Here is a 57,671-nt window from a genome sequence, read left to right as displayed (position 1 = left end):
TCATGAATATGACAGTTCTTTCAAAATCTTCGATTGTACCGTTTTCACTTCCAAAACAAACTTCTTCACATCGTAGTGCACTTAACAGTGAAATGGCTCCATTTGCAAAGTTTTGAGCTTTTTGGGTCGCAAATGCATAAGGCAACTCAATAACGATATCAACGCCTGCTTCTAATGCCATTTTCGTTCTTACCCATTTTGACACAAGGGCAGGTTCGCCACGTTGCAGAAAGTTACCACTCATAACGGCTATGGTACAATCGGCATCTGTCTTTTTTTTGGTCTCATCAAGATGGTATTTGTGTCCATTATGAAATGGGTTATATTCAACAATTACACCTACAGCTTTCATTATTTCACCCTTTTTCTATGTATTACTTCAAGTTCCATCAGTCTTTGGTTTAAGTTAATTGGCTTGTAGAAATGATCTTTTGTTCGAAATTGTCATAATAGTTCCAGACAAGAACCAGAGACACTTACTGGAGCATTTTTTTCTTTGAAAAAGTTTATTTTTTAAATATCATTTTTTTGGAAAAGCTGATATAGTAGAACAGTATCTACAAGTTAGTATAGTGTAAAGAAAAAATATTGACAAATGTAATCTGCAAAGCTATAATTACCTTTGTTGCGCTTCGAGGTGATTTCACTTGAAATGGACAATTAATCAATTAAATCAGTTAGCAGCACGGAAAGACTTAATGATTGATGAAGTTGTTGATGTAACAGACTTAATGGAACTTGAAAAATCAATACGTGATATTTCTCCAGTAAAAGTTACTGGTCGTGCTGATTTAAGTTCTACAAAAGCGAGTTTTCATTTAACGATTTCAGGATCAATGATTCTACCATGTTCTCGAACGTTGGTTGACGTAAAGTTTCCATTCGAGATTAAAACAACTGAAACCTTTTTACTTAGACAAACTTCTGAGTTTGACCTTGATTCGAATGATGATGTTCATCAAGTCGAAGGTGAAGTAATTGATTTACTTCCGCTAATCAAGGAAAATATTTTAATCGAAATACCAATGCAGATTTTTTGTGATGATTCGAACTCTAAAGATGCTGCACCACAATCAGGACAAGGTTGGGAAGTTATCACGGAAGATGATAAAAAGAACAAGATTGATCCTCGATTGGCTGGACTTGCAAAATTCTTTGAAGACGAATAAAATCCATCTAACTTTGAGAGTGGTTTAAAAAGGAGGATGAAAAGGACTAAGAATTTTAAGTTGGCAGCTTTGAGTACCAAAGCGTAAGTTCTACGTAAGGTATGGAGAAGTAAGCCAATCTAGAAATTCGATAAGTCATTTTCGGCCGAATTTTTTGACGTCCTCTTTTAATTTTTTTAAGGAGGTGGGAATAATGGCTGTACCTTTTAGAAGAACTTCTAAGACAAGAAAAAGACTACGTCGTACACATTTCAAGTTACAAGTGCCAGGTATGGTGGCTTGCCCAAACTGTGGTGAAATGAAATTAGCACACCGCGTATGTAAAGAATGTGGAACATACAAAGGAAAAGAAGTTGTTAACAAATAATCTTATTGTTAACAGTTAAAGCGTATCATTAACATATCTATGTTAATGATACGCTTTTTAATTTGTCTAAAAAATGGTGTGATACTTACCTTTTGCTATTAAACTGACAACCTTGTCTTGCCAGTCTGGAATTATAACCATTACAATTAAATTAATAAATGATTTGTACAGTGTGAGAGGGGCCAGTCATGAGCAAATATGTAGTTATTCGTGATGAAAAAGGAATTGTGTGGTTTACAATTAATCGTCCTGAAAAATGGAATGCAATTGATTATGATGTCATGGACGGACTAGCAAAAACAATCCATGAAGTAGAAAGAAATGATAGTGATAAAGTCCTGGTGATTACAGGAGCGGGACAGAAAGCATTTTGCTCAGGAGGTGATCTATCTGTTTTTCAACACCTCAATACAGAGGAAGAAGCATTTCAAATGTTAAGTAAAATGGGTCTGATTTTATATTCACTTGCTACATTATCGAAACCAACGATTGCTCTAGTGAACGGACTAGCAATTGGTGGTGGCTGTGAATTGGCAACTGCCTGTGACTATAGACTAGCATCTCGTGAAAGTAGATTCGGGTTTGTTCATGGTAATCAAGGAATTACCACCGGATGGGGTGGTGCGACTCTCTTACTAGAAAGAATATCGATTGATAAGGCGTATCACCTCCTTTGGACAGGGAACATTCATACGGCTGAGGAAGGAAAAGAACTTGGTTTTATTCAACATGTCCTATCAGAGGGCAATTTCATAAAGGCCTGCGAAGAATTTATTTCTAAAGAAATCTTACATACTTCTAAAGTTATAAAATCTTACAAAAAAGTAGTAAATAGGAAATGGATACAAACGGACTTGAAGGAGAGAATCATGGAGGAAATTAAGGAATGCTCAGCATTGTGGGTGTCTGATGAGCATTTTGATGCTGTTCGAAAAATCATGCAAAAAGAATAATTCTTCTCTTACTAGAGTGTGAATAGTCTATCTTTTCTACTACATGCATATGTATAAGTAAAAAAGAAGTTTAGGAGGGAAAGATATGACTTCAACACGTCAAGATGCATGGACTCAGGATGAGGATTTATTGCTTGCTGAGGTAGTATTGCGCCACATCCGTGAGGGAGGTACACAACTCGGTGCTTTTGAAGAAGTTGGTCGTACATTATCACGAACTGCGGCAGCATGCGGTTTTAGATGGAATTCATATGTACGCAAGCAATATAAATCAGGAATTGAACTTGCTAAAAAACAACGAAAACAATTAAAACAACATAATAATGGAGAACAGATCAAGCAAACATCTGCAGAACAGCAGCCAGCAGAACACACCACGACTAGTAGCCAACCTCCAGAATTACGTCTAAGGGATGTTATTCACTTTCTTGAAAAATATGAGAAAACAGAACATGAGCTCCAGAATGTTTTAAATGAAAATAAGAATTTGACTAACCAAATTACCAAACTTCAAGACCAAGTGAACACCTTAAAAGCACAAAATAATACATTAGAAAATAATATTCAATTAATTGAGGAAGATTATAAGGCATTAATTGAAATTATGGAGCGTGCTCGAAAAATGGTGGTTCTTCAAGAAGATGAAAGAAGTAAAAAGGTGAAATTTCAAATGGACCGAAACGGCAATTTAGAAAGAGTTGAAAAATAAACATAAAAAACAGCTGACAATACGTTCAGCTGTTTTCTCATGTTTGTCTAGATATTTTAATTTACTCTATTTCATGTACACCTTCTGGAAACCAAAGGAGAGGGTTTTCTCCAAGGTCACGCTCCATATGGTATGTGGCAGGTTTGAAGCCCATCTTTTCCCAAAAAGCAGAAGATTTAACGCGTGGATTCGTTTTTATCGGAAGGTTGTATGATTTTGCATAATCCACTAATGCTTTTCCGTATCCCTTGTTTTGATAGTCTGGAAGGACCTCTAACTTCCATAGCTCTAAATAATCCTGTGCAGGCTCAAAATATTTGTTAAATTTTTTATCAACACGGTATAGGCTCATTCTTGCTACTAATTTGTTACCAAAATAAATTCCGTAAAATGGTGAAACGCTATCATTTTCAATAATATTCGATTCAAGATCCTCAAGCATGGAGAGTTCTTGAAGACCGTATTCTTTAAAGGCTTTAAATTCTTCAAGTGTTTTATAGTTTACTAATAATTTTTCAACTTTTGCCGTATACATTGGATATCCCCCTTGTGATTCTAGTAAGAGAAACTCAAAAATTCTGATATTACAATCATTATACAATAAATTTACATAGTATTCTGTAGAAAAATATAGAAAGCGTTTTCAACATTATGCAGGAAAATGTAGATAGGTGTAGAAATTATAGAATGTATCCTTTGAAGAAAGGGGAAAAGGCCTTGAAAAAAGTGTTAATTGCTAATCGAGGAGAAATCGCATCAAGGATCATAAAAACCTGCCATGAGTTGGGGATTGAAACAGTCGCTATCTATTCTGATGCAGATCAAGAATTACCTTTTGTCAAAAATGCAACCGTTGCGCACCGAATAGGTGAGCCGCAAGTTTCTAAATCTTATCTTCAAATGGAAAAAGTGATTGAAATTGCGGAGCAGGAAGAGGTGGATGCAATCCATCCAGGCTATGGATTTTTATCAGAAAATCCTCAATTTGCACAAGCAGTTACAGACAAGGGGATTGTTTTTATAGGTCCTCCTCCTTCGATCATTTCACTTATGGGAGACAAAGTGAAGGCAAGACAAACGATGATTAAAGCGGGTGTGCCTGTTGTTCCAGGAAGTGAAGAAGGAATCCATACGATAGAGGAAGCTTGCACACTGGCTACAAGTTACGGCTATCCTGTCATGTTAAAGGCAAGTGGGGGCGGGGGCGGAATTGGAATGGTTTGCTGCCATTCGGAAGATGAATTGCAAAAAGCGTTCCAAACAACCAAATTGAGAGCAAAATCGTATTTTGGAAATGATAAAGTATTTATTGAAAAATTTATTCCAAATGCAAGACATATTGAAGTTCAAGTTTTTGGTGATCACCACGGAAACATTGTTCATTTATTTGAAAGAGATTGTTCGATTCAACGACGTAATCAAAAAGTGGTTGAGGAAACTCCGTCACCTTTTTTGTCTAGTGTAACGCGAGAAAAGATCTGTCAGACAGCAAAAAAAGCTGCTGAATATGTGGGGTATACAAATGCAGGAACCATTGAATTTATTGTAGATGAAGAAGAAAATTTTTATTTTTTAGAAATGAATACAAGGCTACAGGTCGAGCATGGGATTACAGAAATGATAACGGACGTTGATCTTGTCGAATGGCAGTTGTTAGTTGCAAGGGGGGAAAAACTGCCAATGACACAAAGTGAAATCAACTCATTCGGCCATTCCATTGAGTTTCGGCTTTACGCTGAAGACCCAATTAGGTTTTTTCCTTCACCAGGGAAAATCGAGGAGTTCAGATTACCAAGCAATATTCAAAACGTTCGAATTGACAATGGGTATGAGGTAGGTTCGATCGTTACTCCTTTTTATGACCCAATGCTTGCCAAAATTATTGTGAAAGGAAATACCCGTCAAGATGCCATTCAAACAGCAAAAAACTATTTAAATGAAATTGTCATTAAAGGAATAAAGACGAATATTCCTTTATTTATCCAAATTATAAATGAAGAGTCATTTCTTCATGGAGAGTATACAACAAACTACTTATCATTGATAAATAAACGGTAGGAGGAATGATGATGAAGGAAATTACAGCAAGTATGGCGGGAACGGTATTACAAGTATTAGTTTCAGAAGGTGATGAGATTAACGAGGGTCAAGTAGTGGTCATGCTTGAATCCATGAAAATGGAAATTCCAATCGAAAGTACAGAAACAGGAACAGTTACAAGTATTAAAGTGAATATCGGTGATTTTGTAAATGAGGAAGATGTATTACTTGAACTAGAATAGGAGGGGAATAAATGCTTCGTACGAAGGACTTAGATCAAAGACTAATCGAAAAAGGAAAAGAAATTGAAGCGGGTGGACATGAAAAATATCATCAAAAACTTAAAGAACAAAACAAACTCTTTGTTCGTGATCGCCTTGCTCTTTTATTCGATCAAGGGATCTATCAGGAGGATGGCAAATTCGCCAATAATACCGCAGAAAATCTTCCAGCAGATGGTGTTGTAACTGCGATTGGTAAAGTAAATGGCCAACAAGTATGTGTAATGGCCAACGATTCGACAGTAAAAGCAGGTTCGTGGGGAGCACGTACTGTTGAAAAAATTATCCGAATCCAAGAGACTGCAGAGAAGCTTCGTGTCCCACTTTTATATTTAGTAGATTCAGCAGGTGCACGAATTACCGACCAACTGGAGATGTTTCCAAATCGACGCGGGGCAGGACGGATATTTCACAATCAAGTAAAACTTTCAGGGATGATTCCTCAGGTTTGTATATTATTTGGTCCATCTGCAGCAGGTGGAGCCTACATACCTGCTTTTTGCGACATCGTTATTATGGTTGATAAGAATGCCTCTATGTATCTAGGTTCGCCTCGTATGGCGGAAAAGGTAATAGGTGAAAAAGTCACATTAGAAGAGATGGGCGGTGCAAGAATGCATTGTACCGTAAGTGGTTGTGGTGATGTACTTGCAGCAAATGAAGAGGAAGCCATTCAAAGTGCGCGAAATTATTTGCGATTTTTCCCTTCAAATTATTTAAATAAACCTGCTATAACAAAAGGATGTTTACCAAAAGAAGGAAAAAGTCTTCAAGAGATTATTCCAATAAACCAGAATGCACCGTTTAATATGTATGAGGGCATTGATGCCATAATTGATGAAGGAAGTTTCTATGAAATTAAGAAGCTATTTGCACCTGAAATCATTACTGGGCTTGCCCGAATAGATGGCAGGCCAGTCGGAATTATCGCGAACCAGCCAAAGGTTAAGGGTGGCGTTTTGTTTGTGGACTCTGCTGATAAAGCAGCTAAATTTATCACATTATGTGATGCGTTCCACATCCCATTAGTATTTTTAGCGGATGTACCTGGATTTATGATTGGAACGAAAGTCGAAAGAGCAGGGATTATAAGACATGGTGCAAAACTTATTGCAGCAATGAGTTCTGCAACGGTTCCAAAGATTTCAGTTATCGTTCGTAAGGCATATGGTGCTGGACTATATGCAATGGCAGGTCCTGCATTTGAACCTGATTATTGTGTTGCGCTTCCAACTGCTCAAATTGCGGTCATGGGACCAGAAGCAGCAGTAAATGCGGTTTACTCGAATAAAATTAATGAAATCGAAGATCCAAAGGAACGAATGGCCTTTGTTCAACAGAAACAACAGGAGTATAAAGAATCTATTGATATTTATAAGCTTGCGTCTGAACTCATTATTGATGATATCGTTCCAGCCTCTGATCTGCGCACTGTCCTCATTAATCGTTTGGAAGCGTATGAGACAAAAGAACTTGAATTTGGAAAAAAGAAACATCCTGTTTATCCAGTATAAGCATTATTTCAGTTGTAATGGGAAGTAAGACCCTCAGTGTTCAAAAAGGTAGTGTAGTGACATCACTTTTCCAAATCCGATTGGTCTGACAGACTATCTGTTGGGAATGAGACTCCTAAACTAAATGAAAATCCACATAATTAACCCCAAGGGAATGACCTTTGGGGTTTCTTTTCTAATGAAATCAGCTTTCTGCAATTTTTCCTAGACTGTACTAGTCATTTTGTCGGATTATTTGGTAATATGAAGGTAGAATGAATGATGGAGTTGGAACGATGAAGATTGGAATAATCGGTGGAGGTTCAATTGGGTTACTTTTTGCAGGGTATCTTGCCGAAAGTCACGACGTAACGATATTTACACGAACTGAACATCAGGCTAATGAAATAAATAAAAAGGGTATAACAATAGAGAAAAAGAACAACGTCAAAACCTTTAATGTACAAGCTAAAATAAGCTCATCAAGCGTAAAAGAGATGGACTTACTCTTTATTGCGGTGAAACAATACATACTAACGGACCTTCTAACACAATTAAAAGATATTGAAAAAGTTGGTATGATCTGTTTTCTACAAAATGGTATGGGCCATATTGAACATATAAAACAACTTCAAAATGCAACTATATTAGTGGGTATTGTTGAACATGGCGCATTAAAAGTGGATAATACCACGGTTATACATACTGGCATTGGACAAACAAAGATAGGTACATACAAAGGGAATGTACCCGTGTTAGAGAATATCCATACTGATTTTCCAATTGAATTTCATGATGATTGGTTTGATATCTTATCAAATAAATTGGTTGTGAATGCCGTCATAAATCCTTTAACTGCTCTTTACCGTGTCAAAAATGGGGAACTGCTAGAGAATAGCTATTTCCATAAACAAATGAAAAACGTCTTTCGCGATATTGTATCTATTATACCTACAAATGAAGAAAAAATGTGGGAACTCGTGACTACTATTTGTAAAAATACAGCAAGCAATAAATCATCTATGCTGCGTGATATTGAAGAAGGAAGAAAAACGGAGATTGATGCGATTTTAGGTTACATATTAATAGAAGCAAAAAAACGGAAACGTGAATTAACCATCACTCAATTTCTTTATGATTCTTTAAAAGGAATTGAATATAAAGGGGGATAGGGTATGATCGACTTTTTTGCAGGGCTTGCGGCAACATTTGTTACAATACCCTTGCTTGGATTCATACTAGTTTACTTGATATGTAGATTAATGATAAAAAACACAAGAAAATCTCTATTTCTTACGATAGACATTACGACCATATTTTTTCTTTTGGCGGTTCATTATCTATTACTTGTAATAGTTGGGAAAAGCTTGCTTGGGTTAATCATCCTTATTTTAATCTTAGCAGCCTTGGTAATTGGATTTATCACTTGGAAAAACAAACATGAAATTGAAATTATGAGGATCATTAGGAAATCTTGGCGTTTTGCTTTCCTTGCTTCAACTACAGCCTATTTTCTATTACTATTTATCGGGATCATTCAAAGTATTGTTCGTACAACGTTAAATTAATCAGCAGCTGAGCGAATATTTTTGGTTTATAGAAAAAGCGTGCTATACTCTTCTAAGATATAAACTGGAATAAGAAAGGAAGTTCAAGAACATATGGAGGTTTTGGATCTCTCTCTGCCATCTTCAAATCGCTTGGTAAGCGACTATCTTTTAAATAAAATGGATATAGAGAAATTTTTTGATTACGATATACACTCTCCTCTTGTATATGAGGTGAGAAAAAAAGATTTAGAAAAAAGGCATTTTGACCGAAAAAAACTAGTGGAACACTTACTCTTTTATAATAAAAGACTAAACTACCATCCGAACACGATTGAGAACATTAACAAACTGATGGATCCAAGTAGTCTGGTGGTAATTGGTGGACAGCAAGCGGGTGTATTGACAGGACCGTTATACACAATACATAAAATAATTTCCATTATCAAACTTGCCAAAGAACAAGAAGAAAGGCTAAATGTACCTGTTATTCCAGTGTTTTGGATTGCTGGAGAAGATCATGACTTTGCAGAAATTAATCACCTTTATGTAAGTTTGAAAAATGGTATTCGGAAAAAGGCAGTGCCGCAATATCATAACCGCAAGACAATGGTTTCTTCAATAGAAATTGAACAGGACGGCCTTAAAGAGTGGATAGAAGAAATTTTTGAGACGTATGGTGAAACCAATTATACAAATGGTCTCATTGACCGTTTAAATGGGTATGTGGAAAACTCAACTACATATGTAGATTTTTTTGTGCAAATGATTAATGACTTTTTTGGAGAGTCAGGATTAGTTCTTGTGGATTCAGGTTCAAAAGAGTTTCGATCCATTCAATCGGACTATTTAAGAAAAATGGTTGAAAAGAATAAAGAGATCCATGATTCATTATTGCTCCAGCAGGAAGTATTGTCTTCACACCACTATCCAAGAACAATTGAAATGAATGAGTCGAGTGCGAACCTATTCTATACGCAAAATGACGAACGCATATTGCTCGAATATAATGTGGAACATGATGTCTTCAGTGGAAAAAATAATGAATGTATTCTATGTGGTGATGAATTATTAGAAATTGCAGAGAAACAACCAGAACGATTAAGTAATAATGTAGTAACTCGACCTGTTATGCAAGAGTTTGTTTTTCCAACACTCGCATTTATTTCTGGACCTGGTGAGGTTTCGTATTGGGCAGAGCTGAAAAAAGTATTTTCCGAGATGGGAATGAAAATGCCTCCTGTCGTACCTCGACTAATGATGACGTTTGTGGAAAGGGCCATTGAGTCCAATATTAAGGAAGTGGGACTAACAATTCCAGCCGCCTTATCTGGTGAAGTAGCAAAAGCGAAAGAGGCATGGTTGGCACAGCAAACAGCAGATGTGGACGATATTATTTCGGAAGCAAAGAAAGAAGTAGAATTAATACATAAAAAAGTACGAAAAGTGGGGCTTGAGGTTGATTCTGGTCTAGCGGATCTCCTCCTAAAAAATGCTCAAAATGTTCAAGCGCAATTTGATTTTCTAAAGAACACATTAAATCGTAGCATATTGGAACGAAATGAAATTGAGCTAAATCGTTTTAATCGAATTGAAACATCGCTTCTCCCACTTGGCTCCCCACAAGAGAGAGTGTGGAATGTTTTTTACTACTTAAATAAGTATGGAGACGATTTTATCTACGATTTATTACAACTTTCGTTTGAATTTAATGGAAAACATAAAGTTATTAAGCTTTAATATAGATATTTTGTTGAAAATCCTCGGAATTCCGGGGATTTTTTTATTGGAATAATTTATTAAATTAGGTGGTGGAAAGTGGGGGATTGTGGTAAGATAAAATCAGAAAGTGGGGACAATGGATATGTTCATGGGAGAATACCATCATACTGTTGATACGAAAGGCCGAATGATTATACCTGCTAAGTTTAGGGAAAACCTTGGTGAAACGTTCGTTTTAACTAGAGGTTTAGATAAATGTTTGTTCGGTTACCCACAATCGGAATGGAAAATACTTGAAGAAAAATTAAAAACACTCCCACTTACTAAAAAAGATGCCCGCGCTTTCACACGCTTTTTCTTCTCAGGAGCCATTGAATGTGAACTAGATAAACAAGGTAGAGTAAATATTACAACGCCATTACTTTCATACGCTGGCCTTGAAAAGGAATGTGTGGTTCTTGGTGTATCTAACCGTATAGAAATTTGGAGTAAGGAGAGCTGGGAAGAATATTTCGCGGCATCCGAAGAATCTTTTTCTGATATAGCTGAAAATATGATCGGTTTTGATATTTAACCTAAATTCAGTGGGAAACCACAATTATTGTGGAATGTTGAATGCTTTAGGAGTATACTAATTTTCTAAGGTGCAAATCCTGACTGAAAGCATGGAACTAAAGACTAAGAACACTACTTCAGGTGGCAAAGTCTACGTGACCACATCCTGTTGGTCATGCAAAATCGGGCAGGTAAATACGCCAAGGCGCATTTGATTTATCTTTTCTGTTAAAGATAAGGATAAGACAGAGTTAATATAAGAGGTGTAATTATGTTCGAACACAAAACCGTTCTATTAGAAGAGGCTGCTGAAGGATTAAAGATTCATCCAGATGGAATATACGTTGACTGTACACTTGGTGGTGCAGGACACAGTTCATACATAGCTTCAAAACTTTCAAACAAAGGCAAGCTCTATGCGTTTGATCAAGACGATATTGCGATCGAAAATGCAAAGGACAAGCTTGCGCAATATGGTGACATCGTGACCATTATTAAAAGTAATTTTGCAAACTTAACTGAAAAATTGCATGAACAGGGTGTAACTACTGTTGATGGCATCCTATTTGATTTAGGTGTTTCATCCCCACAACTTGACACTCCCGAACGTGGATTTAGTTACCACCACGATGCACCACTCGATATGAGGATGGACCAAGATGCAGCATTATCCGCTTATGAAATTGTTAATAATTGGTCTTATGAACAAATGGTGCGTATCTTTTTCCAATATGGAGAAGAAAAGTTTTCAAAGCAAATCGCTAGAAAAATAGAAGCTGCAAGAGAAAAGAAGCCAATTGAAACAACTGGTGAATTGGTTGAATTGATTAAAGAAGGAATTCCAGCTGCAGCCAGAAGAACTGGAGGACATCCAGCGAAAAGGATATTCCAAGCGATTCGAATTGCTGTAAATGATGAATTAAAAGTATTTGAAGATGCCATTCAACAGTCGATTGAACTTCTTTCGCGAGGTGGGCGTGTGAGTGTAATAACCTTCCACTCACTTGAGGATAGGATCTGTAAGGTAGCCTTTAAAAAAGCAAGTGAAGGTCCACCGTTACCACCAGGACTTCCTGTGATTCCTGATGAATACAAACCGACTTTAAAATTAATTACAAGAAAACCGATACTACCATCGGACGAGGAATTAAAGGTAAACAACAGAGCACGGTCAGCTAAACTAAGAATCGCCGAGAAACTTTAATCGAACCGAGTTTGCTTAATAATAAAGGAAAGATACTCAAGGAGGGATATGATGGGTAATTTAGCATACAAAGTTAGACAAACGCAAGAACAACAACCAAATCAGACACCAAAGATTCGTCCAGCAAGAAGACAGAAATTCCGATTTACGTTAGGAGAAAAGCTATTAGGGATTCTATTCTCAGTAGCAGTGATATTCTGCGCAATTCATATCATATCTACCCAGGTATCGATCTACAAAACGAATATCGAAATCCAACAAATCGAGTCGTCAATTAGTCAACAAACGAAAACGAATAATGACCTTTATGTACACGTCCAAGAATTAAGCGAATATGAGCGCTTATGGGAAAAAGCTAGAGAACTTGGTCTTGTCTTAAATGAAAATAATGTAAAAGTTGTTCAAGGGAACTAACATGAAACAGAAGGTCAAGAATAACAATATAAATAGAGGAGCAGCATTTATTAGTATAATATTTGCTTTGCTCTTTTTTATATTGATGACAAGATTTGTTTATATACAAGGTACAGGTACGGTTGATGGTGTCGTCTTAGCCGCTTTAGCAGAAGAAAAATACACAAAACAACGAACGATTGAAGCACACCGTGGAAGCATTTATGATCGAAAAGGTAATGCAATTGCTGAAGATACTTCTTCTTATACAGTTGTTGCAATTCTTGATGAGGAATTAACTGTAAATGAAGATAATCCTAAGCATGTTGTTGATCCACAGGAAACGGCACGAAAACTAGCACCCCTTTTAAACATGGAAGAAAGTAAAATGTATAATATTTTAACACAACCTGAAAGGAAACAGGTCGAGTTTGGTTCTTATGGTAGTGATATAAGCACATCACTTAAGCAAGAGATCGAAGCTTTAGAATTACCTGGAATAGCGTTCAGAAGAGAGTTGAAACGCTACTATCCGAATGGGACCTTTGCTTCGCATCTTGTAGGATATGCCCAAAAAGTAACGGATGAGAAAACAAAAACTACAGAAACTGTCGGTATGCTTGGAATAGAAAAAAGCCTAGATAAATATCTTCAGGAAAAAGATGGTTATATGAAATTCCAAAGTGATACGAAAGGGTATAAGTTACCAGACGCAAAAGAACAGATCATTCCACCTGACAATGGAAGTGATGTGTATTTAACAATCGATCAAACCATTCAAACCTTTTTAGATGACGCTATGAATACGGCAGTTAAGGAGTATCAGCCTGAAAAGGTAATTGGAGTTGTTGCAAACCCGAAGACGGGTGAAATCTTAGCAATGGGAACAAGACCAAGCTTTGATCCAAACGTCAGAAACATAACAAATTACTTGAACGATGTGATTTCGTATCCTTTTGAACCAGGTTCTACGATGAAGATCTTTACACTAGCAGCAGCGATTGAAGAAGGTGTTTATAATGGAAATGCTACCTTCATGTCTGGAAGTTATACTGCTGGTGGAGAAACAATCCGTGACCATAATAGAGTTGGTTGGGGTTCAATTACCTATGATGAAGGTGTACTTAAATCGTCAAACGTTGCATTTGCAAAGATTGCAAAAGAACAATTAGGTACGGATAAATTATTAGAGTATATTGGCCGTTTTGGTCTCGACCGCCCAACTGGCATTGATTTAGAGGGGGAGGTCGAAAATCGAATAAACTTCAAATATGAGATTGATAGAGTTTCAACATCTTTTGGACAAGCGTCGTCTGTAACCCCAATACAACAGATACAGGCAGCTACAGCCATAGCGAATGGTGGAAAGATGATGAAACCGTATGTTGTGGATAAGATCGTTGATCCTGATACGAATAAAACAGTTCTCGATCACAAACCCCAGGTAGCAGGACAACCAGTATCAGCAGATACAGCTGAACAAGTATTAGATTTATTAGGTAAGGTTGTAACCGATGGGACGGGTAGACCTTATAATATAGAAGGCTATCAAGTTGCCGGTAAAACGGGTACAGCTGAAATCCCAAGTCCAAAGGGTGGATATCTATATGGAAGAGGAAACTATATCTATTCTTTCCTTGGAATGGCACCTTTGGATGATCCTAAACTAGTGGTATATGTAGCTGTTCAACAACCAAAGTTAAAAGATACAGACATTGGCAGTGAACCTGTTGCGCTCGTATTTAACCCTGTAATGAAAAATAGCTTACAATATTTAAATATCCAACCTACTGAACAAAAACAAGACGAAAATGTAAATGATTATAAAGAAATTGTGGTTGATTCGTATGTAGGAAAAACAATAAAAGATGCAAGAGCGTCAATTGAAAAACTTAATCTGAAAGCAACTGTTATCGGAAATGGGAAGAATATAGTAGATCAAATTCCTCGAGAAGGAGAAAAAATGGTTTCAAATGAACAGGTATTCCTTCTTACTGATGAAGTTGCTAATTTGCCAGATATGACAGGCTGGTCCTTAAGGGATGTAATGAGACTTGCAGATTTAACAGATATTCAAGTTTCGCATAGTGGTAATGGATATATAGTTGAGCAAAGTTTAGCACCAGGATCGGTTATAAAAGCTGGTGATAAACTAACTGTTAAACTAGAACCACCGAATACAGTAAATGAAGAACCAGTTGAAGAAGAGACTAATACGCAAGAAGAGTAAAGGGGCTGTCCGATAAGTCCTAAAAAATAAGGCAAGGGAGAAAAACGACCGTTTTTCTCCCTTGCCTTTTTGTTTTTTGGCTCTATAATATTTGTTGGGGTTTAAACAAAATTTTGTGTGCATAAAAAAACACGCAAACTCCTCATTCTTTTATACTTGAATTGTCGAGAAACAAGTCTAAAGAATGGAGTTGCGTGTATATGGATTTTACCATGATTATTCCTGGATTAAAAGGGTCTATCCTAACCAATGTTGAAGAAGTGGGCGAAGTTATCCGCCTGTACGTTGAAATGGAGCGAAAAGTACATCGGTGCCCTAAATGTAATCAAAGGACGAGTAAAATTCATGACTATCGTATACAAAAAATTCAACACTTAAAGTGGTTTGAAAGAAAAACCCAAATCTTTTATAAGCGTAGACGATATGTCTGTGAATGTGGGAAACGTTTTTCAGAGAAAAATCCTTTTGTCATGCGTTATCAACGTACCTCAATAGAATGGAATCAAGCTATATCAATTAAAGCGATTAAAGGAAAAACATTTAAGGAAACAGCTGAAATCTACGGGTGTTCATCTTCAACCATTATACGTCGATTCGATCAAATTTCACGAAGTGAAATTCATCCGGTGGAAGAATTACCTACAGTTATAGCTATTGATGAATACAAGGGTGATACCCGCGAAGGGAAATACCAGTTAATCATTGCGAATGGGATAACAAAAGAACCGATTGATATTCTACCAAATCGTTATAAACGTACGATAAAAGACTACTTAAGAAAGCACGGATCTAGAGTGCAAATAGTCATAATGGATATGAATCATTCCTTTAAAGCAGCCGTTCAAGAGGCATTGGGTAAACCTGTTATTGTAGCTGATAGATTTCATTTTTGTCGTTACATCTATTGGGGGCTTGATGGAGTAAGACGTCGAGTACAAAACCAATTTCATGGCTACGACCGTAAAAAGTGTAAACGTATGAAACATGTCTTTCATAAAGACTGCCAACGCTTAACTAAGGATGAGAAATGGCATTTAAATCGTTACTTGGAGATGTCGAATGAACTCAAACAAGCATATGAAATTAAAGAGGCATATCGTACTTGGTTTTTACGTGCCAAAGAAAACGGAAAAAACAGTATCAGTTTGGTTAAAAAGGAATTGGAAGAACTATATAAGTTAATTGAGGATTCAAAGATACCTGAAATGATTAAAGCAATAAAGACCATACAAAATTGGCAAGTTGAAGTATTAAATAGCTTTGCCTATGAATATTCAAATGGGTTTTTAGAGGGAATTAATAATTCAACCAAAGTTCTAAAGAGAAATGCTTATGGATTTAGAGTTTTTGAACGCTTTAGGGCGAAGATTTTATTAACACACAAGTATAAAAGAATTGGGGTACATATTGGTTAACCGAGTTGGTGTGATTCTCCTCTATAAAAAATGATGAATGGTACCATCCATCATTTTTTATAGAGGCCACCAAGCGTAGCGCGGTAGCCTAAAACCCCAACATTTGATTTAGAACCTGTTTTTTTCGATTTTTCTCTGAAAGTAGCTGGCGTATGCCTGCTACTTTCAATATATTGTGGGCTAATGCCACAAATCCAAACTCGACATATACTTTGTCGAGCCCCCGCAGAGAAAATCTGCGAAACGACCTATTGCCCTTGATGTGACCGAACACACTTTCTGCTTCAACTTTACGTTGAGCGTAGATAGCGGACTTTTCATCACATTCAAGGGCTGTTTTAGCCTTGGCTTTCATTTCTTCAAAAATCGTATTCCAATGAATCTGACGATTCCCTTTTGCTTTTGTGCATTGTACTTTTAGTGGACAATCGGTACAATCTTCACATTCATATATTTTAAAACTTTGCTCGTAGCCAGATTTATTCTTTTTATTCAGGTATTTTTTAAACGTTACTTTCATTCCTTTCGGGCAAATAAAATAGTCGTCATCTTCCACGTAAGTCCAATTTTTTGCGTTTTTGATGTCTTTTTTATATTTACGGGTTTGTTCCTGTACATAGCTTCCATACGGAATAAGAAACTCGAATCGTTGCTCGTTCTCATCTCCGACAGCGTAAACATAATTCTCCTCACTACCATATCCTGCATCGGCAATAACCGTTTTGGGTATCGGTAAAGAAGAAGCTGCCAGTTTTTCCATATGAGGGATGAAGCACCGAGTGTCTGTTGGGCGTTGATGTATTGTATAGTATAGAATAAACTGGTTTTCTGTTCCTACTTGTACGTTGTATCCTGGCTTAAGTTGGCCATTTTTCATATGATCTTCTTTCATACGCATGAAGGTGGCATCTTTGTCCGTTTTAGAATAACTATTACGATCACCTAAAACTTCATTTTACTAAAAAGGATGATTTTTTTGTGTGTTTTTTTAAAAGTTACGAGTCAATACTATTAAATTTTGTAACCTTGTTGATTGTAGCGGAAGGTACGAGACTCCTGCGGGAAAAGCGTGGCCAGGGGAGACCCCGCAGGAGCTTGCGACGAGGAGGCTCCCGGACCGCCCGCGGAAAGCGAGTACCTGCAGCGGAAATCAACACCAGATTTTTTAGTAAACCCAAAAAACAAAAAATGAGGGCTGTCCTCAAAAGTCATTTTTCAGTGACTTTTTGGACAGCCCCTTTTTTGGTGCATTAACCTCGATTCTCTTACTCTCGTTCTAATCAACCATGTACAAGCATATAGTTAGACGAGCCTTGGATTTTATGTTTTTTAGGGGGTACGTCTGTATGCGAGTCTCAAATGTGACAGTTCGAAGAAGATTACTATTAGTACTATTAATAGGTCTATTATTGTTTTTAATTATTGATGTGCGTTTAGGGTATGTCCAATTTTTTGTAGGGAATAAACTAACAGCACTTGCAAAGGACTCATGGAGCAGGGATATTCCATTTGAGCCAGAACGAGGCAAGATACTGGATCGGAATGACGTCGTTCTTGCTACAAATCAAAGTGCACCGACTGTTTTAGTTGTTCCCCGGCAAATCGAAAATCCTGCTGAAGCTGCGGAAAAGTTGGCTGCTGTGTTAAATATGTCAAAAGAAAAGGCGTATAAGAAAATTACTCAAAATGAATCGAAAGTCTACATCAATCCAGAGGGTCGAAAGATTTCCCATGAAAAGGCTAATGAAGTCCGTGACCTTGGTTTAAAAGGTATATACATTGCAGAGGATTCAAAACGTCATTATCCGTTTGGTAGTTATCTTTCTCATGTATTAGGTTTTGCTGGAATTGATAATCAAGGATTAACAGGTTTAGAGAAAAGTTATGATGAACAATTAAAAGGTGAAAAAGGAAGTGTTCAATTTTATTCAGATGCAAAAGGGAGAAGAATGCCAGATATTGCAGATGATTATACACCGCCAAAGGATGGCCTTGATTTAAGGTTAACCATTGATACTAGAATTCAAAGTCTAATTGAACGTGAGCTTGATAATGCAGAGGCGCAATATAATCCAGACGGGATCATTGCAATTGCGATGGATCCAAACAATGGTGAAATATTAGGGATGTCTTCAAGACCTGACTTTGATCCAGCAAATTTTCGAAATGTGCCACAAGAGGTGTACAACCGTAATCTCCCAGTATGGAGCACGTATGAACCCGGTTCGACCTTCAAGATTATTACCCTAGCTGCTTCACTTGAGGAAGGGAAGGTAGATCTAGAGAAAGAGAATTTTAATGATCCAGGTTTTGTAAAAGTTGGGGGTGCAACCCTGAAGTGTTGGAAACGGGGTGGGCATGGTCATCAAACGTTTTTAGAGGTCGTTCAAAACTCATGTAACCCAGGTTTTGTTGAACTTGGTAATAGGTTAGGAAAAGACACTTTATTTAAATATGTGAAAGATTTTGGATTTGGCCAAAAGACTGGAATCGATTTACAAGGGGAAGGTACGGGTATTCTATTTAAACCAGAAAATGTAGGACCAGTAGAGTTAGCGACAACTGCATTTGGTCAAGGTGTAGCAGTAACACCGATCCAACAGGTTGCAGCTGTGGCGGCTGCTGTAAATGGAGGAACTCTATATACCCCATATGTAGCAAAAGAATGGGTTGATCCTATTAGTGGAAAAGTTGTTGAACGGAATGAGCCTGTGGCCAAACGTCAAGTAATCTCAGAGGAAACATCAGAAAAAGTGAGATATGCCCTTGAAAATGTAGTTGCCAAAGGGTCTGGTGGTGGAGCTTATGTGGATGGATATCGTGTAGGTGGAAAAACAGGTACAGCCCAAAAATCCAAAAAAGGTGGGGGCTACCTTCAAAATAACCATATTGTTTCCTTTATTGGATTTGCTCCAGCGGATGATCCAGAAATTGTTGTCTACATTGCTGTAGATAACCCTAAAGGGACAGTACAATTTGGTGGAGTCGTCGCAGCTCCAATCGTAGGTAATATTATGCGTGAAAGTCTTCCACTCCTAGGAATTGAAAAGCGAGACAACCAAATTGAAAAAGAAGTCAGACTGTGGACAGATAAAAAATATCTTGATGTCCCTAATGTAATAGGCTTAACAAAACAAGAACTACAACAACAATTAATGAATATAAAATTAGATATTAGTGGAGAAGGAAATGTTGTTGTTGACCAGTCTCCGAAGGCAGGAGAACGAGTTCAGGAAGGAACGACATTACGCATCCATCTTGGAGAATCCGCAGATTAAAACGAATGAAAAAATGTGTAAAAGAAGCGCTATGGGATTCTTCCTTTAGGCTTCTTTTTTCTATAAAAAGGAATACCTTATAGAGAGAGGAATAAAATTTTTTATAAGGCAACCAATTCTTCAATCTCAAAATGTGAATCCAATTATACTTTCTGTAATGATTACTATAAATCATTATTATAAGATTTGAAATCCTGAGTAAATTTTTCGAGAGGAAATGGTAAAATTCATGATGAGACTCCAGGAGTTATTAGCTAACCTACATGATTTTACGGAAAAAGGTAATGCCAATCCTTTTATCACATCTCTTGAAATGGACTCAAGGGAGGTCAAGAAGGGGAGTTTGTACTTTTGTATAACAGGTAGTACATTTGATGGCCATATGTTTGCAAGCGATGCTGAAGCTAATGGTGCTGTGGCGATTATTGCGGAAAAAGAGGTGCATGTGTCCATCCCCGTTGTACTTGTAAAAGATACAAGAAGAGCGATGGCTGTTCTTGCAGATGCCTTTTACGGTCAACCCACACATCAACTGCATTTAATTGGTGTTACTGGAACAAATGGGAAAACATCAATCAGTCATATTATTGACGAAATTTTTAACGAGGCAGGAATTAAAACTGGACTTATTGGAACGATGTATACGAAGATTGGTGAACAACTGTATGAAATGAAAAATACAACACCAGAGTCCGTATTGCTACAAAAATATTTTCATAAAATGATAGAAGAACAGGTCAAAGCAGTTGTAATGGAGGTCTCCTCTCATGCATTGGACATGGGCAGGGTACATGGTTGTGATTTTAATATTGCGGTCTTTTCAAATTTAACGCAAGATCACTTAGATTACCATCACACTATACAGGAATATCGTAGAGTGAAAGGTTTATTGTTTGCTAGTTTAGGAAATCGGTTTGACAAAGACAATCCGAAGTTTGCTGTATTGAACATCGACGACCCAGCCTCGAAAGAATTTGTAAAGTCCACTTCAGCAACTGTTGTTACGTATGGATATCATCATACGGCTGATATTATGGCATCTAATATCAGAATGACTGCTTCTGGTACAGTATTTACTTTAAAAACACCTTTTGGTTCATACGAAGTAAATTTAAAATTAATTGGGTTATTTAGTGTCTATAATGTATTAGCAGCCATTACAACTTCTATTATTTCTGGGATACCGATCGCTCCAATCATTACAGCAGTGGAGAAGGTAAAAGGGGTACCAGGACGTTTTGAAATTGTGAACCAAGGACAAAATTTTACAGTGATTGTAGATTATGCTCATACTCCCGATAGTTTGGAAAATGTTTTAAAGACGGTAAAGCAGTTTTCAAAAGGGAAAATTTTCGTCATAATTGGGTGTGGTGGGGACCGAGATCGTTCAAAAAGACCGATCATGGCTAAGATTGCAACAAAGTTAGCGGATGTGCCTATTTTCACATCTGATAATCCTCGTTCAGAAGACCCAATCCAAATTTTAAAAGAGATGGAGGCCGGTGTTGAAGGTGAGTCTTATATCACAATTCCTGATCGTGAAAAAGCAATATTTTATGCTATTTCAAATGCGGGAGATAATGATATAATAGTCATTGCTGGCAAAGGACATGAAACCTACCAAATCATTGGAAATAAAACATATTCGTTTGATGACCGTCTTGTTGCTGCCCGTGCAATAAGCGAGTTGAACTAAGTACTAATCATGAAATTCTATCTAAAAAAAATCGAAGAAAATGGGTATGATAAGATGAAAAATATGAGACAAATAGCGGATAAAACCGAACAAATGAACTTAAACAACATGTTCGCACAAGCATTTACAATGACTGGAAAAGGAGGGGACAAGAATGATTGAAGAAGTAGTCCTATATTCAATCGCAATTGGATTTGTCATTAGCGTCATTCTCTCCCCAATCTTTATCCCTTTCTTACGTAGATTAAAATTTGGACAAAGTATCCGAGAGGAAGGTCCAAAATCGCATCAAAAGAAATCTGGTACACCTACGATGGGTGGCATTATCATTATGGTATCCATCTTACTCACGACTGTAGTGGTGTCAAATCGTTTTGATGAACTGTCAATTACTACATATTTACTTTTATTTGTGACATTAGGGTACGGGATATTGGGCTTTTTAGACGACTTTATTAAAGTGGTGTTAAAAAGGAATCTTGGTTTGACTTCTTTACAAAAATTACTTGGTCAAATTGTTATTGCTATTATATTTTATTTTATCTTCAAACAAAATAATTTCTCAACTGCAATCTCAATACCAGGGATAGATTTTGAGTTTGACCTCGGAATCCTTTATGTGTTTTTCATGATCATTTGGTTAGTTGGATTTTCCAATGCTGTCAATTTAACAGATGGTTTAGACGGATTAGTATCTGGTACAGCTGCAATTGCTTTTGGAGCATTTGCTGTTTTAGCATGGAACCAAGCCCAATACGATGTGGCTATTTTCTGTGTGGCTGTGGTCGGAGCTGTTCTAGGGTTCCTTGTGTTTAATGCCAACCCAGCAAAAGTGTTTATGGGTGATACGGGGTCACTTGCACTTGGAGGAGCAATAGCAACTGTTGCTATTATGTTGAAACTAGAAATTTTACTGTTATTAATTGGTGGGGTTTTTGTAATTGAAACATTGTCTGTTATCATTCAAGTGATTTCGTTTAAGACAACAGGAAAACGGGTATTTAGAATGAGTCCTTTGCATCATCATTACGAATTAGTGGGCTGGTCTGAGTGGCGAGTTGTGGTGACGTTTTGGACAGTTGGACTATTATGCGCGATTCTTGGAATCTATATTGAGGTGTGGGTTTAATTGAAAAATACAACTGAATTTACAAATAAACAAATTTTAATACTCGGACTTGCCAAGAGTGGCTTTTCTGCAGCAAAAGTTCTTCAAGAAGTTGGGGCTAATATTACAGTTAACGACCAAAAGCCATATGAAGAAAATGAGCCAGCTCAGAAACTCGAAAAAATGGGAATAAAAGTAGTATGTGGGGGTCATCCAATTGAAATATTGGATGATCATTTTGACTTTGTGATTAAAAATCCTGGAATCCCGTATAGTAATCCACTACTTGTTAAAGCGAAACAAAAGGGGATTCCAATCTTAACAGAAGTGGAACTTGCATATCACATTTCACCTGCTGATTTTATTGGGATTACGGGTTCAAATGGAAAGACAACTACAACTACTTTGATTTTTGAAATGCTACAAAAGGGTGCAAAATCACCATTAATTGCGGGAAACATTGGAACAGTTGCTTGTGAGGTAGCCATGTCCGCAAAAAAGGAAAATATCATTGTTACGGAGTTATCATCTTTTCAGCTAATGGGGATTATGGACTTTGCTCCCAAAATTGCCGTATTATTAAATATTTTCGATGCGCATCTTGATTATCATGGAACAAAAGAAGAGTATGTAAAAGCAAAGGCTAGAATCTTTGAAAATCAAACTGAAGAAGATTATAGCGTAATAAATATTGATGACAAGGAAGTTGTTTTAGCTGCAGAGAGTAGTCAAGCGAAAAAGATTCCATTTTCAACCACACAACAATTACAGATAGGCGCCTCAATTCGAGAGCAGGCTATCTATTTTAACGATGAAAAAATCATTGAAACTAAAGACATTGTCTTACCAGGACAACACAATCTTGAAAATATCTTAGCTGCTGTCGCTGTTGCAAAGCTACTTGCAACCCCAAACGAGGCGATTGTCGATGTTTTAACAAGCTTTACTGGTGTTAAGCATCGCCTCCAATATGTCACAACAACTCATAATCGAAAGTTTTTTAATGACTCAAAAGCAACGAATATACTAGCAACGAAAAAGGCGATTTCAGCTTTTGAACAACCACTTATCTTGTTAGCAGGTGGGCTTGATAGAGGAAATGAATTTGATGATCTTGTTGATGACTTAAAGCGTGTGAAGGCATTGGTTGTTTTTGGTCAAACAGCTAAAAAGCTTGAATATGCTGGGAAACTTGCTGGAATAGAAACAATAAAAGTCGTCGATAATGTTGAGGCAGCGGTAATAGAAGCTTACAATCTTTCAAATGAGGGTGATGTTATTTTACTATCACCTGCATGTGCTAGCTGGGATCAACATAAAACATTTGAAGAAAGAGGAGACATTTTTATAGACGCCGTGCATAAGCTTAAGTAAGGGCTTGGACAATTTAGATTAATTTAGCATAAGCATCAAAGCCTATGAACTCATGAGCTAAATCACACCAGAAATCAGGATTTCGAAGTTTGATTTAGCTTCCACTCGTGGGTTTTGAATAGGATGTTCTAACATCGACGTAGACACAGATTGTGGCTGGTTTTAGTCGATGTTCAACTTCTAGTCTTTTGCTTATTCCTTGCTCTGAATCTGAATGTAGAGGTGTTTTGATTGTGACCCAAAGAACAACTCCTGATATTATTTTAATTATTACTACACTCACCCTTTTAGCAGTAGGATTAATAATGGTGTATAGTGCCAGTGCAGTATGGGCTACCTATAAATTCGATGATTCGTTTTTCTTTGCAAAAAGACAACTTTTATTTGCCGGTGTTGGGGTCATCGCGATGTTTTTCATTATGAATGTGGATTATTGGACATGGAGAACATGGGCAAAAGTTCTGATCATTATTTGCTTTGTGTTATTGGTTGCGGTTCTAATCCCTGGAATCGGTATGGAACGTAATGGTTCACAAAGCTGGATCGGTGTCGGTGCATTTTCAATCCAACCTTCCGAGTTTATGAAATTAGCGATGATTGCGTTTCTGGCTAAATACCTGTCAGAGAATCAAAAGAAAATTACCTCCTTTAAAAAAGGACTAGTTCCTTCTCTATCCCTTGTATTCCTTGCATTTGGAATGATTATGCTTCAACCCGATTTAGGTACAGGAACGGTAATGGTAGGCACATGTGTAGTGATGATATACGTAGCAGGTGCAAGGATTTCTCATTTTGTTGGGCTAGGCTTGCTCGGGGTAGCGGGTTTTGTTGCTCTAATCCTTTCCGCACCCTATCGAATTAAACGAATCACTTCTTTTTTAGACCCCTGGGAAGATCCATTAGGCACTGGATTTCAAATTATCCAATCCTTATATGCAATTGGGCCAGGCGGTTTATTTGGCCTAGGATTAGGGCAAAGTAGACAAAAGTTTTTCTATTTGCCTGAACCACAGACGGATTTTATCTTTGCAATCTTAGCTGAAGAGTTGGGCTTTATCGGTGGCTCATTCGTCATTATCTTATTTAGCATTTTACTATGGAGAGGCGTACGGATTGCACTAGGTGCTCCTGATTTATATGGGAGTTTCCTTGGAATCGGGATCATCGGCATGATTGCAATTCAAGTTATTATTAATATCGGAGTTGTAACAGGCTTAATGCCTGTAACAGGAATCACTCTCCCATTCCTTAGTTATGGGGGATCATCTTTAACCTTAATGCTGATGGCGGTAGGTGTTCTTTTAAATATTAGTAGGTATTCAAGGTATTAACCCAAAAACCTAAGAATATATGTTATACTATGAAAAAAGTTTAACCCTGTTTAATGAAACAGGGTTAAACTAGTTTTAACAAAGATACTTCCAAATGGGAGGAAATGAACGTTGAAAATTATTGTAAGTGGCGGAGGAACAGGTGGTCACATATACCCTGCACTCGCCTTAATTAAAGAAATAAAAAAACTGAACCCTTCAGCTGAATTTCTCTATATAGGTACCGAGAAGGGCTTGGAGAGTAAAATTGTAACTCGTGAAGGTATACCTTTTAAAACGATTCATATTACAGGATTCAAACGGAAAATTTCCTTTGAAAATATTAAAACAATCACTCGGTTTATAAAAGGTGTTCAAGACAGTAAAAAATTAATTAAAGAATTCAAACCAGACGTTGTGATTGGAACGGGTGGATATGTATGTGGCCCAGTTGTCTATGCGGCGTCGAAATTACATATTCCAACGATTGTTCATGAACAAAATAGTATCCCTGGTCTAACAAACAAATTTTTAAGCCGTTATGTAAATAAGGTTGCAATTTGCTTTGAAGAGGCCCGTACCTATTTTCCTAAAGAAAAAGTTGTCCTCACTGGAAATCCAAGAGCTTCAGAAGTCATTGGTAAAGACGGGAAGGCTGGTCGAGCGTCTGTTGGTCTTAATGCTTCTCAAAAGTCAGTCCTGTTAGTGGGTGGTAGTAGGGGAGCAAGACCACTAAATGATGCGTTTCTAAATGCTTTACCCGAAGTAAAGAATAAAGAGTATCAATTTTTATATGTTACAGGTGAAGTTCATTATGAGAATGTAATGAATCAGGTAAAAGCAGTAGGAAATCCTGATAATGTGATCATAAAACCGTTTATTCATAACATGCCAGAAGTACTTGCAGGTGTTGACTTAGTTGTTGCTCGTGCAGGAGCAACAACACTTGCTGAGTTAACTGCTTTAGGTTTACCTAGCATCTTAGTACCGAGCCCATATGTAACGAACAATCACCAAGAAAAAAATGCAAGATCCTTAAGTGATAAAGGAGCAGCCATCTTACGTCTTGAACAGGAGCTAACAGGGAGTCAACTGATTAAGGACATTGACTCTGTCTTATTGAACCAATTAAAATTAGAGGAAATGAAAAAAGCATCCTCTCAAATAGGTATTCCAGACGCTGCAACACGACTATATAAGGAAATGCAAAAACTCGTCTAGGCATTTGTGCCATGAATCATCACAGAGCATATGATACAGTACTGTTAATCAACTAAAGGAATACTGATAGGAGGTTATTATGGACAATATTGTAAAAAAACTACAAGAGGCAAATGTAGGGAAGGTTCTAGAAAATGAACCTTTAGCCAAGCATACAACAATAAAAATTGGTGGCCCAGCTGACATATTTATTGAACCAAATAGTATTGAATCGTTAAAAAAGACACTTGAAATCATAAAAGAGCATGGAATTAAATGGAGAGCAATCGGAAGAGGTTCCAACCTCTTAGTTTCTGATAAAGGGATCGAAGGGGCAGTTATTAAACTAGGTAATGGAATTAACCATCTAGAATTAAAAGGGACTACATTAACAGTTGGTGCGGGTTATTCGGTTGTGAGCCTAGCTATCCAAATTGCGAAAAAAGGCTTATCTGGACTTGAATTTTCAAGCGGAATTCCAGGTTCAATTGGCGGAGCTGTTTATATGAATGCGGGAGCACACGGTTCCGATATATCGAAAATACTGACAAAAGCACATATTTTATTTGAAGATGGCAGCTTTGAATGGCTTACAAATGAGGAGATGGAGTATTCGTACCGCACATCTATTCTTCAAAAGAAACGCCCTGGAATTGTAGTTGAAGCAACCTTTAAATTAACGGAAGGGGATAAATCAGATATTTCGGCCGTTATGAAGAAAAATAAAGAATATCGAAGGGATACACAACCATGGGATCTTCCTTGTGCAGGAAGTATCTTCCGTAATCCACTTCCAAATTATGCTGGCCAGTTGGTCGAAAAATCAGGATTGAAAGGTTATACCATTGGTGGAGCGAAGATATCTGAAATGCACGGAAACTTTATCGTTAATGCTGGAAATGCAAAAGCACAGGATGTCCTTGATCTGATTCAATATGTAAAAGATAAAATCTTTGAATTACATGGCGTGAAAATGGAAACGGAAGTTGAAATAATTGGTCGAATGTAGTCAGTTTCTACACCCATTTCTTTGGAAAATATGATATAATACAATAACATGTATGTGTTATTCGTAAATGTACAAAAACGGCATGTATACATGCCGTTTATTCTTTGGTTCTAAAACTATTTTATGATTGGAATATTAATTTTTTATTTCTAGGTTATCCTAGAGCGGGGTGAATATATTTGGAAAAGCAAAAGGTTGTTACCATAGAAGACCGAATTCCAAAGCTAAAGCAAAGAAGAAAACAAAAAGCGAATAGACGGTTAATTATGTATATAACATTCTTCTTTCTATTGCTTTCAGGTATTCTCTATTTCCAATCTCCTTTAAGCAAAATTGGTAAAATCACCATTTCTGGCAACCGAAATATATCATCCGAACAAATCATGTCTTTAAGTAAATTGGAAGTTGGGACAAGCTTTTGGAAGGTTGATACGGATGGGGTTGCAGAAAATATAAATAAACATCCTGAAATTAAAGAAGTAACAATTGAAAAAAGACTTCCAAATCAAGTATTAATCAATGTTAGTGAATTTAAGAGGGTAGGATACATTAGTGAACAAAATACTTTCTATCCGATGCTTGAAAACGGAGAGATTATTGAAAAACCACAAATGAATGGCTCAAAAGCGATTCCAGTTGATGCACCAATCTTAGTTGGTTGGGATGATAAATTCTTTAAGCTTCTATCAAAAGAACTAAATAAAGTCCAACCATCAATTTCGAAACTTATCTCTGAAATTCATCATACTCCTACAGAATATGATCCACTTCAGATGACTCTTTATATGGTTGATGGGTATGAGGTAAAAGCAACAGTTCGAAGTTTTGCTAAAAATATTTCTGCATACCCGACGATTATCAGTGAATTAGATCCATCTTTAAGAGGGTATATTGAACTAGATGTTGTACCCACCTTCAAACCATATGAATATGAGAGCACCAACGAGGAAGAGGAGATGATAACAGATGAAGGTGAAGGGTAAGCATGTTATTCTCTCTTTTGTATGTTTAGTCCTTGGTTTTATCATTTCATTCTCGTACCAGTTTACAAAGGAACAGTTAAATTCAAGACAGATGACTGAAGAACAATGGAATGAAGAAACAAAGATTCGAGCGGAACTAAATGAACAGAATGAAAAAAATAATGAACTACAACTTAAACTGATTGAAAAACAAAACCAAATACAAGCAATAGAAGAAGAACTCGCCAATAAAGAACAAGAGCAAATTTATTATAATCTCGTTGAAGAGGTAGAAAAGTACCGCATGATTGTTGGGGAAATCGGAGTGAAAGGTCCAGGCGTAATTGTTACGTTAGAAGATGCTTCTTATGTACCATCTGGACAAGATGTGAATAATTATTTAGTTCATGAGAGTCATTTATTCAAAGTTATTAACGAACTATATATATCTGGAGCCCAAGCTGTTTCAGTAAACGGGAAAAGACTTAGCCATGATTCGTATATTTATTGTAACGGTCCTGTTGTAGTCGTGGATGGTCAACCGTACCCAGCTCCATTTGTTATTTCAGCGATTGGTGATCCAGATGTGCTTGTCCCTGCCCTAAATATGAATGGTGGAATTACAGATCAATTAGTACAGGAAAATATAGTTGTAAAAATTGAAAATAAAAATGAAATTCAAATGGACCCACTCATTAATGCAAAAAAATAAGAAAGTATATATTGTTCTAATAGAAAAGGCAGGTGGTTTTATTGGACAAAAAAAAAGGCATAAGTTTCACAGTTATTACTTGTATTTTAGGCTTTATGGTTGCTGTCCAATATCAAACCATTAAAGAACCAGAGGTACGTGATACTCGAGATCTTTGGGAATTACGGGGTGATCTAAAACAATCACAAGAGCTTTACACAGAATTATTAACCAAAATCTTTACATATGAAGCCAAGTTAGAACAGTATGAAAATGAGCGTGACGATAGTAAAATCCAAATTCTGAAGGATACCCTTGACGAATTAAAAAGTCAGGCAGGTCTAACAGAAGTAACAGGACCAGGAATCACGATAACAGTTGAACAATCGTTCAATGAAGCGGGGATCCAAGCGACCACAATTACTCCGAGTTTGTTGAAATGGCTAGTCAATGAATTGAATTCTTACCAGGCAAAGGCTATTTCAATTGACGGTCATAGAGTCATTACAACCACAGTGATTCGAGAAATTCAAGGAAGACCGAAAATTGATTCTTATTCCATAAGTCCATTGCCAATTGAAATAAAAGTCGTCGCCGATGATGCTGAGAGATTATATAACAAACTCAAAGCATCAGATGCGGAGCGTCAGTTCTTTATTGACAATTTACGCTTGAAAATTTCAAAGCCTAGTAAAGTCGTTACAATACCTGCTTATGATGACCCTATTAGAATTACAGAAATGGAACCTAATATGGAAGTAAGATAAAGTGACACTCCATACAGTGGTATCCCCCACAGTATAATTGGTAAGGCTCACAAGAAGTGGGTCACAAAGACGTTGACATAGATTTGTCGCTCATAGTCTTTGTACATTAGTTTGGGCATTTACTGGTAATTTAGTGACTCCCTATAATTTATGATCCTAAAGTAGGGACATACTATCAGTCGAATGCGGGATAAAAAGGATAAAGGTGGAACAAAGTCATGTGGCTCCCTATTTTTGGTTTAATAGTCGGAATCATCCTCGGACTGTTATCGGAATTTAAAATCCCAGCAGAATACTCAAATTACTTATCAATCGCGGTGTTAGCTGCTCTTGATACACTTTTCGGTGGTATTCGTGCACATTTGCAAAATATTTATGATCAGTCCGTCTTTGTTTCTGGTTTCTTTTTTAATATTTTATTGGCCGCAAGTTTAGCTTTTCTAGGTGTACATCTTGGTGTAGACTTGTACTTGGTAGCCGTTTTTGCTTTTGGAGTAAGACTCTTCCAAAATATTGCGGTGATCCGACGAATAATTTTATCCAAATGGAGCTTTTCTCGTGATAAAATAGAAAAAAATTGATTTTTATAAAGGGAAAACCCCTATGGTTGTTGAATATTTTTCATATACAAAATAATTATGAAAAATGTCAGTTGTTGTTCGACAAACGATATTTGAAATGGTGTTATTTGAAAGAAGGAGGTGCCACAGAATGAACAGCAATGAAATATGTGTTAGTCTTGACATCGGTACATCCAATGTTAAGGTAATCATCGGCGAAATGGTAGATGACTCACTTAACATAATAGGTGTGGGTAATGTTAAATCAGAAGGGTTAAAAAAAGGTTCAATTGTAGACATAGATGAAACCGTTCATTCTATTAAAAAGGCAGTTGAGCAGGCAGAAAGAATGGTAGGCATTTCTATTAATCAAGTAGTTGTATCCGTTCCAGCAATCAACGTACAATTACAGGATGCCCATGGTGTTGTGGCAGTTTCTACTGAGTCACGTCAAAATCGTGAAATAAGTAATGAAGATGTGTTACGTGTTATAGATGCCGCGCAATTTATTTCTCTACCACCAGAGAGAGAAATTATTGATATGATCCCGAAACAATTTATTGTGGATGGATATGATGAAATTAGTGACCCACGAGGTATGTTGGGTGTTAGACTTGAAGTGGAAGGAACGATTATTACAACTTCACGTACAATCTTACATAATTTGTTGCGTTGCGTAGAAAAAGCAGGACTTGATATCACAGCTATTTCTTTGCAACCTCTTGCATCAGGTTCAATTTCATTATCTGAAGATGAGAAAAACTTAGGCGTTGCCCTTGTTGATATTGGTGGAGGCTCTACAACGGTAGCTGTTTACAATAATGGCTATTTAAAAGAAACTAGTGTTCTTCCAGTTGGTGGTGACCATATTACGAAGGATATAGCAATTGGTTTACGAACATCTACAGAAGATGCAGAAAAAATCAAAATTAAACATGGACATGCCTTCTATGATGATGCTTCTGAAGAAGAAGTATTTGATGTTCCAATAATAGGCAGTGATCAACATGAGCAATATAACCAACTGCAACTTTCGGATATCATCGAAGCTAGATTGGAAGAGATTTTACTATTAGTTCAAAAGGAAATTAGGAAAATGGGTGTTGGAGATCTTCCTGGTGGCTATGTCCTTACTGGTGGAGTAGTGAATATGCCTGGTGTATTAGAACTATCCAATCTCGTATTACAAAATAATGTGAGAATTGCAAAGCCAGATTATATTGGAGTTAGGGAACCTCAATATGCAACTGGCGTAGGGCTATTGCAGTTCGCGTATGAGCAAGCAAGAATTCAAGGTAGAAAAATTAGCACGACAGTTCAAGTTGAAAATCCTGAAAAAAGACCTGCTAGACAGCCCCAAGCGAAAAGTCACCCTAAAAATTCAAAAGAAGAACAAAAAATTGGGAAAAAGGTTAAGAGATTTTTTGGACTCTTCTTTGAATAAGTTAGATTACAAGAGAAGTATATTTGCGAATTAGGAGGATCTTATAATGTTAGAGTTTGATACAAACGTTGATCAATTAGCTACGATAAAGGTAATAGGTGTAGGTGGCGGCGGTAATAATGCTGTAAACCGAATGATTGAACACGGTGTTCAAGGTGTCGAGTTTATCGCAGTAAATACGGATGCCCAAGCCCTTAACCTTTCAAAAGCTGAGATAAAAATGCAAATTGGTGGAAAATTAACTCGTGGTTTAGGTGCTGGAGCAAATCCAGAAGTCGGTAAAAAAGCTGCTGAAGAAAGTAGAGAACAGATTGAAGAAGCTCTTAAAGGAGCAGATATGGTATTCGTTACTGCTGGTATGGGTGGGGGAACAGGTACAGGTGCTGCCCCTGTTATAGCTCAAATCTCTAAAGACTTAGGTGCTTTAACAGTAGGTGTTGTAACAAGACCATTTACATTTGAAGGTAGAAAGCGTCAAACTCAAGCTGCTGGTGGTATTTCTGCTATGAAAGAATCAGTAGATACATTGATCGTTATTCCGAATGATCGTCTACTTGAGATTGTTGATAAAAACACGCCAATGCTTGAAGCGTTCCGTGAGGCGGACAATGTATTACGACAAGGTGTACAAGGTATCTCTGACTTAATCGCTGTACCAGGATTAATAAACCTTGACTTTGCTGATGTTAAAACAATTATGTCTAACAAAGGTTCTGCATTGATGGGAATTGGGGTTGCGTCAGGAGAAAATAGAGCTGCTGAGGCTGCTAAGAAAGCTATTTCAAGTCCATTACTTGAAACTTCAATTGATGGTGCACAAGGTGTCCTAATGAATATCACAGGTGGAACGAACTTGAGCCTATATGAAGTTCAGGAAGCCGCAGATATTGTTGCATCTGCTTCAGATCAAGAAGTAAACATGATATTCGGATCTGTCATTAATGAAAATCTGAAGGAAGAGATTGTTGTTACAGTTATTGCTACAGGTTTTACAGAGGCAGAAGTTAATCCTGCGGCACGTCCGTCTCGTCCAATCGTTAATGTGAAGCCGCAACAACCACAAGTACAGGTTACACAAAGAAGAGAAAGAGAAATTAAGCGTGAAGAGCCCGTTCAGGAAGTAAATCCACGCGGTTCTGTACATGTTGAGGATGAAATTGATGTCCCAACCTTCTTACGAAATCGAAACAGAAGAAGATAACTTCAATTTCGGAATTGCTGAAAGTGAATCATCGACGTTTACCACATAAGGTGGCTAACGTCGATGTCAATTGTCTTCGGAAATGTTCTGCATTTTCTTGGTGCAATGTTTTTACTCTCGAAGCATTCCTCGTCCTATGTAGTTCAGGCAATGACAAGAAAGCCGCTAAAGGCATGTTCTTTGCCTTTATTGACAGATTGGTTTGTGACCAAGAGAGGCTTGGTGCGAAATTTTAACGTAGTAGATTACGGAATAACTACTTACTTATTAAATATTAGAATTACTTCTTTGTTAAAAAAGCATTTGACAATATGATTGTCGAATGCTTTTTTTTGTATTTTACCTCATATACTATATAATCCCCTTGGTTCTAAGTTTATTGACAAAATAAGAACTAATCTCCCAAAATTTCTCTTTTATTATCGGCATGAAGTGACAGACTTCCATATAAGATGTACTATATACTATTTTTTAAGATAAGAAATTAGCAATAGGAAACAGTAAAGTGATAATTGTGAAAGGAGAAATGGATTGTCAATTTATTTAGATGTCATTTGGTTGTTAAACTTTTGCTTTGACGCCCTATTATTACTCTTAACGGCCATGATCCTAAAACGTAAGATTATAAAATGGCGAATCTTATTAGGTGCATTAATTGGTTCATTGTTAGTTTTATTAGTGGTTTCTCCTTTTTCAGCGATTGGTTCACATCCTGTCACAAAACTACTCTTTTCAATTCTAATTGTAGGAGTTGCTTTTGGGTACAATCGGTTTCGTTATTTCATACAAGGACTATTAACCTTTTATTTTGCTACTTTCATGATTGGGGGTGGAATGATAGGGGTTCATTACTTCTTAGAGTTTGATGTTCAAGTTTTTGACGGCACGATTCTTACTCAATCAAATGGCTATGGGAATCCAATCAGTTGGGGGTTTGTTTTACTTGGTTTTCCTATTTTGTGGTATTTCTCCAAAAATAGAATTGAAGAAATCGAAACAAAACAAGTTTTTTATGATCAGATTGTTACCGTCAAGCTTACAATCGACGATGTGACACTACATTTAAAAGGCTTAGTTGATAGTGGAAACCAATTGTTTGATCCAATTACGAAGAGCCCAGTAATGATTTTAGATACGAATAAATACGAGGATCTATTTCCAAAAACATTAATAGACCAATCAAAAAATATAGAGCTATTAACAAATGAAACAACAACTGAGACTCATAAATGGGAAAGCCGTGTGAGACTTATTCCATATCGAGGGGTTGGACAAGAGCATCAATTTTTACTGGCGCTTAAACCAGATCAAATTACCATCTTTCAAGGTAACGAAGAAAATATTGTCAAGAAAGGTCTGGTGGCCTTAAATCATACAACTTTATCTACTGATGGAGAGTATGATTGCATTATTCATCCAAAAATGCTTGTTTCAGCCTCAATTCAGTCAGCTTCTTAAATAAAGAGTGATACTTATAAATATCATACTCGCGGTTTTTACAAAATAGAAGGGAGAACTTACTTGTGACAAAACTAAAATTAAAACTTACATATTGGTGGTATAAGTTATTAATCAAATTAGGCTTAAAAACGGATGAAATTTATTATATTGGTGGCAGTGAAGCCTTACCTCCACCATTATCTAAGGATGAAGAAGAAGTCCTCTTAAATAAACTACCAAGCGGTGATAAAGCGGCAAGGTCGATTCTCATTGAAAGAAATTTGAGACTCGTGGTGTATATTGCACGAAAGTTCGAAAATACAGGGATAAATATTGAAGATTTAATTAGCATTGGGACAATTGGACTTATTAAAGCAGTTAATACGTTTAATCCTGAAAAGAAGATCAAACTTGCAACATATGCTTCGAGGTGTATTGAAAATGAAATTTTAATGTATCTACGTAGGAATAATAAAATTAGGTCAGAGGTATCTTTTGATGAGCCATTAAATATTGATTGGGATGGTAATGAACTATTATTATCAGATGTATTAGGAACTGAGGAAGATATTATTACAAAGGATTTAGAAGCAAATGTTGACCGAAAGTTGTTAGTGAAGGCCTTACATCAGCTAAATGATCGTGAAAAACAAATTATGGAACTACGTTTCGGATTAATTGGTGGCGAAGAAAAAACGCAGAAAGATGTTGCCGATATGCTTGGGATTTCACAATCTTATATTTCAAGATTGGAAAAACGAATTATTAAACGACTACGAAAAGAATTTAATAAAATGGTGTAATATTTAAATTGCGTCAATCCAATTGATTCACCTGGTTTTGCTATTATTATGGAAATTGTTGTGAATTGGAAATGCATATTTTTCCCTCTAACGGAGATACTTAACTTTGTACAGCAACTCCTGTTAGGAGGGAAAGAATTGACTCGAAATAAAGTAGAAATTTGTGGTGTTGATACATCAAAACTCCCCGTTCTAAAAAATGAAGAGATGCGACATTTATTTAGACAAATGCAAAGTGGAGATTTATCAGCACGCGATAAGCTCGTAAATGGAAATTTACGACTTGTCCTCAGTGTAATTCAACGTTTCAACAACAGAGGAGAATTTGTGGATGATTTATTTCAAGTCGGTTGTATCGGACTAATGAAATCAATCGACAATTTTGACCTTAGTCAAAACGTGAAATTCTCCACCTATGCAGTTCCGATGATTATCGGTGAAATTCGGCGCTATTTACGAGACAACAATCCTATCAGGGTGTCACGCTCGCTGCGCGACATTGCTTATAAGGCATTGCAAGTAAGAGAGCGTTTGATGAGTGAAACATCAAGGGAACCTACCGCAGAAGAGATTTCAAAGGTTCTTGAAGTTCCGCACGAAGAGATTGTATTTGCACTAGATGCGATTCAAGATCCAGTATCATTATTTGAACCAATTTATAATGATGGCGGGGATCCTATCTATGTTGTAGACCAATTAAGTGACGAGCGAAGTCGGGATTCCAACTGGATTGAAGAAATTGCCTTGAAGGAAGGCATGAGACGATTGAATGATCGTGAAAAATTAATCCTACGAAAACGATTTTTTCAAGGAAAAACACAAATGGAAGTTGCTGAAGAAATCGGAATCTCTCAAGCTCAGGTATCACGTCTTGAAAAAGCAGCAATTAAACAAATGAATAAGAATATCCAAAATTAATGATGGGTTGAGCCCACAAATGGACAAGTTATAGGATGAATAAGCAAATTAACTAGACATTCGATACATTCGAATGTCTTTTTTGTCTCATAAAAGGCAGTTTGTCACTCATATAGTAGTAAGGGAGAGGACTAAGAGGAGGCAGGGGGATATGGTTAAAATTTCAGATTTTCAGGCAAAGGATGTTGTAAGTGTTGTCGATGGAAAAAGGCTTGGGAATATCGGTGACATTGACATTAACTTAACAACTGGAAAGATAGAGTCTATTATAATCGGTGGATATGGAAGAGTGTTAGGCTTGTTTGGCCGCGATGAAGAAATCGTGATACCATGGAGAAATATAATTAAAGTTGGGAAAGATGTAATTCTTGTTAGAACACAGAATAACATTGAATAATTTCGGCTAAATTTGACATTTTTACTAACATATTCTCCTTTCTTTTGCTAAGATATGATAAAATAAGCAATTGAAGGGTTCAATTTTCTAAAAAATACATTGTTAACCAAATTAGAACGCTTGATTAACTGTGCAATTAAAGGAATGTTGTTATGATGCATGAACCATTTATTCAAAATACGGATCAGGTGTTAACGTACACTGGTTGGAGCCATTTTTCAAATCAACTTATTGTTGGATTTACAACAAAAAATGGTGGTACCAGTAAAGATGAATTTGGATCCTTAAATTTAGGGCTACATGTAATGGACGAGTACAACTCGGTTGTCTCCAATCGTAAAAAACTAGCAGATGTTCTTCGTTTTCCAACAGAACACTGGGTTTGCTCCGAACAAACACATAAAAATAAAATAGCTAAAGTCACTAAACACAATCTTGGTGCAGGGGTAATGACATATGAAGATAGCATCAAGGATACAGATGGGTTATTTACAGCGGAGAAAAATGTTCTATTGCCCCTTTGTTTTGCAGACTGTGTTCCACTTTACTTTTATGCACCTTCAAGAGAAATAATTGGGATTGCTCATGCAGGATGGAAGGGAACCGTTCAGGATATTGCAGGAGAGATGGTTCGTGCTTGGTCAAGTGAAGGGATTAATCCACTGGAAATCCATGCTTTAATCGGACCTGCAATTGATAAATGCTGCTATATTGTGGATGATTATGTTATGAACTTTGTAAAAAAATTGGATAATGTCAATTCAAAACCATACAAAAAGATAAGTAACAATCAGTATCGATTAGATTTAAAAGAATTGAATTATCAACTGTTGGTAAGAGCAGGAATTCCTCCTGAACAAATTCAAGTTTCCTCTTATTGTACATCTTGTGAGAATCAGCTTTTCTTTTCGCATCGTAGGGATGCTGGGAAAACGGGAAGAATGATGAGCTTTATTGGCTTTAAGGAGGATTAAACGACAATGAGTGTCAAAGAAAATCTTGTAGATATACAAGAAAAGATAGAAGAGGCGTGTAAAAGATCAAATCGATCTGTAGACTCTGTGTCAATCATTGCAGTGACAAAATATGTAAGTATTGAAACCGCAAAAGAAGCTATTGAAGCAGGAATTCAACATATTGGTGAAAATCGCGATGATGGATTGGTAAAAAAAAGAGAAGTATTGGGTGACGAGCCAACCTGGCATTTTATCGGCTCACTTCAATCTAAAAAAGTAAAAAAAATTATTGATAAAGTCGATTATATTCACTCATTAGATCGAATCTCTTTAGCAGAAGAACTACATAAACGAGCAACTGGGAAAATAAAATGTTTTGTACAAGTGAATGTATCAGGAGAAGAGTCCAAACATGGACTGTCTCCAGAAAACCTTGTGCCATTTATAAAAGAAATCGAGAAATTTACTTCGATTGAGATTGTTGGCTTAATGACGATGGCTCCATTCACTGATGATACATCCATATTACGCGGTTGTTTCCAAAGGCTACGTAAACTAAGGGATGATGTACAAGCTATGGGTTTACCTTATGCTCCTTGTACGGAACTATCTATGGGGATGTCAAATGATTACGAAATTGCGATTGAAGAAGGAGCTACCTTCATTCGCATCGGCACTTCACTTGTTGGGAAAGAATTTTAAGTGAATCAGAAATATTTCACGAAATAAAAAATTTTGGAAGTGAAAAGAGAGGTGTATACAAATGAGTATAAAATCCAAATTTAAAAACTTCTTTGCGCTAGAGGACGAATATGATTACGATGAGGAAGAATTTTTTGAAGAAGAAGAACCCACTAAGACTACACGTCCTGCTACGAAACAAAATGTAGTGAGTCTTCAAAGTGTCCAGAAGTCATCAAAAGTTATTTTGTTTGAACCACGGGTATATGCTGAAGCACAGGAAATAGCCGATCATTTGAAGAGTAGACGAGCTGTCGTTGTGAACCTTCAACGCGTACAACATGACCAAGCAAAGCGTATTGTTGACTTTTTAAGTGGAACTGTTTATGCAATTGGTGGAGATATTCAACGTATAGGTTCAAACATCTTTTTATGTACTCCTGACAATGTTGATGTGTCTGGAAACATCTCTGAGATTGTTTCAAACGAAGATTATGCTGAAAAGGGGTGGTAGACGAATATGGGAATTATTTTCGCTATTTTAAGTCAGGTACTTGTACTTTATTCATATGCGCTCATTATTTATATTTTGATGTCATGGTTTCCGAATGCAAGGGAGTCTGGGATTGGCCAATTCCTTGCTAGAATTTGTGAGCCATATCTAGAGCCGTTTCGAAGGTTCATTCCACCATTAGGAATGATCGATATTTCTCCAATTGTTGCAATTTTAGTTCTTAATTTCGCAGGTAGAGGAATTTATGCCTTACAAAGTATGTTCTAAAAAATAAAAAAGGGCCTTATCCAAGGTCCCTTTTCTGCATTAAAAATGAGGTTTATATACATATGAATTTATATCAACATTTTCGTAAAGAAGAACATGCATTCATTGATCAGGTCTTGGAATGGAAGCAGACTGTGGAGAACCAATATAGCCCAAAGCTAACTGACTTCCTTGATCCACGTGAACAGGAAATCGTACAAAAGGTGATCGGTACAAATGGAGATACACAAGTTGAATTTTTTGGTGGAATAAAGGGGCTGGAAAGACAACGTGCATTTTTATACCCATCTTATTTTACACCTACTGAAACAGACTATCAGCTATCCTTTTTCGAGTTAAAGTACCCTGTGAAATTTGTGACAGTGGATCATCGAAAAGTGCTTGGTTCCTTAATGTCACTAGGTTTAAAACGTTCAAAATTCGGTGATATACTTACTCAAGGTGAACGCATTCAAATTATAGTGGCTCAAGAAATTGCGGACTACGTACGTATGAATTTGACTTCAGTGGGAAAAGCAGCAATTACGTTAACAGAAATTAATGCGAGTGATTTACTGGAAATAACTGAAGAGTGGACAGAACAGACTGTAACTGTTTCTTCATTACGCTTAGACACTGTACTTTCGTCCATACTCAATATTTCTAGACAAAAAGTACAAGCTTTAATTGAAAATGGACTTGTTAAAGTAAATTGGAAGAAAATCGAGCAAACTTCATTTGAATGTAAAGAACATGATGTCCTTTCTGTTCGAGGACATGGAAGAAGTAAGCTACATTCCATTGATGGAAAAACTAAAAAAGACAAATGGAGAATTATTGTAGGTAGACAAAAATAAATCGAAAAGAATGCAGGAATTCCTTCTTTTTTGTCGAATTGTAAAGTATCATTCATATAAAGGTTGTTTTCTATTTAATACTATTTGGAGGTGGCACCCGTGCCTTTAACGCCATTAGATATCCATAATAAGGAATTTAATAAAGGTTTTCGCGGCTATGATGAGGACGAAGTTAATGAGTTTCTTGATCAAGTCATAAAAGATTACGAAATGGTTATTCGCGAAAAAAAGGAACTTGAATCAAAATTATCAGAACTAAATGAAAAACTTGGACATTTTACAAATATCGAAGAAACGTTGAATAAATCAATTCTAATCGCTCAAGAAACAGCTGAAGAGGTAAAACGAAATGCTTCAAAAGAAGCAAAGCTAATCGTAAAAGAAGCCGAAAAAAATGCAGATCGTATTATTAATGAGGCATTGGCTAAATCTAGGAAGATATCAATTGAAATCGAAGAATTGAAGAAACAATCAAAAGTATTCCGAAATCGATTTAAAATGTTGATTGAAGCACAATTAGATTTACTGAACAACGATGATTGGGATCATTTGATGGAATACAATGTAGAGCCCGTTTTTGCAGAATCAGAAGAAAACTAGTTTGCACACTTGACTCTTTGATTCGATACGCATATAATTTTAAAACAACTAATTAAATAACATGCAGCTATGAAAGGGACAGTAGTTCTTATTAGACTTATTATAATGTGAAAGCGAGTCAGGGACGGTGGAAGCCTGATATAAGTGATAAGAATGAAAATCACCCTGGAGTTCGGTGCTGAACAAATATAGTGTTTAAACCTATAGAATTTAAACATTTCTAAGTAAGCATTTCGCGAATCATTCACGTTACGAATGTCGAGTGGACGAATGAAGTATATTCGTCTATAAGGGTGGTACCGCGAGAGCCTTCTCGTCCCTTTTTGGGATGAGAAGGCTTTTTTGTATACATTTCGTATTTGTACCATGTTCATCAAAAGCTGCGAGGTAAGTTTCAATCATATTAGGAGGAAATGGTAAATGGATTACAAAGACACATTATTAATGCCAAAAACGGATTTCCCAATGCGTGGAAATCTTCCAAATCGTGAACCACAGATTCAAGAAAAATGGGAAAAAATGAACATTTATCAAAAAGTTCAAGAACGTACAAAAGGTCGTCCTTTATTTGTCCTGCATGATGGCCCTCCATATGCAAATGGTGACATTCATATGGGGCATGCATTAAACAAAATCATCAAGGACATGATTGTTCGTTTTAAATCAATGAATGGTTACTCTGCACCATACGTTCCAGGATGGGATACACACGGTCTTCCAATTGAAACTGCATTAACAAAAAATAAAAAAGTAAATCGCAAGGCGATGAGTGTAGCAGAATTCCGCAAATTATGTGAAGAATATGCATATGAGCAAATCAATAATCAACGAGAACAATTCAAACGTCTTGGAGTTCGTGGGGATTGGGAAAATCCTTATATTACTTTAAAGCCTGAATATGAAGCCCAACAAATCAAAGTGTTCGGTGAAATGGCTAAAAAGGGGTATATCTATAAAGGACTCAAGCCAGTGTACTGGTCTCCATCAAGTGAATCAGCACTTGCAGAAGCAGAAATTGAATACCAAGACAAGCGTTCTCCGTCTATCTATGTTGCATTCCCTATTAAGGATGGCAAAGGTGTATTAGAAGGTGACGAAAAAATCATTATCTGGACAACAACACCGTGGACAATTCCAGCAAACCTTGGAATTAGTGTACACCCTGACCTAGAGTATAGTGTCGTGAGTGTTGACAACAATAAATTTGTTGTTGCTTCCGCGTTACTAGAATCTGTTACCAAAGAAATTGGTTGGGAAGAAGTAACGGTTGTTAAAACATTAAAAGGCCGTGAATTAGAACATGTTGTTGCCCAACATCCAATCTACGGTCGCGACTCTCTAGTCATGTTAGGAGAACATGTTACCACTGATGCAGGTACTGGATGTGTACATACAGCACCTGGTCACGGGGAAGATGACTTTATCGTTGGACAAAAATACGGAATTGGCGTTGTATGTCCTGTTGACGAAAAAGGGTATATGACTGCAGAAGCAGAAGGTTTTGAAGGATTATTTTATGATGAGGCAAATAAGCCAATTACAGAAAAATTAAATGAAGTTGGAGCGTTATTAAAGCTTTCCTTCATTACTCACTCATATCCACATGATTGGCGTACGAAGAAGCCAACGATCTTTAGAGCTACAGCTCAATGGTTTGCTTCGATTAAAGATTTTAGAAATGAGTTAATGGAAGCTGTTAAAGAAACAAAATGGGTTCCAGCATGGGGCGAAACAAGACTTTATAATATGGTTCGTGACCGAGGTGACTGGTGTATTTCACGTCAACGTGCATGGGGAGTTCCAATACCAGTCTTTTATGGTGAAAATGGAGAACCAATTATCACGGATGAGACAATTAACCACGTATCAAATTTATTTAGAGAATATGGTTCAAATGTTTGGTTTGAACGTGAAGCAAAAGATTTATTACCAGAAGGGTTTACACATGAATCTAGTCCGAATGGTATTTTCACTAAAGAAACTGACATTATGGACGTATGGTTTGACTCTGGATCATCCCATCAAGCAGTTCTCTTAGAAAGAGACGAGTTACAACGTCCTGCAGACCTTTATTTAGAAGGATCTGACCAATATCGTGGTTGGTTTAACTCATCATTATCTACTGCTGTAGCTGTAACAGGCAAGGCACCATATAAAGGTGTGCTTAGCCACGGTTTTGCCCTTGATGGGGAAGGTCGTAAGATGAGTAAGTCATTAGGCAACGTTGTAGTTCCTGAAAAGGTTATGAAACAGCTTGGAGCAGATATTTTACGACTTTGGGTAGCTTCAGTGGACTATCAATCAGATGTACGTGTATCTGATGCTATTTTAAAACAAGTAGCAGAGGTATATCGTAAAATTAGAAACACATTCAGATTCTTACTAGGTAACTTAAATGATTTCAATCCAAAAACAGATGCAGTTCCAGTAAATGAACTACGTGAAGTAGACCGTTATATTCTTGTTAAGTTAAATAATTTAATTGACAAGGTTAAATCATCTTATGAAAATTATGAATTTGCGGGAGTTTATCATTCTGTTCATAATTTCTGTACAATTGAGTTAAGTTCATTCTATTTAGACTTTGCGAAGGATATTTTATATATCGAACCAGCTAACCAGCATGATCGTCGCTCCATTCAAACAGTTTTATATGAGGCACTATTAAGCTTAACTAAGCTTGTAACACCAATTCTTCCACATACTGCGGACGAGGTATGGTCACATATCGATTCTGTTGAAGAGGAAAGTGTACAACTAGTTGATATGCCAAATTCAGTAGAAATTCCGAATGCAGATCAAGTTGAAGCTAAATGGGATTCATTCATGGAACTCCGTGATGATGTTCTTAAAGCGTTAGAAACAGCTAGAAATGAGAAAGTAATTGGTAAATCATTAGCTGCAAGTATTACCCTATATCCAAACAATAAAACGAAAGAGCTTTTAGATTCTGTTGAAGAAAATGTACAGCAGCTCTTTATCGTATCAGGCTTAAAGATTGCGGGCTTATACGAGGATGCCCCAGAAGACGCACAAGTTTTTGACAATGTGAAAATTGTAGTAGAACCTGCAGAAGGTGAAACGTGTGACCGTTGTTGGGTTGTAACGCCGACAGTTGGTGAAGACCAAGATCACCCAACCCTTTGCACACGTTGTGCTACTGTCGTGAAAGAAAATTACGTCAACTAAAAAAGTAGAAAAAGCCATGAATCAAAGGTTCATGGCTTTTTTTTACACTTATTTTATCGAAATAGTACGTTAAGATAACTGTTTACAATTACATTGCTTGTCAACCGTCAAATTTTACTAAGAAATACGTATTATGTATATAGAATCATCTGATAGATCATTTGAGAAGGAGGATTAAAGGACTGAGGAGACTCAACCGCATACCGTAGATATTTTGCATATACGTTTAGCAGAATAGGTAGAAATTAACGTATCATATTCATTCTACAGGAAAAACTTGTTGGCTTTAAGAAAATATTGTTCAGGTAACACTATCCTTACTCACCTTTAGAAATGTTCTTTAGCAGTTAACTTTAATCAGCAAAAGTCTAAATCTTCTGCTGAATAAAGTAAAAGCCTCTGGCGGATGCCACGATTTTTCAAATGGAATTTTCGAGCAAAGGATTAAAGACTAAGGACGCCACACCCTATGGCGATGTCTTTGAGACCCACATCGTGTGGGACCTAAGAAAATCTGGCCCAAATACGCTAAGGCGCATTTGATCAAAGCATGATAAGGAGGCGTTCCTATGAACGATCAGTATGCAGAGATTAAAGCGGAATTAGAATTAACAAAGAAAGAACTATTATCAAGATTGATGAAATCAACTCAATATGAGGTAAGCCAAGAATTGTTTTTTCAGAATGAACAATCCGAAAAAGAAAAAATTATTATCAATCATATAAAAGAAGACCTACACGATGTAGAGAGAGCCTTAACTAAAATGGATACAGGAACGTTCGGACTCTGTGAGGAAACAGGTACTGAAATTCCAATCGAGAAGTTAAAGATCCTTCCAACAGCACGAACCATTTTTGAATTTTCCTTCACTGATTTGTATGACAGAAATGCTTATCTTTCCCCTCAACAAGAAAATCACCTTTATGTAGTAAAGTAGTAAGCTTTATTCAGCTGTTGGATGAATAAAGTTCTGCCTTTTTGAAAAATGCACAGTTTATTAGCAAGTAGTCTTTCAACAAAAGTATCGAACATTACGAAACCACATCCTTTTCCAAAATCACTTGTGAGGGTCCAAAAACTGGGCCCTACTAAACCAAGGTGTTTTGTTGGTGGGTTTTGCTTCTCATCGTTTTAGGTTTTTGTCTTTAGCTTTTAAATAAATTGTACACTCGTCCTATCATGTGCTAAAATCACATAAGGTAAAGTTTGTTAACATGGGGGCGTTTGCGTGCATTATTATTTAATTGCTTTATTTGTTATTTTATTAGATCAAGTAACAAAATGGGTCATTGTACGTTATATGGAACTTGGAGATTCAATTGAAATTATATCTGGTTTTCTGTACATAACCTCTCATCGTAACCGTGGCGCGGCATGGGGGATTTTACAAGGACAAATGTGGTTCTTCTATATTGTGACCGTAATTGTTGTTGTTATGCTCGTTTTATACATACAGCGTCTCAAACCACACCAGCGTTTATTTGGCATCGCACTTTCATTGATGCTCGGTGGCGCAATTGGTAATTTTATAGACCGTATCTTTCGAAAAGAAGTTGTCGATTTTATAGATACATACATTTTTTCATATAATTTCCCAATCTTTAACATTGCCGATTCTGCCCTTGTTATTGGTGTTGGTTTCATATTTATTTTAACAATTTTTGAAGGGAAATTAGAAAAGGAGAATACAGATGAGTCAATTCGAACTAACGATTGAAGAGCATCAGCAAAATGACCGAATTGATAAGATAGTCTCTGCCTATAATTCAGAGTGGTCAAGAACGCAGGTTCAGTCTTGGATTAAGGATGGAAATATTGTAGTCAATGGGAAAAAAGTTAAAACAAATTATAAAGTGAGTGTTGGAGACAACATTCAAATTGAAATACCAGAGCCACAAACTTTAGATGTTGTCCCAGAGGAAATGAATCTGGATATTTATTATGAAGATGCAGATGTGCTTGTTGTCAATAAACCAAAAGGAATGGTGGTTCATCCTGCTCCAGGTCATGTCAGTGGAACGCTTGTAAATGGTCTGATGGCACATTGCAAGGATTTATCTGGAATCAATGGGGTATTACGTCCTGGAATTGTCCATCGGATTGATAAGGATACGTCTGGCCTATTAATGATTGCGAAAAATGATCTTGCACATGAATCTTTAGTCAATCAATTGGTGGAAAAGACCGTAACTCGAAAATATAAAGCTATCGTCCATGGGGTTATTCCTCATGATCAAGGTACGATAGATGCCCCAATTGGCAGAGATAAAAAAGATCGTCAAAGCATGACTGTGACAGATGAAAACAGTAAAGTTGCAGTCACACATTTCAATGTATTGGAACGCTTTAAGGACTTCACTTTTATTGAGTGTCAGCTTGAAACAGGACGTACTCATCAAATTCGTGTCCATATGAAGTATATTGGATATCCTTTAGCCGGTGATCCGAAATATGGTCCAAAGAAAACGTTGGATATAGGTGGCCAAGCATTACATGCTGGGATACTTGGTTTTGTTCATCCTAGAACAAAGGAGTATCTTGAATTTGAAGCCCCACTACCTCCATATTTCGAGGAACTTATCGAAAAATTAAAACATTAACTTTTAGTTGGCTTTTTTGTTAAAAACGATTGACAAAATTCGATAACAGGATTAAGATTAACTTAATTTAATGAGCCCCTTTAAAGACAGTCCCGTGAGGCTGAGAAGGAAACGGTTATACATGAGGATACAAATATGTCCTTTTGTATACATGACTATGTCCTCTCACTTACGGTGAGAGGATTTTTTTTTGAAAATCAATGTAATGTGAGGTGTAACAAATGGCTGAAACAGAAAAAGCTGTAGTTTTAGATAATCAAGCAATTAGAAGAGCGCTAACTAGAATCGCTCACGAGATCATTGAAAAAAACAAAGGTATTGAAGATTGTGTGATTGTTGGGATCAAGACAAGAGGAATCTACCTAGCAAAACGAATTGCAAGTCGTATCGAACAAATCGAAGGTAAACAAGTTGCCATCGGTGAACTTGATATCACATTATACCGAGACGATTTGACGACAAAAACGGAAGATCATGAACCAATTGTGAAAGGTTCTGATATCCCCGTCGAGATTACAAATAAAAAAGTAATTCTTGTTGATGACGTCTTATACACAGGTAGAACTGTAAGAGCTGCACTAGATGCGTTAATTGATATTGGTCGTCCAGCACAAATACAGTTGGCTGTATTAATTGACAGAGGTCATCGTGAGTTTCCAATTCGGGCAGATTATGTTGGAAAAAACATTCCAACAGCTAGTTCTGAAAGAATCGTGGTTGAATTAGAAGAAGTCGACCAAGATGACCAAGTAACTATTCATAAAAAGTAACATCAAAAACGACAGCGCCTTGTACCGCATTCGTTTTCGAGTTTCAAGGTGTTAAAAGCTAGACAAATAAAATAAGTACCCTTTAATTGTAGTCCAGAGAGGCTAACAAAGGGGTGACATTCCTTCTCAAATGGAAAGGATTTGTGTACCTCTTTGTGTAAAAAACACAAAGATTTTTTTGTTTTGGGTATGTTAACAATGGGGAGGAAACAATGAATATTCATAACCAAAAGATTGTTTTAGACATAAACGATAAACCATCTGCAGGGCTCTTTGCAATTTTAAGTCTGCAGCATTTATTTGCAATGTTCGGTGCAACTATTCTTGTACCATATCTAGTTGGCATAAGCCCTGGTGTGGCTCTCATTTCAAGTGGATTAGGGACACTTGCATTTCTATTAATTACAAAGGGGCAAGTACCTGCATACTTAGGATCTTCTTTTGCCTTCATCATACCGCTTCAAACAGCAATAGCAGCTGACGGTCCAGGTTCAGCCATGATGGCAAGCTTACTAGCGGGTCTTGTATACGGAATAGTCGCTCTCATTATCAAAGCAACAGGACATAAATGGCTCGTAAAGATTCTACCGCCAGTGGTGGTTGGCCCAGTGATTATCGTAATTGGTCTAAGTTTAGCTGGTACAGCTGTAGGGATGGCAATGAATGATGCAAGTGGCGCATATAGCTTAAAACATTTTTCTGTAGCATTAGTAACACTAGCCATCGTCATTATTGCAACCATCTTTTTTAAAGGTTTCTTTAACCTAATCCCCGTTCTGATTGGGATCATTGGTGGGTATGTATATGCACTAGTAATTGGATTGGTTGATTTTACAGCAGTAAAGCAAGCAAAAATTATCGAAATTCCAGATTTCATTATTCCGTTCGTATCGTATACACCAAGTTTTTCAGTGGACATGATCGCGTTAATAGTCCCAGTGGCAATTGTAACTTTATCAGAGCATATTGGCCACCAAATGGTGCTAAGTAAAGTTGTTGAAAGAGACTTAATTAAGCAGCCAGGTCTACATCGTTCCATTATGGGAGATGGTGTAGCAACGATGATTGCTTCCTTACTTGGTGGTCCGCCAAATACAACCTATGGAGAAAATATTGGTGTACTTGCCATTACGCGTATTTTTAGTGTATATGTAATCGGTGGTGCAGCAGTAGTCGCGATATTCTTTGGTTTCAGTGGTACAATCAATGCTTTAATTAGCTCGATTCCGACTCCAGTGATGGGAGGAGTCTCCATCCTCTTATTCGGAATTATAGCGTCGTCAGGTTTACGTATGCTAGTGGATAGCAAAGTTGATTTGAGCGAAAACAGAAACTTAGTGATTTCATCCGTTATTCTGGTTGTCGGAATTGGTGGAGCATTCATTAAAGTTTCAGGTTTTGAAATTCACGGTATGGCATTAGCTGCAATCATTGGGATTGTACTAAACCTAGTTCTTCCAGGTGGAGAAGTAAGTGAAGAAGAAGATATTTACGCAACTCAATTAGAAGATGATAACTCTGTAGCATAAGCAACACCTTTTAAAGTAACCCAGAGAGGTTAAGAAGGGTGTAAGGATCTGGCAAAAGGGTATAGCTTTCTTGTACCCTTTATTGTCCAAAACCTTATTTACACACCCTTACCCAAGCAGGTAAGGGTGTTTTTTTATCCCACTTTTAACGGGCAGTAAGCCCCTTACCTCTAGATTTGAGAATATGTAGAAGATAGGTGAGGGCATTGCTCATAATGTCCGAATGGCCTAGTGCTTTTATGATTAGGAGGAGAGAAAATGAATCATTTACTTACAATGTCTGAGTTGAGTGTTGAAGATATTGATCGCATTCTTTTTGATGCAGAGCTTTTTGCAGACGGTAGCCAGTGGAAACTAGAACAACAAACATTTATTGCGAATCTCTTTTTTGAACCAAGTACTCGTACTCGCTTTAGCTTTGAGGTAGCTGAAAAAAAATTAGGTGCTGAGGTTTTAAACTTAGAATCCCTAACATCCAGTGTTCAAAAAGGTGAAAGTCTCTACGATACTGTTAAGACACTGCAATCAATCGGAGCAAATGCGGTTGTGATTCGTCATCCAAAAGACGAGTATTTCAATGAATTACAAAAGGGAATCAATATTCCTATCGTAAATGCAGGTGATGGATGTGGTCATCATCCGACTCAGTCTCTCCTTGATTTATTAACAATTAAGCAAGAGTTTAAAAGATTTAAAGATTTGAATGTATTGATTGTGGGTGATATTAGTCATAGCAGAGTAGCGCGTTCCAACGCACAAAGCCTAACAAGACTTGGGGCAAACGTATATTTTTCAGCTCCATTAGAATGGCAGGATCAAACGACCCCATACGGAATGTATGTTGACCTTGACGAAGGTCTTAAAGAAGCTGATGTTGTGATGTTGCTTCGTATTCAACATGAACGCCATAAATTTGCGATGGATCTAACAAAGGAAGACTATCATCAACAATATGGCTTAACGATAAAGCGAAGTGAAAATATGAAGAAAAATAGTATTATTATGCATCCAGCTCCAATTAATCGTGGAGTTGAAATTGCAAATGAATTGATAGAAGCTCCACAATCAAGAATTTTTAAACAGATGGAAAATGGTGTATTCGTAAGAATGGCAGTACTAAAAAGAGTATTACAACAGGTTGAAGGAGGAATTTTAATATGAGCACTGTATTAAAAAACGCCAAGATATTAAACGAACAAGGTGAACTAATAGCAGCGGATATCAAAATTAAGGATGGTTTAATTGAGGCCATTGGTACAAAAATTGATTCCACAAATTGTGAAGTGATTGATGTCGATGGAATGTTCGTATCTGCAGGGTTTGTTGATGTCCATGTTCATCTGAGAGAGCCTGGTGGAGAACATAAAGAGACAATTGAAACAGGAAGCCTTGCAGCAGCGAAGGGTGGCTTCACTACAATCTGCGCAATGCCTAACACAAGACCAGTTCCAGATACAGTTGAACAAATGAATAAGCTACAACAAAGAATTAAGGATACAGCTCATGTTAATGTTCTTCCATATGCGTCTATTACCATTCGTGAGCTTGGTGAGGATTTAGTTGATATGAATGGATTAAAAGAAGCAGGAGCTTTCGCATTCACTGACGATGGTGTAGGCATTCAATCTGCTGGAATGATGCTCGAAGCAATGAAACAGGCTGCAGCCATAGATATGCCAATCGTTGCCCACTGTGAGGAAAATACCCTTATTAATAAAGGTGCAGTTCATGAGGGTGAGTTTTCGAAGAAACACGAAATCAATGGTATTCCTTCAGTATGTGAATCCGTACATATTGCAAGGGATGTATTATTAGCTGAAGCTGCTGGTTGTCACTATCATGTTTGCCATGTAAGTACGAAGGAATCTGTTCGAGTCATTAGAGACGCTAAGCGTGCAGGTATCCATGTGACAGCTGAGGTAACTCCACATCATTTATTACTATGTGATGAAGATATCCCTGGACTAGATACAAATTATAAGATGAATCCTCCACTACGTGGAAGGGAAGATTTAGAAGCACTTATTGAAGGACTTCTTGATGGAACAATAGACTTTATTGCAACAGACCATGCACCACACACGACTGAGGAAAAAGCACAGGGAATGGCATTAGCACCTTTTGGTATTGTTGGATTGGAGACAGCATTCCCACTTCTCTATACACATTTTGTTGAGACAAACAAAATCACACTTAAGCAATTAGTAGACTTTTTAACTAGTAAACCAGCAAATACATTTAATCTACCATTTGGAAGCTTAGAAATTGGAAAAAGTGCTGATCTAACAGTCATTGATTTACATGCTAAAGAAACAATCAATCCTGACAACTTTGTATCAAAAGGAAAAAACACTCCTTTTGCTGGTTGGGAGAGTAAAGGTTGGCCAGTTATGACAATCGTTAATGGCCGCATTGTTTGGCAGAAAGGAAGTGTACTTGCATGAAACGACAACTGATTTTAGAAGATGGTACTGTTTTTGTAGGTGAAGGTTTTGGGGGCAAAACAGAAAAAATAGGTGAAGTAATATTTAACACAGGAATGACAGGCTATCAAGAAATACTTTCTGACCCTTCTAATTGTGGGCACATTGTAACACTTACTTACCCGTTAATTGGGAACTATGGGATTAATCGAGATGATTTCGAATCTATTCATCCCTCAATCAGCGGGCTAATTGTGAACGAAGTTTGTGACCATCCTTCCAATTTTAGAAGTCAATTCAGTCTTGATGAATACCTTAAGTCAAATAATATCCCAGGTCTTTCAGGAATTGATACAAGGAAGTTAACAAGAAAGATTCGCCAAAATGGGACATTAAAAGGTGCGATTTGTGGGACGGACGTTAATGTTGACGAGATTGTTAAGGAACTTAAAAATACACCTGTATCAACAGATCTAGTTAAACAAGTTTCAACAAAGAGTGCATATCCAAGTCCAGGTCGGGGACATCGAATTGTTCTAGTAGATTTTGGAATGAAGCATAGCATCCTTCATGAATTAAATAAACGAGACTGTGACGTAATTGTTGTTCCGTACAATATGACAGCCGAAGAAATCTTACGTCTAAGTCCAGATGGAGTGTTATTAAGTAACGGACCAGGAAATCCAAAGGATCTACCTGAAGCAATCGAAATGATTCAAGATCTCCTTGGAAAGGTGCCACTGTTTGGGGTATGCCTTGGCCATCAACTATTTGCTTTAGCAAATGGAGCAGAAACAGAAAAAATGAAATTTGGACATAGAGGTTCAAACCACCCTGTAAAAGATATGAAAACAGGAAAAATCAGTATCACTTCTCAAAATCATGGGTTTACCGTAAATAAAGAATCATTATTGGGAACAAAACTTGAAGTCACATATATGGCATTAAATGATGACACGATTGAGGGCTTACGTCATATCGAATACCCAGCATTTACTGTGCAATTTCACCCTGAGGCATCTTCAGGTCCTGACGATGCAAATAGCTTATTTAACGACTTTTTACAGATGATTGAAAACTCCAAGAAAGAGGGCGAAGAGCTATGCCAAAACGCTTAGACATTAAAAGTATATTAGTAATCGGGTCTGGTCCGATTGTGATTGGGCAAGCTGCTGAATTTGATTATGCAGGTACACAAGCTTGTTTATCATTAAAAGAAGAGGGATACCGAGTTATTCTAGTTAACTCTAACCCTGCGACCATTATGACAGACGTAGAAATTGCAGATAAAGTATACATCGAGCCTCTAACATTAGAGTTTGTTAGTAAAATCATCCGTAAAGAAAGACCAGATGCGATTCTGCCAACACTTGGGGGACAAACTGGCTTGAACATGGCCGTTGAACTTTCAAATTCAGGCATTCTTGAAGAATGTGGTGTCGAAATCCTCGGAACTACACTATCAGCCATCCAACAAGCTGAGGACCGTGATTTGTTTCGTAATTTAATGAATGAACTGAATGAACCTGTACCAGAGAGTGATATCATTCATAACCTAGAAGAAGCCCATCGTTTTGTTGAAAGAGTTGGTTATCCAGTTATCGTAAGACCTGCTTTCACATTAGGAGGTACCGGTGGTGGAATTTGTACAAATGAGGAAGAGTTAATTGAAATTGTTTCAAGTGGGCTAAAAAATAGTCCAGTAACCCAATGTCTTTTAGAAAAAAGCATTGCTGGTTATAAGGAAATTGAGTTTGAAGTGATGCGTGACTCAGCAGATAACGCCATTGTCGTATGTAGCATGGAAAATGTGGATCCAGTTGGTATTCATACAGGTGATTCTATTGTAGTTGCGCCAAGTCAAACATTAAGTGATCGCGAATATCAAATGTTACGTCACACATCTTTAAAGATTATACGTGCGCTTGGAATTGAAGGTGGCTGTAACGTACAACTGGCGCTTGATCCGTATAGCTTCAATTACTATATTATCGAGGTTAACCCGCGTGTCAGTCGTTCATCTGCCTTAGCATCAAAAGCTACTGGTTATCCAATTGCTAAATTAGCAGCGAAGATTGCCGTAGGATTAACATTAGACGAAATGAAAAACCCTGTGACAGGAACAACCTATGCAGCATTCGAACCAACGATTGACTACGTTGTGACAAAGATTCCACGTTGGCCATTTGATAAGTTTGAGTCTGCTAATCGTCTATTAGGAACTCAGATGAAAGCAACTGGAGAAGTTATGGCAATTGGACGGAATTTTGAAGAATCGATTTTAAAAGCAGTTCGTTCACTTGAGGCAAATGTCACGCATATTGAGCTTGAAGATGCAACAAACGCAGACCTGGTAACGATTGAGAAGCGAATTAAGAAAGCTGGAGATGAACGTTTATTCTATCTTGCAGAAGCGATTAGACGTGGTGTAAGCATCCAACAAATTCACGAATGGTGTGAAATTGATTTATTTTTCCTTCAAAAGTTTGAAAATATTATCAAACTAGAAGAAAAATTACGTCATCATATTGGCGATTTAGAACTATTATCGATTGCGAAAAAGAAAGGTTTTGCGGATACAATTATTGCTAAACTTTGGAATCAATCCGAGATTGACATATATGAAACTCGTAAACAAGCGGGAATTGTTCCTGTGTATAAAATGGTTGATACATGTGCAGCAGAATTTGAATCTGCAACACCTTATTACTACGGAACTTATGCGGATGAAAATGAATCAATTGTTACGGATCGCAAAAGTGTGATTGTTCTTGGTTCTGGTCCAATCCGAATTGGACAGGGGGTTGAATTTGATTATGCGACGGTACATTCAGTATGGGCAATTAATCAAGCGGGCTATGAAGCGATCATTATTAATAACAACCCTGAAACAGTATCAACAGACTTTAGTATTTCAGATAAATTATATTTTGAACCTTTAACAATCGAAGATGTTATGCATATCGTCGACCTTGAACAACCTGAAGGTGTAGTTGTACAGTTCGGTGGTCAAACGGCTATCAATCTAGCAAGTGCTTTAGTTGAACGTGGGGTAAAAATCTTAGGTACATCTCTAGAAGATTTAGACCGTGCAGAAAACAGAGATAAATTCGAGCAAACAGTCGTTTCGCTTGGAGTTCCTCAACCAAAAGGAAAAACAGCAACTTCAGTTGAAGAAGCCGTTGTTATCGCTGAATCAATTGGTTATCCAGTTTTAGTGAGACCTTCATATGTACTAGGCGGAAGGGCAATGGAGATTGTTTACCAAACAGAAGAACTTCTTCACTATATGGAAAATGCGGTGAAGATAAATCCAGAACATCCTGTCTTAATTGACCGTTATTTAACAGGTAAGGAAATTGAGGTAGATGCAATTTCTGATGGAGAAACCGTATTTATTCCTGGAATTATGGAACATATTGAGCGAGCGGGAGTACACTCAGGTGATTCAATTGCTGTATATCCACCACAAACGATATCAGAACATGTCAAACAACAAATTGTGGATCATACAATTTCACTAGCAAAAGGGTTAAATATTATCGGTCTACTCAATATTCAATTTGTTGTTTATAACGAAGAGGTATATGTGATTGAAGTAAATCCACGTTCGAGCCGTACAGTACCATTTTTAAGTAAAATTACGGGAGTACCGATGGCGAACATTGCGACAAAGGTAATACTCGGACACTCATTACCATCTTTAGGTTATGAAACAGGTCTGCAGAAAGAAAGTGAAGGAGTTTATGTGAAGGTTCCTGTCTTCTCATTTGCGAAACTTCGAAATGTCGATATTTCACTCGGACCTGAAATGAAATCTACTGGTGAAGTTATGGGACGAGACAATACACTAGAAAAAGCTTTATATAAAGGTCTTGTTGCTTCAGGAATTACGATTCCAAATTACGGTTCCGTTTTATTAACAGTTGCAGATAAAGATAAGGAAGAAGCACTTGAAATTGCTAGACGATTCCATGCAATTGGTTATAAACTCTTAGCAACAAGTGGTACGGCAAGTTATATAAAGAAAGCAAATATTCCTGTTACGGTTGTCAATAAAATTGGTTCTGAAACACCAAATCTTATTGATGTTATTCGCCAAGGAAAAGCACAGTTTGTCATTAACACCTTAACGAAAGGAAAGCAACCTGCTAGAGATGGATTTAGAATCCGTCGAGAAACAGTCGAGAATGGTGTTGCATGCTTAACATCATTGGATACAGCAAAAGCAATTGTGGAAGTTCTTGAATCCATGACGTTCTCAAGTGATGCAATGGGTTCTCACGTACAAAATCGTGAGGTGGTACACTCATGATGAAAAAGGAACTAATGCAAGTAACAAGTCACACTCAAATTGCAAAAGATATATTCGAACTTACATTAACTGGTGATTTAGTACAGGAAATGAGTCACCCAGGACAATTTGTCCATGTAAAAGTGAGTGATGGCCTTGATCCTTTACTAAGAAGACCGATTAGTATTGCAAATATTAACAGAGAAAAGCAAGAATTCACGCTGATTTATCGAAAGGAAGGACTCGGAACCCGAGTCCTTTCTGAAAAATCAATTGATCAAACAGTTGATGTTCTTGGTCCTTTAGGAAATGGTTTTCCAGTTGAAGAAGTAAAACAAGGACAAACAGCATTACTAGTTGGTGGTGGGATTGGTGTTCCCCCTCTTTATGAATTATCAAAACAACTAGTATCAAAAGGTGTAGATGTAGTCCACGTACTTGGATTCCAAACTAAATCTGCTGTATTTTATGAAGAACAGTTTAATCAATTAGGCCAAACCTATATTGCTACTGTAGATGGGTCAGTTGGGACGAAAGGGTTTGTAACGGATGTCATTAAAAATGAAAATCTTACATTTGACACTCTTTATTCCTGTGGTCCAACACCTATGCTAAAAGCACTAGAAACAAGCTACCCTGATCGAAATGTCTTTATTTCATTAGAAGAAAGAATGGGCTGTGGCATTGGTGCATGTTTTGCCTGCGTATGTCATCTGCAAGATGATCCTGAAGGGTATTCTTATAAAAAGGTTTGCAGCGATGGTCCAGTTTTCAAGATTGGGGAGGTGGTACTATGAACAGACTTCAAGTTGAACTACCAGGTTTATCACTAAAAAATCCAATCATGCCAGCATCAGGATGTTTTGGTTTTGGTAAGGAGTACGCAAAGTTTTATGACTTAAGTGAACTAGGTGCCATTATGATTAAAGCAACCACTCTAGAACCAAGATTCGGAAATAACACCCCCCGAGTTGCAGAAACGAGTGCGGGGATGTTAAATGCAATTGGATTGCAAAACCCTGGCCTACAAAAAGTTATATCTGATGAACTTCCGTGGCTTGAGCAATTTGATGTGCCAATTATCTCGAATGTGGCTGGTTCACAAATTGAAGACTATGTAGAAGTGGCCAAAGAAATTTCAAAAGCACCGAATGTTCATGCGCTAGAATTGAATATATCTTGTCCCAATGTGAAAACAGGAGGAATTGCCTTCGGGACGATTCCTGAGGTTGCTGCAGAACTAACGAGATACGTAAAAGAAGTATCAAGTGTACCTGTATATGTGAAATTATCTCCAAATGTTTCAAACATCATTGAAATGGCAAAAGCCATTGAAGAAGCAGGCGCAGATGGGTTAACGATGATAAATACATTAATTGGTATGAGAATCGACCTTAAAACGGGAAATCCTATCCTAGCAAATAAAACGGGTGGTCTATCTGGTCCAGCAATCAAACCAGTTGCGATTCGTATGATACATGAGGTCAGTCAAGTAGTATCGATCCCAATCATTGGTATGGGAGGCGTTCAAACAGCTGAAGATGTACTTGAATATGTTTATGCGGGTGCAAGTGCTGTCGCAGTAGGTACTGCCAATTTTGTGGACCCATATGTCTGTCCAACTATTATCGACGAACTTCCAGGATTGCTAGATAAATATGGTTTCGAGCATATTTCTGATTGTCAAGGAAGGAGCTGGAAGTAATGAAACGACCGCTTATTATTGCGTTAGATTTTCCAAACCTTACAGAAGCTAAAGGATTTCTAAAAGATTTTCAAGAAGAAGAGCTTTACGTAAAGGTAGGTATGGAACTTTTCTATCAGGAAGGACCATCCGTTATCCAATTTTTAAAAGAACAAGGACACGCTATTTTCCTCGATTTAAAGCTTCATGATATACCGAACACTGTATTTTCCAGTATGAAGCGCCTAGCTGCGCTTGGTGTAGATATGGTCAATGTACATGCTGCAGGAGGAAGGAGAATGATGGAAGCCGCTCTTGAGGGACTTGAAGCTGGAACATTAAGTGGCCAATCAAGACCTACATGTATTGCTGTTACACAGCTTACAAGTACCACTGAAGAAGTAATGAGAAGCGAGCTACTAATTGAGCGTAATCTTCTTGATGTCGTTGTCGAATATGCAGCGTTAACGAAAAGAAGTGGATTGGATGGTGTTGTATGCTCTTCGCTTGAAGTTCCTGTCATCAATCAACGAATAGGAAATGAATTTATGACGGTTACACCAGGAATACGCCGGGCAAATGATGAAACAGGTGACCAAGCAAGAGTTGTGACACCTGAAAAAGCGAGAGAATTAGGTTCATCGGCGATAGTTGTTGGTCGTTCCATTACACGGGCACAAAACCCATTACAAGCATATAAGCAAATGAAAGCAGCATGGGAAGGGGTACAAGTATGAAAAAAGAAATAGCAGGGCATTTATTAGAAATTGAAGCTGTATTTTTACAGCCGAATGAACCATTCACTTGGTCATCGGGATTAAAATCACCTATTTACTGTGATAATCGAATGACTTTATCTTTTCCAGAAGTTCGGTGTAAAATTGCAAAAGGCTTATCTGAATTAATACAATCACATTATCCTGAAGTAGATGTAATTGCTGGAACGGCAACGGCAGGAATCCCTCATGCAGCATGGGTAAGTGATCTTTTACAATTGCCGATGTGTTATGTTCGCAGTAAGGCAAAAGCACACGGTAAAGGGAATCAAATTGAAGGTAAAATCATGAAGGGGCAAAAAGTTGTGGTGGTTG

54 protein-coding genes, 1 pseudogene and 1 other annotated feature (2 of these 56 only partly in view) are annotated in these 57,671 nt (G+C 37.2%); of the genes and pseudogenes, 52 read left to right on the top strand and 3 right to left on the bottom strand.

The features are described from left to right. On the bottom strand, positions 1-352 hold the 5' portion of the coding sequence (locus ACWPVE_RS21985) for a nucleotidyltransferase (protein ID WP_453997148.1). The gene continues 890 nt to the left of window position 1, outside the view; only the first 352 of its 1,242 coding nucleotides appear in the window; the start codon lies at positions 350-352; its stop codon lies beyond the left edge, outside the window. A 295-nt stretch (positions 353-647) separates the two neighbouring features. On the opposite strand from ACWPVE_RS21985, the gene ACWPVE_RS21980 reads away from it, so the two are divergent. The 4 genes from ACWPVE_RS21980 to gerR all read left to right on the top strand — a co-directional run bounded on the left by ACWPVE_RS21980 (position 648) and on the right by gerR (position 3,198). After that, entirely contained in the window at positions 648-1,169 is a 522-nt protein-coding gene (locus ACWPVE_RS21980) for a YceD family protein (RefSeq protein ID WP_453997146.1), read from the top strand. A 193-nt stretch (positions 1,170-1,362) separates the two neighbouring features. After that, a complete protein-coding gene (gene rpmF, locus ACWPVE_RS21975) occupies positions 1,363-1,536 on the top strand; it encodes a 50S ribosomal protein L32 (RefSeq protein WP_077617716.1) in 174 nt (57 codons plus the stop codon). A 188-nt stretch (positions 1,537-1,724) separates the two neighbouring features. After that, positions 1,725-2,489, top strand: a complete 765-nt coding sequence (locus ACWPVE_RS21970) for an enoyl-CoA hydratase/isomerase family protein (RefSeq protein WP_453997143.1) — start codon at positions 1,725-1,727, stop codon at positions 2,487-2,489. A gap of 85 nt (positions 2,490-2,574) precedes the next feature. After that, positions 2,575-3,198 (top strand): sporulation-specific transcriptional regulator GerR, encoded by a 624-nt coding sequence (gene gerR / locus ACWPVE_RS21965; protein WP_453997141.1) that lies wholly within the window; start codon positions 2,575-2,577, stop codon positions 3,196-3,198. Positions 3,199-3,259: 61 nt separating this feature from the next. On the opposite strand, the gene ACWPVE_RS21960 is transcribed toward gerR, so the two are convergent. After that, a complete protein-coding gene (locus tag ACWPVE_RS21960) occupies positions 3,260-3,733 on the bottom strand; it encodes an N-acetyltransferase (RefSeq protein WP_453997139.1) in 474 nt (157 codons plus the stop codon). A gap of 182 nt (positions 3,734-3,915) precedes the next feature. Here ACWPVE_RS21960 and ACWPVE_RS21955 point away from each other — a divergent pair, with 182 nt between their 5' ends. The 11 genes from ACWPVE_RS21955 to ACWPVE_RS21905 all read left to right on the top strand — a co-directional run bounded on the left by ACWPVE_RS21955 (position 3,916) and on the right by ACWPVE_RS21905 (position 16,078). Continuing rightward, positions 3,916-5,256: an acetyl-CoA carboxylase biotin carboxylase subunit gene (locus ACWPVE_RS21955; protein ID WP_453997137.1), complete on the top strand. Its 1,341-nt coding sequence runs from the start codon at positions 3,916-3,918 to the stop codon at positions 5,254-5,256. Between the two features lie 11 nt (positions 5,257-5,267). Beyond that, positions 5,268-5,480, top strand: a complete 213-nt coding sequence (locus ACWPVE_RS21950) for an acetyl-CoA carboxylase biotin carboxyl carrier protein subunit (RefSeq protein WP_453997135.1) — start codon at positions 5,268-5,270, stop codon at positions 5,478-5,480. A gap of 11 nt (positions 5,481-5,491) precedes the next feature. Continuing rightward, positions 5,492-7,033 carry an acyl-CoA carboxylase subunit beta gene (locus ACWPVE_RS21945; RefSeq protein ID WP_453997133.1) on the top strand — a complete coding sequence of 514 codons (1,542 nt, stop codon included), beginning with the start codon at positions 5,492-5,494 and terminating at the stop codon, positions 7,031-7,033. Between the two features lie 275 nt (positions 7,034-7,308). Next, positions 7,309-8,184 (top strand): 2-dehydropantoate 2-reductase, encoded by an 876-nt coding sequence (locus tag ACWPVE_RS21940; RefSeq protein WP_453997131.1) that lies wholly within the window; start codon positions 7,309-7,311, stop codon positions 8,182-8,184. A gap of 3 nt (positions 8,185-8,187) precedes the next feature. Continuing rightward, on the top strand, positions 8,188-8,580 hold the full coding sequence (locus ACWPVE_RS21935) for a DUF3397 domain-containing protein (protein WP_453997129.1): 393 nt from the start codon (positions 8,188-8,190) through the stop codon (positions 8,578-8,580). A 93-nt stretch (positions 8,581-8,673) separates the two neighbouring features. Next, entirely contained in the window at positions 8,674-10,299 is a 1,626-nt protein-coding gene (bshC, locus tag ACWPVE_RS21930) for a bacillithiol biosynthesis cysteine-adding enzyme BshC (RefSeq protein WP_453997127.1), read from the top strand. A 124-nt stretch (positions 10,300-10,423) separates the two neighbouring features. Further along, positions 10,424-10,855, top strand: a complete 432-nt coding sequence (mraZ, locus tag ACWPVE_RS21925) for a division/cell wall cluster transcriptional repressor MraZ (protein WP_453997691.1) — start codon at positions 10,424-10,426, stop codon at positions 10,853-10,855. Positions 10,856-11,107: 252 nt separating this feature from the next. Then, positions 11,108-12,040, top strand: a complete 933-nt coding sequence (gene rsmH, locus ACWPVE_RS21920; protein WP_453997125.1) for a 16S rRNA (cytosine(1402)-N(4))-methyltransferase RsmH — start codon at positions 11,108-11,110, stop codon at positions 12,038-12,040. Positions 12,041-12,091: 51 nt separating this feature from the next. Continuing rightward, on the top strand, positions 12,092-12,454 hold the full coding sequence (gene ftsL, locus ACWPVE_RS21915; RefSeq protein ID WP_453997123.1) for a cell division protein FtsL: 363 nt from the start codon (positions 12,092-12,094) through the stop codon (positions 12,452-12,454). Between the two features lies 1 nt (position 12,455). Beyond that, a complete protein-coding gene (locus tag ACWPVE_RS21910; RefSeq protein WP_453997121.1) occupies positions 12,456-14,663 on the top strand; it encodes a penicillin-binding protein in 2,208 nt (735 codons plus the stop codon). A 194-nt stretch (positions 14,664-14,857) separates the two neighbouring features. Next, complete coding sequence (locus ACWPVE_RS21905; RefSeq protein ID WP_453994136.1) at positions 14,858-16,078, top strand: ISL3 family transposase; 1,221 nt, start codon at positions 14,858-14,860, stop codon at positions 16,076-16,078. A gap of 88 nt (positions 16,079-16,166) precedes the next feature. Here ACWPVE_RS21905 and ACWPVE_RS21900 read toward each other — a convergent pair. Beyond that, positions 16,167-16,994: pseudogene (locus ACWPVE_RS21900) on the bottom strand (transposase); the annotation flags it as partial. Positions 16,995-17,424: 430 nt separating this feature from the next. Between ACWPVE_RS21900 and ACWPVE_RS21895 the strand changes: the two are divergent. The 37 genes from ACWPVE_RS21895 to pyrE all read left to right on the top strand — a co-directional run. Then, the gene (locus ACWPVE_RS21895) at positions 17,425-19,356 is read left to right on the top strand and encodes a stage V sporulation protein D (protein WP_453997119.1); all 1,932 of its coding nucleotides are present in this window, start codon (positions 17,425-17,427) and stop codon (positions 19,354-19,356) included. A gap of 232 nt (positions 19,357-19,588) precedes the next feature. After that, positions 19,589-21,052, top strand: a complete 1,464-nt coding sequence (locus tag ACWPVE_RS21890) for a UDP-N-acetylmuramoyl-L-alanyl-D-glutamate--2,6-diaminopimelate ligase (RefSeq protein WP_453997689.1) — start codon at positions 19,589-19,591, stop codon at positions 21,050-21,052. Positions 21,053-21,206: 154 nt separating this feature from the next. After that, on the top strand, positions 21,207-22,181 hold the full coding sequence (gene mraY, locus ACWPVE_RS21885; RefSeq protein ID WP_453997117.1) for a phospho-N-acetylmuramoyl-pentapeptide-transferase: 975 nt from the start codon (positions 21,207-21,209) through the stop codon (positions 22,179-22,181). Beyond that, on the top strand, positions 22,182-23,534 hold the full coding sequence (murD, locus tag ACWPVE_RS21880; protein ID WP_453997115.1) for a UDP-N-acetylmuramoyl-L-alanine--D-glutamate ligase: 1,353 nt from the start codon (positions 22,182-22,184) through the stop codon (positions 23,532-23,534). A gap of 230 nt (positions 23,535-23,764) precedes the next feature. Then, positions 23,765-24,865: a stage V sporulation protein E gene (gene spoVE, locus ACWPVE_RS21875; protein WP_453997687.1), complete on the top strand. Its 1,101-nt coding sequence runs from the start codon at positions 23,765-23,767 to the stop codon at positions 24,863-24,865. A gap of 111 nt (positions 24,866-24,976) precedes the next feature. Beyond that, positions 24,977-26,065 (top strand): undecaprenyldiphospho-muramoylpentapeptide beta-N-acetylglucosaminyltransferase, encoded by a 1,089-nt coding sequence (gene murG, locus ACWPVE_RS21870; RefSeq protein ID WP_453997113.1) that lies wholly within the window; start codon positions 24,977-24,979, stop codon positions 26,063-26,065. Positions 26,066-26,144: 79 nt separating this feature from the next. Next, entirely contained in the window at positions 26,145-27,053 is a 909-nt protein-coding gene (gene murB / locus ACWPVE_RS21865) for a UDP-N-acetylmuramate dehydrogenase (protein ID WP_453997111.1), read from the top strand. Positions 27,054-27,232: 179 nt separating this feature from the next. Next, positions 27,233-28,036 (top strand): cell division protein FtsQ/DivIB, encoded by an 804-nt coding sequence (locus ACWPVE_RS21860; protein WP_453997109.1) that lies wholly within the window; start codon positions 27,233-27,235, stop codon positions 28,034-28,036. After that, positions 28,020-28,727 (top strand): DUF881 domain-containing protein, encoded by a 708-nt coding sequence (locus ACWPVE_RS21855; protein WP_453997107.1) that lies wholly within the window; start codon positions 28,020-28,022, stop codon positions 28,725-28,727. The genes ACWPVE_RS21860 and ACWPVE_RS21855 overlap by 17 nt, the downstream gene beginning before the upstream one ends. A gap of 32 nt (positions 28,728-28,759) precedes the next feature. Next, positions 28,760-29,473 (top strand): DUF881 domain-containing protein, encoded by a 714-nt coding sequence (locus ACWPVE_RS21850; RefSeq protein WP_453997105.1) that lies wholly within the window; start codon positions 28,760-28,762, stop codon positions 29,471-29,473. A 218-nt stretch (positions 29,474-29,691) separates the two neighbouring features. Continuing rightward, positions 29,692-30,054, top strand: a complete 363-nt coding sequence (locus ACWPVE_RS21845; protein ID WP_453997103.1) for a small basic family protein — start codon at positions 29,692-29,694, stop codon at positions 30,052-30,054. 130 nt (positions 30,055-30,184) lie between these two features. Beyond that, entirely contained in the window at positions 30,185-31,477 is a 1,293-nt protein-coding gene (gene ftsA / locus ACWPVE_RS21840) for a cell division protein FtsA (protein ID WP_453997101.1), read from the top strand. 46 nt (positions 31,478-31,523) lie between these two features. Continuing rightward, positions 31,524-32,678 carry a cell division protein FtsZ gene (gene ftsZ / locus ACWPVE_RS21835; RefSeq protein ID WP_453997099.1) on the top strand — a complete coding sequence of 385 codons (1,155 nt, stop codon included), beginning with the start codon at positions 31,524-31,526 and terminating at the stop codon, positions 32,676-32,678. A 531-nt stretch (positions 32,679-33,209) separates the two neighbouring features. Continuing rightward, entirely contained in the window at positions 33,210-34,136 is a 927-nt protein-coding gene (spoIIGA, locus tag ACWPVE_RS21830; RefSeq protein WP_453997097.1) for a sigma-E processing peptidase SpoIIGA, read from the top strand. Positions 34,137-34,201: 65 nt separating this feature from the next. Beyond that, positions 34,202-34,921: an RNA polymerase sporulation sigma factor SigE gene (gene sigE / locus ACWPVE_RS21825; RefSeq protein ID WP_229140493.1), complete on the top strand. Its 720-nt coding sequence runs from the start codon at positions 34,202-34,204 to the stop codon at positions 34,919-34,921. Between the two features lie 138 nt (positions 34,922-35,059). Beyond that, a complete protein-coding gene (gene sigG, locus ACWPVE_RS21820) occupies positions 35,060-35,839 on the top strand; it encodes an RNA polymerase sporulation sigma factor SigG (RefSeq protein ID WP_453997094.1) in 780 nt (259 codons plus the stop codon). Positions 35,840-35,990: 151 nt separating this feature from the next. Further along, the gene (locus tag ACWPVE_RS21815) at positions 35,991-36,236 is read left to right on the top strand and encodes a YlmC/YmxH family sporulation protein (RefSeq protein ID WP_453997092.1); all 246 of its coding nucleotides are present in this window, start codon (positions 35,991-35,993) and stop codon (positions 36,234-36,236) included. A gap of 155 nt (positions 36,237-36,391) precedes the next feature. Further along, positions 36,392-37,210, top strand: a complete 819-nt coding sequence (pgeF, locus tag ACWPVE_RS21810; RefSeq protein WP_453997685.1) for a peptidoglycan editing factor PgeF — start codon at positions 36,392-36,394, stop codon at positions 37,208-37,210. Positions 37,211-37,216: 6 nt separating this feature from the next. After that, the gene (locus tag ACWPVE_RS21805) at positions 37,217-37,894 is read left to right on the top strand and encodes a YggS family pyridoxal phosphate-dependent enzyme (RefSeq protein ID WP_453997090.1); all 678 of its coding nucleotides are present in this window, start codon (positions 37,217-37,219) and stop codon (positions 37,892-37,894) included. 61 nt (positions 37,895-37,955) lie between these two features. Then, entirely contained in the window at positions 37,956-38,387 is a 432-nt protein-coding gene (locus ACWPVE_RS21800; RefSeq protein ID WP_453997088.1) for a cell division protein SepF, read from the top strand. A gap of 6 nt (positions 38,388-38,393) precedes the next feature. Next, positions 38,394-38,654, top strand: coding sequence for a YggT family protein (locus ACWPVE_RS21795; RefSeq protein ID WP_453997086.1), 261 nt, complete (start codon positions 38,394-38,396; stop codon positions 38,652-38,654). Between the two features lie 62 nt (positions 38,655-38,716). Beyond that, entirely contained in the window at positions 38,717-39,490 is a 774-nt protein-coding gene (locus ACWPVE_RS21790; protein WP_453997084.1) for a YlmH family RNA-binding protein, read from the top strand. 99 nt (positions 39,491-39,589) lie between these two features. Next, positions 39,590-40,090, top strand: coding sequence for a DivIVA domain-containing protein (locus ACWPVE_RS21785; protein WP_453997082.1), 501 nt, complete (start codon positions 39,590-39,592; stop codon positions 40,088-40,090). A gap of 60 nt (positions 40,091-40,150) precedes the next feature. Beyond that, positions 40,151-40,414 (top strand) — a binding site (T-box leader). A gap of 96 nt (positions 40,415-40,510) precedes the next feature. Beyond that, positions 40,511-43,279: an isoleucine--tRNA ligase gene (ileS, locus tag ACWPVE_RS21780; RefSeq protein WP_453997080.1), complete on the top strand. Its 2,769-nt coding sequence runs from the start codon at positions 40,511-40,513 to the stop codon at positions 43,277-43,279. 569 nt (positions 43,280-43,848) lie between these two features. Beyond that, a complete protein-coding gene (locus ACWPVE_RS21775) occupies positions 43,849-44,217 on the top strand; it encodes a TraR/DksA C4-type zinc finger protein (protein ID WP_453997078.1) in 369 nt (122 codons plus the stop codon). A 291-nt stretch (positions 44,218-44,508) separates the two neighbouring features. Then, positions 44,509-44,997, top strand: a complete 489-nt coding sequence (lspA, locus tag ACWPVE_RS21770; protein ID WP_453997076.1) for a signal peptidase II — start codon at positions 44,509-44,511, stop codon at positions 44,995-44,997. Beyond that, the gene (locus ACWPVE_RS21765; protein WP_453997074.1) at positions 44,972-45,880 is read left to right on the top strand and encodes an RluA family pseudouridine synthase; all 909 of its coding nucleotides are present in this window, start codon (positions 44,972-44,974) and stop codon (positions 45,878-45,880) included. The genes lspA and ACWPVE_RS21765 overlap by 26 nt, the downstream gene beginning before the upstream one ends. 221 nt (positions 45,881-46,101) lie before the next feature. After that, positions 46,102-46,650: a bifunctional pyr operon transcriptional regulator/uracil phosphoribosyltransferase PyrR gene (gene pyrR, locus ACWPVE_RS21760; protein ID WP_453997072.1), complete on the top strand. Its 549-nt coding sequence runs from the start codon at positions 46,102-46,104 to the stop codon at positions 46,648-46,650. A gap of 212 nt (positions 46,651-46,862) precedes the next feature. Beyond that, positions 46,863-48,179 carry a solute carrier family 23 protein gene (locus ACWPVE_RS21755; RefSeq protein WP_453997070.1) on the top strand — a complete coding sequence of 439 codons (1,317 nt, stop codon included), beginning with the start codon at positions 46,863-46,865 and terminating at the stop codon, positions 48,177-48,179. Between the two features lie 258 nt (positions 48,180-48,437). Beyond that, on the top strand, positions 48,438-49,340 hold the full coding sequence (locus ACWPVE_RS21750) for an aspartate carbamoyltransferase catalytic subunit (RefSeq protein ID WP_453997068.1): 903 nt from the start codon (positions 48,438-48,440) through the stop codon (positions 49,338-49,340). Next, complete coding sequence (locus ACWPVE_RS21745) at positions 49,337-50,623, top strand: dihydroorotase (RefSeq protein WP_453997066.1); 1,287 nt, start codon at positions 49,337-49,339, stop codon at positions 50,621-50,623. The genes ACWPVE_RS21750 and ACWPVE_RS21745 overlap by 4 nt, the downstream gene beginning before the upstream one ends. Beyond that, positions 50,620-51,720: a carbamoyl phosphate synthase small subunit gene (locus ACWPVE_RS21740; protein ID WP_453997064.1), complete on the top strand. Its 1,101-nt coding sequence runs from the start codon at positions 50,620-50,622 to the stop codon at positions 51,718-51,720. Before ACWPVE_RS21745 ends, ACWPVE_RS21740 begins: the two co-directional genes overlap by 4 nt. Next, positions 51,705-54,917: a carbamoyl-phosphate synthase large subunit gene (gene carB, locus ACWPVE_RS21735; RefSeq protein ID WP_453997062.1), complete on the top strand. Its 3,213-nt coding sequence runs from the start codon at positions 51,705-51,707 to the stop codon at positions 54,915-54,917. The genes ACWPVE_RS21740 and carB overlap by 16 nt, the downstream gene beginning before the upstream one ends. Continuing rightward, positions 54,914-55,693, top strand: a complete 780-nt coding sequence (locus ACWPVE_RS21730) for a dihydroorotate dehydrogenase electron transfer subunit (RefSeq protein ID WP_453997060.1) — start codon at positions 54,914-54,916, stop codon at positions 55,691-55,693. The genes carB and ACWPVE_RS21730 overlap by 4 nt, the downstream gene beginning before the upstream one ends. After that, positions 55,690-56,601, top strand: coding sequence for a dihydroorotate dehydrogenase (locus ACWPVE_RS21725; protein ID WP_453997058.1), 912 nt, complete (start codon positions 55,690-55,692; stop codon positions 56,599-56,601). The genes ACWPVE_RS21730 and ACWPVE_RS21725 overlap by 4 nt, the downstream gene beginning before the upstream one ends. After that, a complete protein-coding gene (pyrF, locus tag ACWPVE_RS21720; RefSeq protein ID WP_453997056.1) occupies positions 56,601-57,317 on the top strand; it encodes an orotidine-5'-phosphate decarboxylase in 717 nt (238 codons plus the stop codon). Before ACWPVE_RS21725 ends, pyrF begins: the two co-directional genes overlap by 1 nt. Then, positions 57,314-57,671 carry the 5' portion of an orotate phosphoribosyltransferase gene (gene pyrE, locus ACWPVE_RS21715; RefSeq protein WP_453997054.1) on the top strand. Its footprint extends 275 nt past the window's final position, so 358 of the gene's 633 nt are visible here — the first part of the coding sequence; its start codon is at positions 57,314-57,316; its stop codon lies off the right edge, out of view. The genes pyrF and pyrE overlap by 4 nt, the downstream gene beginning before the upstream one ends.

The organism is Bacillus nitroreducens (genome assembly GCF_964021195.1).
This window is presented reverse-complemented; position numbering and strand designations above follow the sequence as displayed.

What these genes read in the sequence shown, in the direction of transcription:
- rpmF (WP_077617716.1), top strand. Translation starts at nt 1,363, where the DNA reads ATGGCTGTACCTTTTAGAAGAACTTCTAAGACAAGAAAAAGACTACGT.
- ACWPVE_RS21970 (WP_453997143.1), top strand. Translation starts at nt 1,725, where the DNA reads ATGAGCAAATATGTAGTTATTCGTGATGAAAAAGGAATTGTGTGGTTT.
- gerR (WP_453997141.1), top strand. Translation starts at nt 2,575, where the DNA reads ATGACTTCAACACGTCAAGATGCATGGACTCAGGATGAGGATTTATTG.
- ACWPVE_RS21960 (WP_453997139.1), bottom strand. Translation starts at nt 3,733, where the DNA reads ATGTATACGGCAAAAGTTGAAAAATTATTAGTAAACTATAAAACACTT.
- ACWPVE_RS21950 (WP_453997135.1), top strand. Translation starts at nt 5,268, where the DNA reads ATGAAGGAAATTACAGCAAGTATGGCGGGAACGGTATTACAAGTATTA.
- ACWPVE_RS21945 (WP_453997133.1), top strand. Translation starts at nt 5,492, where the DNA reads ATGCTTCGTACGAAGGACTTAGATCAAAGACTAATCGAAAAAGGAAAA.
- ACWPVE_RS21940 (WP_453997131.1), top strand. Translation starts at nt 7,309, where the DNA reads ATGAAGATTGGAATAATCGGTGGAGGTTCAATTGGGTTACTTTTTGCA.
- ACWPVE_RS21935 (WP_453997129.1), top strand. Translation starts at nt 8,188, where the DNA reads ATGATCGACTTTTTTGCAGGGCTTGCGGCAACATTTGTTACAATACCC.
- bshC (WP_453997127.1), top strand. Translation starts at nt 8,674, where the DNA reads ATGGAGGTTTTGGATCTCTCTCTGCCATCTTCAAATCGCTTGGTAAGC.
- mraZ (WP_453997691.1), top strand. Translation starts at nt 10,424, where the DNA reads ATGTTCATGGGAGAATACCATCATACTGTTGATACGAAAGGCCGAATG.
- rsmH (WP_453997125.1), top strand. Translation starts at nt 11,108, where the DNA reads ATGTTCGAACACAAAACCGTTCTATTAGAAGAGGCTGCTGAAGGATTA.
- ftsL (WP_453997123.1), top strand. Translation starts at nt 12,092, where the DNA reads ATGGGTAATTTAGCATACAAAGTTAGACAAACGCAAGAACAACAACCA.
- ACWPVE_RS21910 (WP_453997121.1), top strand. Translation starts at nt 12,456, where the DNA reads ATGAAACAGAAGGTCAAGAATAACAATATAAATAGAGGAGCAGCATTT.
- ACWPVE_RS21895 (WP_453997119.1), top strand. Translation starts at nt 17,425, where the DNA reads ATGCGAGTCTCAAATGTGACAGTTCGAAGAAGATTACTATTAGTACTA.
- ACWPVE_RS21890 (WP_453997689.1), top strand. Translation starts at nt 19,589, where the DNA reads ATGAGACTCCAGGAGTTATTAGCTAACCTACATGATTTTACGGAAAAA.
- mraY (WP_453997117.1), top strand. Translation starts at nt 21,207, where the DNA reads ATGATTGAAGAAGTAGTCCTATATTCAATCGCAATTGGATTTGTCATT.
- murB (WP_453997111.1), top strand. Translation starts at nt 26,145, where the DNA reads ATGGACAATATTGTAAAAAAACTACAAGAGGCAAATGTAGGGAAGGTT.
- ACWPVE_RS21855 (WP_453997107.1), top strand. Translation starts at nt 28,020, where the DNA reads ATGAAGGTGAAGGGTAAGCATGTTATTCTCTCTTTTGTATGTTTAGTC.
- ACWPVE_RS21845 (WP_453997103.1), top strand. Translation starts at nt 29,692, where the DNA reads ATGTGGCTCCCTATTTTTGGTTTAATAGTCGGAATCATCCTCGGACTG.
- ftsA (WP_453997101.1), top strand. Translation starts at nt 30,185, where the DNA reads ATGAACAGCAATGAAATATGTGTTAGTCTTGACATCGGTACATCCAAT.
- ftsZ (WP_453997099.1), top strand. Translation starts at nt 31,524, where the DNA reads ATGTTAGAGTTTGATACAAACGTTGATCAATTAGCTACGATAAAGGTA.
- ACWPVE_RS21815 (WP_453997092.1), top strand. Translation starts at nt 35,991, where the DNA reads ATGGTTAAAATTTCAGATTTTCAGGCAAAGGATGTTGTAAGTGTTGTC.
- pgeF (WP_453997685.1), top strand. Translation starts at nt 36,392, where the DNA reads ATGCATGAACCATTTATTCAAAATACGGATCAGGTGTTAACGTACACT.
- ACWPVE_RS21805 (WP_453997090.1), top strand. Translation starts at nt 37,217, where the DNA reads ATGAGTGTCAAAGAAAATCTTGTAGATATACAAGAAAAGATAGAAGAG.
- ACWPVE_RS21800 (WP_453997088.1), top strand. Translation starts at nt 37,956, where the DNA reads ATGAGTATAAAATCCAAATTTAAAAACTTCTTTGCGCTAGAGGACGAA.
- ACWPVE_RS21795 (WP_453997086.1), top strand. Translation starts at nt 38,394, where the DNA reads ATGGGAATTATTTTCGCTATTTTAAGTCAGGTACTTGTACTTTATTCA.
- ACWPVE_RS21790 (WP_453997084.1), top strand. Translation starts at nt 38,717, where the DNA reads ATGAATTTATATCAACATTTTCGTAAAGAAGAACATGCATTCATTGAT.
- ileS (WP_453997080.1), top strand. Translation starts at nt 40,511, where the DNA reads ATGGATTACAAAGACACATTATTAATGCCAAAAACGGATTTCCCAATG.
- ACWPVE_RS21775 (WP_453997078.1), top strand. Translation starts at nt 43,849, where the DNA reads ATGAACGATCAGTATGCAGAGATTAAAGCGGAATTAGAATTAACAAAG.
- ACWPVE_RS21765 (WP_453997074.1), top strand. Translation starts at nt 44,972, where the DNA reads ATGAGTCAATTCGAACTAACGATTGAAGAGCATCAGCAAAATGACCGA.
- pyrR (WP_453997072.1), top strand. Translation starts at nt 46,102, where the DNA reads ATGGCTGAAACAGAAAAAGCTGTAGTTTTAGATAATCAAGCAATTAGA.
- ACWPVE_RS21755 (WP_453997070.1), top strand. Translation starts at nt 46,863, where the DNA reads ATGAATATTCATAACCAAAAGATTGTTTTAGACATAAACGATAAACCA.
- ACWPVE_RS21750 (WP_453997068.1), top strand. Translation starts at nt 48,438, where the DNA reads ATGAATCATTTACTTACAATGTCTGAGTTGAGTGTTGAAGATATTGAT.
- ACWPVE_RS21745 (WP_453997066.1), top strand. Translation starts at nt 49,337, where the DNA reads ATGAGCACTGTATTAAAAAACGCCAAGATATTAAACGAACAAGGTGAA.
- ACWPVE_RS21740 (WP_453997064.1), top strand. Translation starts at nt 50,620, where the DNA reads ATGAAACGACAACTGATTTTAGAAGATGGTACTGTTTTTGTAGGTGAA.
- carB (WP_453997062.1), top strand. Translation starts at nt 51,705, where the DNA reads ATGCCAAAACGCTTAGACATTAAAAGTATATTAGTAATCGGGTCTGGT.
- ACWPVE_RS21730 (WP_453997060.1), top strand. Translation starts at nt 54,914, where the DNA reads ATGATGAAAAAGGAACTAATGCAAGTAACAAGTCACACTCAAATTGCA.
- ACWPVE_RS21725 (WP_453997058.1), top strand. Translation starts at nt 55,690, where the DNA reads ATGAACAGACTTCAAGTTGAACTACCAGGTTTATCACTAAAAAATCCA.
- pyrF (WP_453997056.1), top strand. Translation starts at nt 56,601, where the DNA reads ATGAAACGACCGCTTATTATTGCGTTAGATTTTCCAAACCTTACAGAA.